The following is a 56,343-nucleotide window of genomic DNA, read 5'->3' as shown; positions in this document are numbered from 1 at the left end:
TTCAACGAGGTAGACATGAAGCCGATCATGGACATCCGCGCCAAGTATAAAGAGAAGTTCAAGGAGGTGCACGAGGTAGGTCTGGGCTTTATGTCCTTCTTTACGAAAGCTTGTACCGTTGCCCTGAAGGAGTGGCCGGCAGTAAACGCGCAGATCGACGGCAATGACATGGTCTTTAATGACTTTGTGGATGTATCCATCGCTGTTTCTTCTCCAAAAGGCCTGGTGGTGCCGGTAATCCGCAACGCAGAGCAGCTGACGCTGGACGGCATCGAGAAAGAAGTGATCCGTCTGGCGAAGAAAGCGCGTGACGGTAAACTCTCTATCGAGGAAATGACAGGCGGTACCTTCACCATCACCAACGGTGGCGTGTTCGGTTCTATGATGTCTACCCCGATCATCAATGCGCCGCAGTCGGCCATACTTGGTATGCACAACATCGTGCAGCGCCCGGTAGCTGTAAACGGACAAGTGGAGATTCGCCCGATGATGTACCTGGCCCTGTCTTACGACCACCGCATCATCGACGGCCGCGAGTCGGTAAGCTTCCTGGTTCGCGTGAAAGAGCTGCTGGAAGACCCGATGAGACTGCTGTTAGGCGTGTAATTTATTGAGATAGAAAAGGAGGGGTAAGCGAAGAAGTTTGCTCCTCCTTTTTTTGATCTAAGTAAGTATTAATTGACCCACCCCTAACCCCTCCGAGGAGGGGGAATTGGATACTGCAGAAGAATCCCCTCTTGGGAGGGGTTAGGGGTGGGTTGAGCATTAGTAGAGAAATCAAATACAAAAACGAGAGCATAGCTTTCCTCAAAATATAGAAAAATGAAATACGATGTTACCGTAATCGGTTCTGGCCCTGGGGGCTATGTGGCAGCGATCCGTTGCGCACAGCTGGGCCTGAAAACCGCGATCATAGAAAAGTATAACGTGCTGGGCGGCACCTGCCTGAACGTAGGCTGTATACCTTCAAAAGCGCTACTGGATTCATCAGAGCATTATCATAATGCGGCGCACAGCTTTAAAACGCACGGTATTGAGCTGGAGAACCTGCAGGTGAACATGGAGCAGATGATCAAGCGCAAAGGCGAGGTAGTGAAGTCGAACAACGACGGCATTGCTTTCCTGATGAAGAAGAACAAGATTGATACCTACTATGGCCTGGGCTCCTTCGTGAACAAAAACACGATCAAGATCACAGACGCAGAAGGCAAAGAGCAGCAGATCGAAACGGATAAGACCATCATCGCGACAGGTTCTAAGCCAACAGCCCTGCCGTTCCTGCCCATCGACAAGAAACGCATCATTACCTCAACAGAAGCCTTAACGCTGACAGAGGTTCCTAAGAACCTGATCGTGATCGGGGGCGGCGTGATTGGCCTGGAGCTGGGCTCTGTATATGCCCGCCTGGGCGCGAAGGTGCAGGTAATTGAGTACATGGATGCCATTATCCCGACGATGGACCGTGGGCTTGGAAAAGAACTGCAGCGTGTGCTAAAGAAAACGCTTGGCTTTGAGTTCTTCTTCAACCACAAAGTAACCGGCGCTACCAACGAGGGCGAAGTTGTAAAAGTAACCGCTGAGAACCCGAAAGGCGAAACGGTAATGTTTGAAGGCGACTATGTGCTGGTATCGGTAGGCCGCAAACCGTATACCGAAGGCCTGGGACTGGAGAATGCCGGCGTGCAGATGGGCGAGCGCGGCATGATTGCCGTAAACGACCACCTGGAGACCAACGTACCGGGCATCTACGCCATTGGTGACGTGGTGCGAGGCGCCATGCTGGCCCACAAAGCCGAGGAAGAGGGCGTGCTGGTGGCAGAGCAACTGGTTGGCCAGAAGCCGCACATCAACTATAACCTGATACCTGGGGTAGTATATACCTGGCCGGAAGTGGCGGGCGTAGGCTTTACCGAGGAGCAGCTGAAAGAGCAGGGACGCGCCTACAAGTCTGGCTCGTTCCCATTCAAAGCGTCTGGCCGTGCCAAGGCTTCCGGCGATACCGATGGCTTTGTGAAAGTGCTGGCTGACAAGGAAACAGACGAGATCCTGGGCGTGCACATGATCGGTCCGCGCATCGCCGACCTGATTGCCGAGGCGGTAACCGCCATGGAGTTCCGTGCCTCTGCCGAGGATGTGGCCCGCATGAGCCATGCGCACCCAACCTTTGCCGAAGCCATGAAAGAGGCCTGCCTGGCCGCTACGGAGAACCGCGCTATCCATATCTAAGCAAAGTATAAAGTATAAAACTGAAAAGCGCTGCCCTGCAAAGGGTGGCGCTTTTTTTGTTTTGCGGAAATTTTTCTCAAAGCCCGGGCAACCTTGGCTGCACGGGCTGCATCTTAAGGATGAAACAACGCTTGCAAAGTATAACCTTAAAATAAACTATGATGAGAAAAGTATCGCTACTACTCGTGCTGTGCATGCTGCCCCTTTTTACCTGGGCGCAAACCAAAGTAAATGCCACTGACATTATCGCCAAAATAAACCGCGGCGAGGCAGTATCTTATGAAAACGCAGAAATTGTGGGCGACCTGGACATGACGAGGCTGCAGAACATGAAACTGGCAAAAGGGGGCAACAGCAAGTATGATTCTGAGGAATACGTGAGCACCGTAACGGCGCCCATCTCGTTCATTAACTGCAAGTTTACGGGCAACGTGCTGGGCTACTTTAACCCGGACAACGGCGTGAAGATGACGAAAAGGCAGAATAAAGTATACAACACCAACTTTGAAGAAAGCGTGCTGTTTGAGAGCTGCACTTTTGAGCGGGAGACGGCCTTCAAGTACAGCCATTTTGAGGAGGAAGTGTCGTTTGTGAGCAGCCGCTTTGCAGAGGAGGCGCTGTTTAAGTATGCCGATTTTGAAGAGGACGTGAACTTCAGCAACGTGCGCTTTAACAGAGATGCGAACTTTAAGTACGTCGAGTTTCCAGAGCAGGCAAGCTTTGCCGGTGCCACTTTTATAGGAGAGGCTAATTTTAAGTATGCCAAATTTGAGCACGGCGTAAGCTTTGAGAAAGCGCTTTTTGATGGTGCCGCCAACTTTAAATACGCCAAGGCCTCCGGTAGCTTTAACGTGGCAGGCGCAAGCTTTAAGGGCGACAATGATTTTAAATATACGGAGCTGAATAACAGAAAAGTAACGCTGGCGTCGTTGCAAAGTATGCATCGCTAAACACACCGCTATACTTGTGCTGGCAGAGCCACTCCGGGCAACGGGGGCGCTGCCACCGTTTATGCCTGCCGCAGCACCAGCTCCAGCACCTTGCCCAGGCCATCATCAGAAGTGTAGCCCGGCACCGGCGACAGCCCCAGCCATTGACCGCGCACCTGGTTTAGCAGCTGCAGGTTAGCGGAGCGTTTATACTTTATACTTGCAATGGACACGGCCAGGGCAGTTTTTAGGTGGTTCGCCTTTACCCGCAGCGTGTGCAGCGCATAGCGGCCCGGGTGCAGGTGCACGTGCCGGCCTTGTTGCACGCCCCAGCGCAGGGCCCAGGCAGAGCGGTCGGAGAGGGTGCAGATGCGATAGCCCGCGGGTGCAAGAAAGCTGCGGAAGTCCTCTGGCCCCTGCACCTTCTGCTGCTGCAAGTATAAGATCACTTCTTCCGATATCTGCACAGGCGAGAGCGGCCCGATGTACAGGTCTAACTGCGAACCGCCGATCCTTCTGAAAGCCCTCATCAGCTCCTGCTCCGGCAGCAGCTGTGCCGTAGCTTGCGCAAACTCCCGGATATAGCCCAAGTGGTGCTTGAGCGGGTGGAAAAGGATCGGCTTCGGCAGCAGGTCTATGTGCATGAGGTGTTTTACGTGGTACCCGCATTCCGGATTTTATTGGCAGGCGGCTTTGTCGCAGATGTCAGCGCGGTTTTTTACCTTTGCAGTACGATAGTTAGCATACCATGGCACAGCATTACAACACACCTTCCGCAATTCAGATAGTTGATTTTAACCTATTCTACGCCCAGGCCTTCTATGACCTCAACCACGAGTGGATCTTCAAATACTTTGTGATGGAGGATGCCGATAACAAATCGCTCAGCGACCCGCAAGGCTACATCATCAACAAGGGCGGACACATTCTGATGGCGCTCTTTAACGGAGAGCCGGTAGGCACCTGTGCGCTGCTAAACGATGGAGATGGTGTGTTTGAGCTGGCAAAGATGGCGGTGGCCCCCAAGATGCAGGGTATGAAGATCGGCAAGATGCTGGGCGAGGCCATGGTAGACAGAGCCCGTCGCGTAGGTGCCCGCAAAATATACCTGGTATCGAACCGCCGCCTGCAGACTGCCCTGAACCTGTACCAGCGCCTGGAGTTTGTGGAGGTGCCCATGCCACCGAGTATTTATGAGCGGGCGGATATTAAGATGGAGTTGGAGTTGAAGGAGGAAGTTTAGGTAAATCCTTTTCTGGCGCAAGTGTCCGCCTTTATACTTTAGCCGCTGTTCTGGCGAAACGAAATAAGCTATACTTTCAAACACTGCTGTTCCGGACTTCCTAGTCCGGAACTTCTCTGCTGGGGACTTCCTAGTCCGCATATTTATACTTTGATAGCTACTGCTTCCTAAAGCTTGACACAAGCTATCCCTTCTAACTGCTGCTGACCCCTCTGGCTTTACAACCTACTCGTTTCATTTCGTACTTTCTGCCCTCCTAGGCCGGGAGGCCTCGTCCTCGGGTATCGCGCTGTGTGCCTGAAGCTGCCTCCGCTCTGCTCCGGCTGCCCTGCGGGCACCGCAACATGCACAAGGCGCTCTTGTCGAGGGCCCCTACCCCCACCCAAGGACTGGGATCAAATTCGATAGCCACTGCCATGCAACTAGAACCGAGCTCCCTCCCCTGTTCTTAGGGGAGGGCTGGGGTAACTAAAACTCATCCTCATTCCCACCGCCATTCTGCTCTTCACGGTTATCTCGGCGGTTGCGGCGGTCGCTGTCGTCGCTGTTGAGGCGGTAGGTGAAGCCCAGGTACACGATACGGCTCTGGCGGCGGTTCTCAATCTCGGAGCGGAACTCAGGGCCGTAGCTCAGGAAATTGAACTGGCGGGTGTTGAACAGGTCCGACACGCGCAGCGAGATGGTGCCGTTCTTCTTCAGCACGTCCTTCTTCATACCAAAATCGGCACTGAACATCTCTTCCATTCTCCCCTGTATATCGTTCCGGGGCGCGCGGTAGAAAGCCGACAGTTGTATATCCAGATCTTTCCACACGGTCATGTTGGAGTTTAGCCTGGAGCTCCAGCTGAACTGGGTGCTGCTCAGTTCGGTGTCGTTTTGGGTGGTGCTCAGCTGCGTTCTAAACCCCGACCAGCTCGCGTTCACTTTCCACCATTTGGTAACAGGGTAGTCCATCCCTAACTCAAAGCCATAAGAGGTGTTGTCCGAGAGGTTGATGAAAGTTGTTTCGGTGGCAGGTATAGTATCAGGATCCACGCTGTTAGGATTTAAAATAACTACAGTAGATTCCCTGAATCGCTCGATCTCATCAGTGGTGTGGCGGTAGAAAACGGTGGCATTTAGCGAGGCCTGGCCCCAGTAACGCAGGTAGCCCAGCTCCAGCGAGTTCACGAACTCCGGGTTCAGGTTTGGGTTACCATAGTATAAATTGTACCTGTCAGACTGGTCCACGAAGGGATTCAGGAAGCGGCTGCGCGGCCTGTTGATGCGGCGGCTGTAGCTGAACTGCACCTTGTTGTCCTCATCAAAATCGTTGGTGATAAAAAAGGTTGGGAAGAGGCTGAAGTAATTGTTGTTGTATACTTCGTTAGAGGTGCGCTGGTCTGCCTTTGTCAGCGTCTGCTCGGCACGCACGCCCAGCTGGTAGGTTATACTTTTAAACCTGTTGCTGTAGTTGGTGTACACCGAGTATACCTGCTCGTCGTACACAAAGTGGTTGCTCTGGTTCATGTCATACTCCATGGTCCCGGTTTCTTCGTTTAAGTTAAAGAAGCGGGAGTCCTCGTCCAGCCGCTCAAAAGAGGTCCGGAAGCCAGCCTCCAGGCGGCTATCTTCCGAGAAAGGGTGCACATAATCGGCCTTGGTTACAAACTCATAGTTGCCGTCATCCACCAGCGTTTCCTGTACCTCTGTATTTTGGTTGTCGCCCACTTCTCTTTCCTTAAACAATGCCACCTCATCGTCCACATTGGTATTGTACACCACGTCGGCGGTTAGCTCCTGGCCTTTGCGGTCGAAAGTCTGGCGGTAGCCCAGCGTCAGGTCCATGGCCTTCTCGTCTTCTGTTTCGCTGGTGTTGCGGATGCTCGTATTCTGAAGCACCCGGTTCTCGTCCAGAAAGCGATAAAAGATGTCTTCGTATTCTTCATCCTGGCCAAAGCGGTATAATGCCGAGGCAGACAACGTGTGGCGGGGCGTGAGGTAGTAGTCCGCACCGAAACGGAAGTTGTGGGAGAGGTCGGTGCTGTTGCGCTCGCCCTCCTGCAGGCGGTAGCTGGTGCTGTCTATTTGGCCGGCATCGTTCAGGTAAAAGTTGGTGGTATTGTTTTTCCGAGTGCCGGGCCGGGTGCGGTGCCTGAAATCGTAACCGCCGTTCAACGACCATTTATCATACCTGTAGTTGAGGTTGAGCGAGGTGTTGTAGTTGTCGTAGGTGCCGGCTGTAACCGAGGCGACGCCGTTAAAGCCAGGTTTCTTCTCCTTCTTCAGCACCAGGTTGATAATGCCCGAGGTTCCCTCCGGGTTATACTTGGAGGAGGGGTTGGTGATGAGTTCGATGCTCTCGATCATGTTAGCCGGAATCTGGTCCATCGTCAGCTCCGACAGCGCCGACCGCTTGCCATCGATCAAAATGGTGACGTTGGAGCTGCCGCGCATGCTCACGTTGCCGTCTATGTCCACGTCCACGGAGGGCAGGTTCTGCATCACTTCTGCCACCGTGCCGCTCTGCGCCGCCAGGTCCTGGCTCACGTTCACCACCTTCTTGTCCAGTTGGTAGTCCACGATCTGCCGCTGCGCTACCACTTCCACCTCGCTCAGCTGCGTAGAGGCAGCGCTTAAGGTGATGTTGCCCAGGGCCGCCTCGGGCTTCTCTGGCGTGATGCTGATGCCGGAAACATACTTGGTGGGGTAGCCCACCATGGAGGCACGCAGCACATAGCGCCCGGCGGGAATCCTTTCAAGTATGAACAGGCCATCCACATCGGTGGTGGCGCCGGTCACGAGGCTGGAGTCGGGGAGGGAGAGTAGCACGACGTTGGCAAAGCCCACCGGCTTGAAGTTGCCGGCCTCTACCAGCGTACCGCTTACCTTGCCACTAGGCTGGTTCTGCGCCGATAGTGCCAGCGGGCAAAGTATAAACAGGAAGGAAAGTGCAAATTGCAAGTAAGTCTTCATCATAGTTTTAAATAAGAGCGTGGGCTATAGCCACGGTTATGGGAAAAGGCACTTCGCAAGAGGGGCGGGTAAGCCCTCGCTGCTATAGTGCGACAAGCGAGGCGGGCGAAGGTTTAAAATGGATGTGTATTTTTCCGTGAAAATCCGGAATCGCAAGGGAAGAGATCGCCTGCGCTATTTTGTAAGAGCCCTTGGCAGGCTTGTTTGGGAGCGGGCATAAAAAAGAGCGCCAGCCGCAGCCGGCGCTCCACGATAGTATAGTTCAGGCTGTTTATACTTGCTGCGCCAGGGTTTTGCTCAGGAAATCCCACACCACCACGCCGGTAGCCACCGAGATGTTGAGCGAGTGCTTCGTGCCGAACTGCGGGATCTCCAGCACAAAATCAGAATGGTTGATCACCTCCTGCTCCACGCCGAACACTTCGTTGCCCAGCACCAGCGCATATGGCTGCCCCGGCTCTGGCCTGAACTCGTTCAGCTTTATACTTTTCTCCGCCTGCTCCACCGAGCCAATCTTGTAGCCCTGTGCCTTCAGCTCCTTCACCAGCTCCAGCGTATCCGGCACGTGCTCCCATTCTACCGACTCGGTTGCACCCAAAGCGGTTTTCTCAATGTCGCGGTGCGGCGGTTTGCCGGTAATGCCGCAGAGGTATACTTTTTCGGCCATAAAGGCATCGGCGGTGCGGAAAACGGAGCCCACGTTGTTCAGGCTGCGCACATTATCCAGCACCAAGACTAACGGTATTTTTTTCTTATTTTTGAATTCTTCAACCGAAGCGCGGTTGAGGTCATCCATCGAGAGTTTACGCATTGTTTTTAGACGCTAGACTTTAGATATTAGACACAAGACTTTTTGTTTCCAGCGCTGCCGCAAAGGTCCGGCGGTTTTGGGCAAAAGTCAAACGGTGACTTAATTGTTAAATGATTGGATGGTTAAATTGTTGGGGGTATAGTTTAAAAAGAACGCTCTTTCTGATTTGCAATCCGAAAGTATAGTGGCTGCGGATTTGTAATCCGCAATAGCGAAGGCGGCGGCTATTGGCAGGAAAGTGGGTTGCAAATCCGCAGGTAGCAAAGTTCCGGATTGCAAATCCGGAACAGCATAATCAATAAGTATAAATTCCCCTCCTCGGAGGGGTTAGGGGTGGGTTAAGTCCATTCCCGAACATCAATTACAAAGTATAAAATCAGCTGCAGAGTTAACCATTTAACCATGTAGCATTCAATATAAAGGAAGTATGAAAGGAGAAGGCAAAGGCACGGTAACGCCACTGATGAAGCAATACAACGCCATAAAGGCGAAGCATCCGGGGGCGCTGCTGCTGTTCAGGGTAGGGGACTTTTACGAAACCTTCGGCGAGGACGCCATCAAGGCAAGTAAGATTCTGGACATCGTACTAACCAAGCGCGGCAACGGCTCGGCCTCCGAAACGGCCCTGGCCGGTTTTCCGCATCACTCTTTAGATACGTACCTGCCCAAGCTGGTGCGTGCCGGCGAGCGCGTGGCCATCTGCGACCAGCTCGAAGACCCCAAAACAGTAAAAGGCATCGTGAAGCGCGGTGTGACGGAGCTGGTAACGCCGGGCGTGTCCTTTAACGACCAGGTGCTGGAGCGCCGCAGCAACAATTACCTCGCTGCCGTACATTTCGGTAAAACCGAGACGGGCGTTTCTTTCCTGGATGTTTCCACGGGCGAGTTCATCACGGCGCAAGGCGATAAAAATTATATCGGTAAGCTGCTGCAGAGCCTGGCCCCGGCCGAGGTGCTGTTCTGCAAGCGCGAGAAAGAAACCTTTACCGAGCGCTATGGCCCCGACTTCCGCTACTATGCGCTGGAGGAGTGGGTGTTCAAGTATGACTATGCCTACGAGTCGCTGACGCGGCAGTTTGGCACCGCCTCGCTAAAGGGCTTTGGCATTGAGGGGATGCAGGAGGCGATTATCTCGGCCGGGTGCATCCTGCACTACCTTTCCGAAACGCAGCACAACGAGATCAGCCACATCGCCACCATCTCCCGCCTGGAGGAGGATAAGTATGTGTGGCTCGACCGCTTTACGGTGCGCAACCTGGAGCTGGTGTACCCGCAGCACCCGGAGGGCGTGCCGCTGATCAACGTGCTCGATCAGACCGTAACACCGATGGGTGCCCGTCTGCTGAAGAAATGGGTGGTGCTGCCGTTGAAAGACGTAACCCAGATCCGCCGCCGCCTGGACACGGTGGAGGCCCTGACACAGCACCGCGAGCTGCTGGATGAGCTGGTGGGGCACCTGAAAAGTATAAATGACCTGGAGCGCCTGATCTCGAAAGTGGCCGTGCGCCGCGTGAACCCGCGCGAGCTGGTGCAGCTGGCGAAGGCGTTGGAGGCTTTACTTCCGATTAAGAAATTACTTGCCGCCAGTGGCATACCTGCGCTGGTAAAGCTGGCCGACCAGTTGGCGCCCTGCGACGGGCTGCGCGAGGAGATCCGCAACGTGCTGAAGCCGGAGCCGCCGATGCTCACCAACCAGGGCAACATGATCAACGAGGGCGTGAACGAGGAGCTGGACGAGCTGCGTGCCATCGCCTTTTCGGGCAAGGATTACCTGGCGCAGGTGCAGCAGCGGGAGATCAAGAATACGGGCATCAGCTCCCTTAAAATCGCCTATAACAAGGTATTTGGCTATTACCTGGAGGTAAGCAATGCGCACAAAGATAAAGTGCCGGCTAGCTGGATACGCAAGCAGACGCTGGTGAACGCCGAGCGCTACATCACCGAGGAGCTGAAGACCTATGAGGAGAAGATCCTGAACGCCGAGGAGCGCATCTTTACCATCGAGTACAGCCTCTTTAACGAGCTGGTGCTACAGGCCATGGACTATGTGGCGCAGGTGCAGCAAAACGCCAAGGTGATCGGCGTGATCGACTGCCTAAGCGCCTTTGCCGGCATCGCCGCGGCCAACAATTACGTGAAGCCGGAGGTAAGCGACAGCCATGTGCTGGACATCAAAAAAGGCCGCCACCCGGTGATCGAGAAGCAACTGCCGCTGGGCGAGACCTACGTGCCCAACGATATCTTCCTGGATAACGAGGAGCAGCAGGTGATCATCATCACGGGGCCGAACATGGCCGGTAAAAGCGCGCTGCTGCGCCAGACGGCCCTGATCGTGCTGATGGCGCAGATCGGGTGCTTCGTGCCCGCAGAGGCCGCCAAAATCGGTATCATCGACAAGATCTTTACCCGTGTGGGTGCCTCGGATAACTTGTCTAAGGGCGAGTCTACGTTTATGGTGGAGATGACCGAGACAGCCAGCATCCTGAACAACCTCTCGGACCGCAGCCTGGTGCTGATGGACGAGATCGGGCGCGGCACCAGCACCTACGACGGTATTTCCATTGCCTGGGCCATTGTGGAGCACCTGCACAACCACCCCAAGTATAAAGCAAAAACTCTTTTCGCCACGCACTACCACGAGCTGAACCAACTGGCCGAGGAGCTGCCGCGCGTGAAGAACTTCAACGTGTCGGTGCGCGAGGCGGGCGGTAAGATCCTGTTCATGCGCAAGCTGGTGCCGGGCGGCAGCGAGCACAGCTTCGGTATACACGTGGCGCAGATGGCCGGTATGCCGAACAACGTGGTGCTGCGCGCCGATGAGATCATGCATCACCTGGAGAAGGAGAAAGTATCGGAGCAGGCCCCGCAGCAGAAGATGAAGTCTGCTCCGAAAAACAACTTCCAACTCAGCATGTTCGAGCTGCACGACCCGCAGCTGGAACGGGTTAAAGAGCTGATGGAGCAGCTGGACATCAATACCATTACGCCGGTGGAGGCCCTGCTGAAGCTGAACGAGCTGAAACTACTGCTGCAGGATAAACAAAAAGCCGGGGTGCGGTAGAAGGGAAAAGTCTCCTTTCGAAAGGGACAGGGGGATAATATACCGCTTGTGCTGGCTCTCCTGTTGGCGCGAACCTTTAGATTCGTGATATTAAGATGATGTTGAGGCTCGGACTCAATCGGGCCGCAGGGCCAGAGGCACAATGGAAGGAGCATAAGCTATACTTTTGGAGAACTCATACTTGTATAGGTATACTTTTAAAGTATAAATTCCCTTGCTTTCCGGCGCCGGAAGTATAAATTTACATAACAAAGCAAGTGGGGCAGCTGGCTGCACGGGAACATCAGGAAATGTCTTGAAAATTTTCTTCCTGATTATCAGTGTAGAAACGTGTGAGGGCTGTTTTTTTTTTACGGCAACTATTGACATCTCAGATTTTGTCTCTATCTTTGCATCACTAAATCACTACGGCGGTTTAGGGAAAACAAAAAAGCGGGAGTAGCTCAGTTGGTAGAGCGCGACCTTGCCAAGGTCGAGGCCGCGGGTTCGAATCCCGTCTCCCGCTCTCGAAAAGCAAGACAGAAGACGTTGTGATAAGCAACGTCTTTGTTTTTTAAAGTCACTTCTCCGGGAATAGCCCGGAGGTTGCCGGGATGGTGGAATTGGTAGACACGCAAGACTTAAAATCTTGTGGCCGCAAGGCCGTGCGGGTTCGATTCCCGCTCCTGGTACTAAACAAAAAAGCCGCTTATACTTTCTTCAAGGTATAAGCGGCTTTTTTGTTTTCCTGCAACCCACGTTCGCCTATCAAATTTTATAAAATAACCTGTAATTCCTCCTGCAGCGCCTCAAAATTAATATCAATTAAAAATTGCACTATTTTCGAAACTATACTGCGAAACAAAGGTATGTAATACAAATATACTTATATAAAGTAATGTAACTTGTGTTATGAACAACTCCTGGTGGCCGGAACAGCTGATTAGGAGGCAAACCTTTCCTGCTATGAGAATAAAAGAACTAGACGCACTACGTGGCTTCGCAGCTTTTGGAGTTTTCCTGTTTCATTTTCAACTGTTCGACTACGGATACCTGGGAGTATACCTGTTTTTTATCATATCCGGCTTTGTTATCTTTTTAACAGCCAACAATGTCAAAACCTCCTCTGATTTTGTAATAAGCCGCTTCTCACGGCTCTACCCAGCGTATTGGGTGTGCTTAGCTCTTACTTTTCTGGTGCTCCTGGCGGATGGGCAGGGTGTAACGATGAAGCAGCTGGCCTATAACCTGACGATGTTCCAGATGTTCCTTGGAGAAAAGAATGTAGACGGGGCTTATTGGAGCTTAACCGAGGAGTTGGTGTTCTATGTGATCGTTTTCGGGGCATTGGTTGTCGGGGCGGTGCGGCGCGCGCGCCTCTGGGGCGGGCTGATGCTGCTGGCGGCACTGGGCGGCCTGTTTCTGAATCCTGAAGTGGCGATGCAGAAGCACTTGCAGGACGTGGTAAAGTATTTTGGCCTCTTTGTGGCCGGTATCATCTTTTACCAGGTGTACATAGGGCAGAAGCTAAAACCAGCACATGGGATAGGCCTGCTGCTGTGCCTGGCAATCACGACACAGTACACGTTCGGGAAGCACCTAAGCTACTATAACCATACGGTGGAGGCGGTGCTCATTGCTGCCTGCTTTGGTGTGTTCGGCCTGCTAGTGGCAGGTAAGCTACAGTTCCTGAGCCGGTACAAATGGGCTTTGTTCATGGGCGAAATCTCCTACCCATTCTACCTGTTGCACCAGGAGATAGGCCTGGCATTCCGGAGGTTGTTCCCGACAGATAACATTTGGGCGCACTTAGCCATCGTTGCTGCTATTTTTGCAGGTATAACACTCATGGCCTGGCTCATCAATTACTATGTGGAGCATCAGGTGTCCAGGAGCGTCAAGATGCAACTGAGGGCATGGAACCGCAGCGTGAGCGGGGCGCTGCCATTTAGCAGGAAGGGCACGGTGCCACTGCCCAATGACGCCGCTGCAGCGCTGGCTCCGGAGGATGTGCGAACGGAGGAGGCGCTTACGACATAGGGTCGGGCGCTGGCAAACGGTGAAAGGTTTTCAGGACTTAACTACCTCGCCAGGTCCTTTGCCCGGTTGGCGTCTATGGCTAGAAGTATAAAGAGCAGGATGGTGAACGACCACAGTGAGGAGCCGCCATAGCTGAAAAACGGAAGCGGGATGCCCACCACCGGCGCCAGCCCGATCGTCATGCCCACGTTCACCAGAAAATGGAAGAAGATGATGGAGGCAACGCAATAGCCATAGGTGCGGGCAAACACGGATTTCTGCCGCTCCGCTATACTTACCAGGCGTATGAGAAGGGCCATAAACAAGCCTATCAGCACGGTGCTGCCAATCCAGCCATGCTCTTCGCCGATCGTGCAGAAGATAAAGTCGGTGCTTTGCTCTGGCACAAAGTCAAATTTTGTTTGCGTGCCGTTTAAGAAGCCTTTGCCCCACAGGCCGCCCGAGCCGATGGCAATTTTGGATTGCGTTACGTTCCAGCCGTAGCCCAAGGGGTCGGCCTCAGGGTTGATGAGTGCTTTAATGCGGTTCTGCTGGTGCGGCTGCAGCACGTCATTCACAAAGAAGTCTACGCTGAAAACCATGCCCACCACCACTAACCAAAGCCCGATCATCACCTTAAAACGGCGCAGCAGGCGGTAGTCCAGCCAGGTGGCCAGCGCCATAAGTACGGTAATACCCACGATCAGGTACAGCTTGGGCACCAGTAGCGTAAGTATAAAAATGGCGGCCGCAGAGCCTCCAATGATCAGGATAAGCGGCGACATGCCCTCCCGGAAGTAAGCCAGGATAAAGGCCCCGAACACCAGCGCAGAGCCGGTTTCGTTCTGCAGCACAATGATAAGCGGCGGCACAAAGGTGATGGCAGCCAGGATCATCTGGTCCTTAAAGTTTTGCTGGCGCAGGTTTATACTTCCCAAAAACCTGGAGGCAGCCAGCGCCGTGGCAAACTTGGCCAGCTCGGCGGGCTGCAGGCGTATGCCTGCTCCTAAGTCCAGCCAGGAGCGGGAGCCGGCAATAGGCTTTGCCACCACCAGCGTTACCAGCAGCAGCAGGATGATGAAGCCGTAAATGGGGTAAGCCAAATGCTCGTAAATCTTGTAATCCACTACCAGCAGCACCAGTATCAGCAGGAAAGAGGCACCAATCCAAGCCAGCTGCTTACCGGAGTTAATGTCCATGCTGAAAATGTTGATCACATTCTCAGGGCTATACACGGCGGCATAGATGTTCATCCACCCCAGCGCCACCAGCAGGAAATATAGCAGCACCGTTACCCAGTCCAGGTGCGGGGCAATGAAGCCAGAGGTGCGGCGGCTACGCTGTGGCGTATTTACTAGTCTATTTCCAAGTACTTTCTGCTCAACACCCATTTCTCCATTGGTTTTCTAGACACAGAGTCCGTTAAATACTTCTCTATCATGAGGCCGGCAATCGGTGCCGCCGACTGGGCCCCGAAGCCAGCGTTCTCTACATACACAGCTATGGCTATTTTCGGGTTATCCTTCGGCGCGAATGCCACGAACACAGCGTGGTCCTTGCCCTGCGGGTTTTCTGCCGTACCAGTTTTGCCACACACGGCTATGCCCAGTTTAGACAGGTTCGCGTTGCGGCCCGTGCCCGACTCCACCACGGCTGCCATGCCATCAATCACCGGCTCAAAGTGCTTGGAGTCGATGCTGGTGTAGTGGCGTTTCTGGTACTCAGGCAGGGGCTTGCCGTCCTCCCCGATAGAGCGCACGATGTGCGGAGTAACATAGTAGCCGCGGTTAGCGATGGTGGCCATAAAGTTGGCCATCTGCAGCGGCGTAACCCCCAACTCTCCCTGGCCTATACTTACCGAGTAGATGGTGGAAAATTTCCAGCGGTTCTCGCCGTATACTTTGTTGTACATCTCGGGTGAGGCGATGATGCCTTGCTTCTCGTTTGGCAGGTCTATCCCCAGCTTTGTGCCAAAGCCAAAGCTGGTGATCTTCTCGCGCCACTCTGCCAGCCCCAGGGCCGTGTCGGTAAACGTGTTTTTAGACTTGCCCCGGTTGATGTCGGCCCTGAACACCTGGTAGAAGTAGGGGTTACAGGAGGTTTGTATGGCGATGGACAAGTTGGTAGGGGCAAGGTGGGCATGCGAGCACTTCACTAGACTCTGATTACACGGAAAGCCCGTATTGGGCGTGATAACCCCATCCTGTAGCGCCACCAGCGCCTGCGCCAGCTTAAAGATAGAGCCTGGCGGGTTGCTGCTGGCCATGATCGGGCGGTTGAACATGGTCTTGTTCGAGTCGCTGAGCAGGGCCATGTAGTTCTTGCCGTAGTCTTTGCCGGTAAACAGGTTCGGGTCGTAGAAGGGGGCGGAAACATAGGCCAACACCTCGCCGGTGGCAGGCTCAATGGCCACCACGCTGCCTTTAGCGCCGTTCATCAAGAACTCGCCGTAAGCCTGCAGGTCCAGGTCGATGGTGCTGACGAGGTTCTCCCCGGCCACCGCCAGCGTATCGAAGGCGCCGTCGCGGAAGGAGCCTTTCTCCACGCCGCGCACGTTCACCATTTTATACTTCACGCCGCGCTGGCCCATCAGGTACTTCTCGTACTCCAGCTCTATGCCGCTCTTGCCAATGTAGTCGCCGGGGCGGTAGCCGCGGTAGGTGCTGTCCTCCAGCTGCTTCGGGCTGATCTCGGCAATATAGCCCAGGGCATGCGCCAGGCTTTGGTGCGGGTAACCGCGGGCGGTGCGGGCATTAATATAAAAGCCCGGGAAGTCGATGAGGTTGTTCTGGATATAGGCAAACTCCTGCGTGCTCAGCTTCTGGTAGAAAGGGGAGGGCTGCACATAAGAATAGGCGCGGGCCTTTTTCAGGCGCTCCCGCACATCCTCCACCGGCAGCTTTACCAGCTCGGCCAGCCGTAGCGTGTCCAGGTTCTTGATATCCTTAGGCACCACCATCAGGTCGTACACCGGCGTGTTCTGCACCAGCAGCTTGCCGTTGCGGTCGTAGATCAGCCCCCGGAAAGGATACTGGATAACGGGTTTGATGGCGTTGGTTTCGGCAGCCTGCTTGTAGCTGCTGTCCACTACCTGGATATAGAAAAGGCGGCTGGCGAACACAAAGCCCACCAACAGGAAAATGCCTTGGATAATGTATTTTCTGTTTTCTAAGTACTTCATCGGTAATCTATTCGCTCTCGCTTAGGTGAGAAGAACAGAAGTTGTATAATTACGACAACAATACCTGTAAACAAGGTGCTGAGCACTGTTTTTGCCAGCGTGTACCAGAGCGTCTGGAGCGTAAGCGTCTCCAGGAAGAACACGGCCAGGTGGTGGAACAGAATCAGCGTGAAGGCATAGGACAGAAACCAGCCCGAGCCCATAACATGTATGTTTACAGTATCGCTGTTGTCGTAACCATCGCGCGGTGTCAGAAGGTTCAATACGTGTGGCCTTAAAAAGGCCAGCAAAACGCTTGCCGCCGCGTGTATGCCCATAGTATCGTAAAACACGTCTACCGTAAACCCGATCAGGAATCCGAGTATCAACAGCCATATCCTGCTGAAATTCAGGGGTAAGTACAGTAGAAAGGCTACGTAGATAAAGCAGAAGCCTGTGCTGTAGAGCGCAAGGTTGCCCATGAGCAGCACCTGCAGCGCTACAAACAAAAAAAACTGGACAATATGTGTTAGGCCAAAGCTATTGTTCATCTGGTAATATGCCTGCGTCTAGTTCCAGGGTGTCGCGCTCTTCCTTGCGGGTGTTCTCCACCACATATACATAAGACAGCTGCGCAAAGTCCACGCTCAGTTTAACGGCTATGGTATAAAAACTCTTATCCGGCTCCTGCTCCACAGAGCTGATCGTGCCGACCGTAATGCCTTCCGGGAAAACAGTATTAAAGCCGCTCGTCACGATGGTATCGCCTTTCTCAGGCTTCACGTGTAGCGGGATATACTCCAACATTGCGGTGCGGTAGTCGCCGCCCTGCCACTTTATGGTGCCAAAGGTATTGTCTTTCTTAATCTTGGCGGATACCAGCATCTGCGAGTGCAGCAGCGATGTAACCGTCGAGTAATGCTCCGACACGGTTTTCACGCGGCCTACCACGCCTTCCGGCGAAATCACGCCCATGCCCGGCTGCACGCCATCTGCCGTGCCCCGTGCAATCGTCAGGTAGTTGTTCAGGCGGCGCACCGAGTTATTGATCACATGGCCGGCCATGAGGTTATAGGGCGGCGCTGCCGTGGTGTCGGAGGCGGGCACATAAGTGGTGTCCAACTCAGCGGCACTGTCGATAAGGGCTGCCTGGCGGTACTGCATCAGCTCCTGGCGCAGGGCAGCGTTCTCGCTGGCCAGCGACTGGTTGATGTTCGTGAGCCGAAAGTAGTCCGTTATGCCGCTCTGGAACTCCAGTACCTGCCCCACATACCTGTTTGCCGAGTTAAAAAAGGCAGCGCCCTGGTACGTATTGTAGCGCACGATCAGGAACACACACAGCGCCTCCAGCAGCAGGAACACGAGGAACGCACGGAACCGGTAAATAAATGCAAATAGATTCCGCATGCGGCCCTGTTAGGTTAGCAGGACATTCTTGAATCCTTCGATATTCTTGATGGCAGCACCCGTGCCACGCACCACCGCTCTTAGTGGGTCTTCGGCAATGTGGATCGGGAGCTTGGTTTTGGCAGCCAAGCGCTTGTCAAACCCACGAAGCAATGCGCCACCACCTGTCAGGTGTATACCATTGTCGTAGATGTCGGCAGATAGTTCAGGCGGCGCAATTTCCAGTGCCTTCAGTACCGCTTCCTCTATTTTAGAAACTGATTTATCCAAGGCAATGGCAATTTCCTGGTAAGTAACTTTGATAACCTTCGGAATACCGGTCATCAGGTCGCGGCCACGGATCTCGTAGTCAGCTGGCGGGTTCTCCAATTCTGTCAGGGCAGCTCCTACCTCAATTTTGATCTTCTCGGCAGAGCGCTCGCCGATCAGCAGGTTGTGCTGGCGGCGCATGTAATCCAGAATGTCTTTGGTAAACACGTCACCGGCGATGCGGATAGACTGGTCGCACACGATACCGGACAGGGCCACCACGGCAATCTCCGTTGTACCACCCCCGATATCCACGATCATAGAGCCGATCGGCTGCTCCACGTCAATGCCGATACCGATGGCGGCGGCCATCGGCTCCTGGATCATCCATACTTCCTTGGCGCCGGCATGCTGCGCAGAGTCGCGCACGGCGCGTTTCTCCACCTCGGTAATGCCCGAGGGGATACAGATCACCATGCGGTGCGACGGCTGGAACAGGCGGCGGCCCGTGTCGATCATCTTGATCATGCCCCGGATCATCTCCTCAGCGGCGTGGAAGTCGGCGATCACCCCATCCTTCAGCGGGCGGATGGTCTTGATGTTCTCGTGCGTCTTCTCGTGCATCTGCATGGCGTTGCGGCCAATGGCCAGTACGCGGCCTGTGGTGCGGTCCACGGCGATGATGGAGGGCTCGTCTACTACAATTTTATCGTTGTGGATGATCAGGGTATTGGCAGTACCCAGGTCAATGGCTATATCGCTGGTTAAGAAATTAAATAGTCCCATGGTGAAGTATGAAAGGCGCGCGGTTGCCTGTTATATTTTCAATATACAATATTTCTAATCAAAAACTTGCGGCAAAATTAGTGAATTTCAGCTGAATTAATAATGCATATCCTGCCCAGCGCCCAGAATAAAAATTTTTTTTTGTACAAATCAGCCCGGATTCATCCGTTTAGAAGCTTAACGCAGGCAGTAAGGCTAAATTGAGCGCATAGCGCAGAAGTATAAAAAAATCCCCCGGCCATACTTGCTGACCGGGGGATTGGCATCAATAAGTAAAGTTATACTTTGGCGGCTTAGTGCTTAAAGTGGCGCACGCCGGTCATCACCATGGCCATGTTGTGGGCATCGCAATAGTCGATGGAGTCCTGATCCTTAATGGAGCCGCCCGGCTGTACCACCGCTTTTACACCTGCCTTGTCGGCGATCTCCACGCAGTCCGGGAACGGGAAGAAGGCGTCGGAGGCCATTACGGTCTTGCTCACGTCAAAGCCGAAGCTCTGGGCTTTCTCGATGGCCTGGCGCAGGGCATCCACGCGGGAGGTTTGGCCCACGCCGCTGGCGAACATCATCTTATCCGTAGCCAATACGATGGTGTTGGACTTGGTGTGCTTGCATACTTTGGCCGCGAACACCAGGGCCTTTTTCTCCTCGGCGGTTGGCTGGCGCTTGGTGGCGGTTTTAAAGTCAGCCTCGGTTTCGGTAGCCAAATCCTTGTCCTGCTCAATCACGCCGTTCAGCAGCGTCTTGAATAGTTTGGTTGGCAGTTCCACCGGCTTCTGCTTCAGTAGGATGCGGTTTTTCTTCGTCTTCAGCAGCTCCAGCGCGTCTGCGTCAAATTCAGGGGCGATCAGCACCTCGAAAAACAACTTGTTCAGTTCCTCGGCCACGGCCAGATCGATGGTGCGGTTGGCGATGATCACACCTCCGAAAGCCGATACGGGGTCAGAAGATAGGGCGTTCAGGTAAGCCTCCTTCATGGTGTCGCCGGTAGCGCAGCCGCAGGCGTTCGTGTGCTTGAGGATAGCTACCACCGGCTCCTCGAACTCAGCGGCCAGGGCCACGGCAGCGTCCACGTCCACCAGGTTGTTGTAAGAAAGCTGCTTGCCGTTCAGTTGCTCAAACAGGTCTTCCAGGTTGCCATAGAAGGTGCCTTTCTGATGCGGGTTCTCGCCGTAGCGCAGCGGCATGCTGTGCTGCACGCTCTGCTTAAAGGCCTGAATCTCGCCCTCGCGGTTCATGTAGTTGAAGATGTGCGTGTCATAGTGCGAAGATACCTTGAAGGCCTTTGCTGCGAAACGCTTGCGGTCCTCCAACTCTGTAGCACCGTCTTTCTCCTGCAGCAGTTCCACCACTTCGTCATACTGCTCACGCGAAGACACGATCAGCACATCTTTGAAGTTCTTGGCAGCCGCACGGATCAGGGAGATACCGCCGATGTCTATTTTCTCGATCACATCCGCTTCAGACGCTCCGGAGGCAACGGTCTCCTCGAACGGGTAAAGGTCCACCACCACCAGGTCAATCGGCGGGATTTCATACTTCTCGCGCTCAGCTATGTCGCTCTGGTTGTCGCGGCGGTGCAGGATACCCCCGAACACCTTTGGGTGCAGGGTCTTAACGCGGCCTCCGAAGATAGACGGGTAATCGGTCAGGTCTTCCACGGCTACTACCTGGGCGCCTTGCTCCTCCAGGAAGGTCTGCGTGCCACCTGTAGAGTATATGTTGACGCCGTGTTGCTTCAGCAGCTCCACCAGCGGCTCCAGGCGGTCTTTGTAGTAAACCGAAATAAGTGCGGATTTGATTTTAACGGGTTGCATGGGATTGAAGGTATTGGGTTGTTGATTGATTACTGTTGTTGGTTCTGTTCGAGCAGCAGCTTCTCTACCACCTCGGGCAGGTGCTTGTGCTCCAGTTGCAGCACGCGGGCTGCCAGTTCTTCGGGCGTGTCGGCGGGTTGTACCGGGCAGCGCTCCTGAAGTATAAACTCGCCTTTGTCGTACTCCTCGTTTATGTAATGGATAGTGATGCCCGACTCCGGTTCCCGCGCCTGGATAACGGCCGTGTGCACATTTATGCCGTGCATCCCCTTGCCGCCGTAACGGGGCAGCAGGGCAGGGTGTATGTTGATGATGCGGTTCGGGAAGGCGCGCAGCAGGTTGTTTGGCACCAGCCACAGGAAACCGGCCAGCACGATCAGGTCAGGCTTAAACGCCTGCACCTGCTCCAGCACTTTGTCCGTGTTATAGAACTCATCCCTGGAAAACAAAAAAGCCGGGACGTGGAAGGTCTCGGCTCGTTTCAGGGCATACGCTTTCGGATTGTTGGAGAACAGGGCGGCCACACGTATCTGTGGGTGGTGCTCGAAATGCTCCAGCAGCCGCTGTGCATTGCTCCCCGACCCTGAAGCGAAAATGACTATGTTTTTCTTATTCTTAGGTTCCAAAGTATAAGCTTGCGATGAAGCTGCAAATATAGCGGGTTTGGGTTGAGATGTAAATGGATATGTGTAAAAGTATGGTTTATACTTTGTTTCTGGCGCAAGCGTCCGCTTGTGCTTTTAGAGCCGCCGCTTTCCGCAACTTGACACAAGCTATACTTTCTAGCTGCCGTTTATCCTCAGTCTTACAAAGGCTACAGTTCCATTTCATACTTCGGTGCCCTCTAAGGCCGGTAGGCCTCCCCGAAATGCTTCGGGGTAAACTCTTTCGGGCATCGCCCTGTCTACATTTCCTTTGCTCCTAACGTCGCAATGCCGCTAAGGCGGCACCGGAAATCTAGAAGGCGCTCTTGGGGATACCCCCACCTAAAGGCTGGGATCAGAAAAGATAGCCGCAGCTGACGCAGCTTGAACATAATTCCCCTCCTCTGGACTACCGAGAACGGGATTTCGAAGGTAGCGAGCGTAACTCTAAGGGGTGGGTTTACATTTTTACTAATAAGAACAGAAACTTGAAACCAACACGTCAGCATTTGCAATTACTGGCTCCCCTCCCGGAACAAGTCACAGATTCCCGGACTTGGTTCGAGAGAGGGGCAGGGGTGGTTGGATCCGGTAAAGTATAAAGTGTAAACCCGCTACTCCCCCTCATAAAAATCAATCAGGGGGGCGAAGTAGGCAAAATCCCAGCCTTCGGTGATGTCTTCGTAATCCTCGTCGGGGATATTGGTGTGGCGCAGTTCGGCGGAGGTGCCATACTTGTGCGGGTGCAGCTTAATGGTGACGATAGAGGGCTCCTCCTGCTCCCCAAAGTACCACTGCTGCACGATCTTCTTGCCCTCCTCAAACTCCAGGTTCTTGCCCACGATACTTCCTTCCCACAGCGAGAACTCCGACCCCGGCTCTGTGGACATCTCTGCCGGCTCGCCTGTCCAGAGCTGCAAAGTATAAGGGTTGGTCAGGGCCACGTATACTTCCTCGGGCTCGGCGGGTATGATGTAGTATTTCTTGTAGTCTTTCATGCGGGTGCTTTGGCTGTAGCGGATAAGTTTATACTTCTACACTCAAAAAATGCTTCTCAACCGCTACGGCCACACCGTCTTCTATGCTCTTCAGAGTCATTTCGTCGGCCACAGCCTTTACTTCCTCGCGTGCGTTTGCCACTGCTATGCCCTTGCCAACAGCCTGCAGCATGTCGATGTCGTTGTAGTTGTCGCCAAAGGCCACTACCTCTTCTAAGGCAATGCCGTAGCGGTTTTGGAGCAGCAGCTCCAGGGCCGTGGCCTTAGAGATGGCGCGCGGTGCGATTTCCAGGTACGTGTCTTTAGAGCGGTAAGCATGCACCAGCTCTGCATAGTTGCTGTTCAGCTCCTGCTGCAAGGCGTCTATCTCATCGGCTGGGCCCATGCACATCACTTTATGCGCGCCGCATGCTTGCTCGTGCCACCTGGTAAGTATAGGGGCCAGGTCAGCGATCTGCGGGGATACTTTGGTAACCTTTTCCTCCCGCTCCGCCCAGTAATCCCGCTGCGGGGCATACCAGTTGTCCTGCGCATACAGGCTTACATGGATGTCGGTGTTCTGGGTAAAGTCGTGGATGGCCTGGCAGATAGGGGCGCTTATTTGCACAGAGTCTAACTGGGTAGGAGCCGTTTTGCCGTCCTCGAAGTACAGCACGTAGCCGCCGTTAAAGCAGATGAGCGGGTGGTGCAGAATGTCGAGCTCCTGCTGCAGGTGGCGCATAGCGCTGGGCATGCGCGAGGAAGCCAGGATAACGGGTACGTTTTTATCAAGCTTTCGGAAAGTATCAATAGTGCGCTGCGACAGTTGGCGCTCGCTGTTCAAAAGCGTGCCGTCGATGTCGGTGCAGATAGCCTTAAATTTCATGCGGATTGTGGTTTTGGCCGCAAGTTACAAGTATAGCGCGCCAAAAGCCAGTAAAAATCAGGCCTTTGGCAGATGCTTCGCTTTTAGCGACCAGGTAAAACGGAAAGTAGCCACCACGTCGCCGCTCTCGTCGGTGCCGGTGCTGGTGGCCGTAAGGGTAACGCCCTGGCCGGTGGCTTTCGTCTGTTCGGCGGCCTGCTGTATGCGTTCCCCATCGTGGCAGGTGAAGGCGATGCGCCCCACGGCCTTTTTGGTGAAGTCAGCCTCCATGCGCACCACCAGCATCGATACCGCGGGAGTGGACTTGTACACCTGCATCATGCACAGCACCCCGGTCGAGAGCTCGGCGGCCATACTGAGGCAGGCAAAATAGATAGACCGGAAAGGGTTCTTGTTGATATACTTGTAGGGGATGGTGACTGTAGCGCTTTCGGCGGAAAGGGCCGCCACGCGCAAGCCTGCCAGGTAAGCCATGGGCAGCCTGGCCAGCATGAAAAGCCGGAACCTGACTGGTGAGGACACCAGTTTCCTGAATTCTTCTGCGTTATTTCGGACAGCCTCCATTAAAGGTGAAGTTAAATATCGTTGCGCTGGCTACAGGTCTTGCACAAGCCTTCGGCCGAGTAGTTCAGGCGCTCTGCCTCATAGCCCTGCGGCAGCATAAGCTCCGGAACCGGCACGTCGTTCAGGCAGAAGGTTTGGCCGCAGCCGGTGCAGCTAAAGTGTATGTGGCTGTCTTCGTGCTTGCTTTGTAAAGACTCCTGGTGCTGGCAAAGGGCATACTTCAGGCCGCCGCTCCCGTCTTTTATACTATGCGTCAGCCCTTGCTGTTCAAAAGAGTACAGGGTGCGGTAGATCGTTACGCGGTCATATCTGCTGCCAAGCTTCTTCTCCAGGTCGGCGTGCGACAGTGCAAAATCGTGCTCCAGGAACTGGCGCAGTACATCCAGCCGGCACCCGGTCTTTCGTAGCCCATAGTCTGTGAGTAGCTGTTGTGCCTTATCCATTCTAACCGTTATCTCTGTTCAAGAATATCACCAAATATAAATATTTATCTTCGTAAACCAACAAACGAAAGTGGCGGCAAAAAGATATATAGTGAAAAAAGTATAGAAAAATAGAGCGAAAACGAAGCTTTTACGTATGAAAGCTAATACAAAATCGAAAGCTTAATTGTTATACTTTATTCCCCAATATTTAAATCTTAAAAGATGAGAAGAGCTCTACATGTTGTTGCTGCCACCATGGCACTCATGCTTACAGCAGTTGCCGGAAAGGCACAAACTATTCAGGAACCAACCGTAAATGGTACCCTCGACGTTATATCCGGAAATGGCGAACTGGCTATAAACCAGGATGTGCAATGGCAGGCATACATTGATGCCCACGACAGGGAAGGAGAGAGCGCCAACCTGCAGATAAAACTGCACAAGCCGGCCCAGAGCGAAAACTTTACCCTCTACTACAACTCCAACCGCGATGCCACTACAGAGGAGGAGGCTGTATACGAGGAGGTTGCGTTCGAGAACGGCGTGGCCACTGTTGGCCCTGAGGAAGGTGTGGTGTTGCCGGCCTCTTACAAAGAATACTTCAAGATAAACTTTTCAGAACCCGGTATCTACGTCTATGACCTGGTTCTGGTGCGCACTGACGGCAACCAGCTGGCTAAAGTAACGGAAACGGTATCGGTGGGCACAGTGGCCGGCACCGACGATATGATCGGGGATACGCGCGTGGCTGTTTATCCTACGGTGTCTAATGGCATGGTGCGCCTGAACCTGGGCAGCATCCGCAACGCCGAGGTGGCGGTGCACGACATACTGGGGCGCAAGGTGCTGCAGTTGAGCAGAGCAAACGGCGTAGTGGAGATCAACACCCAAAAGTATGCGCGCGGTACCTACTTTGTTAAAGTGAGCGCCGACAACGATATGGCCTCAAGCCGCCTGATCGTGAGATAATTTTCTTTTGCTTATTGGTTATGCAAAAGCCTGGGCGCAGCGCCCAGGCTTTTCTGTTTTTAGAGCAGCAGCATGGAGAGGATACCCGCCAGCATGACCAGCTTGTTCAGGTTGCTCAGGTAGGTGAAATCGCGCTTGCGGTCGGCGCGCACCAGCTTTACGAGCAGCCAAACGCTTGGCAGCAGCACCAGCAGCACCATATAGCCGTCAAATACCACAGGAGAGGCAGGGTGCGCCACCACCACCACTACAAAGGCCAGGAACAGGGCCACCAAAGGGTATAGCACCAGCTTGGCACCGCGCATGCCTGCCACAATGGGTAGCGTGCGGCACTCAAACGAGGCGTCTCCTTTCATGTCTTCAATGTCTTTGATGATCTCGCGGATGAGGGAGATGAGAAAGGCGAACAAGGCATAGCCCAGCGTAATGCGGTTCAGCTTATCGCCGTACACGGCCACCACCAGCAGCATAGAGGCCGATAGCAGCGCAATCGTTACGTTACCGACGAGCAGCATTTTCTTGAGCCGGGCAGAGTAGCCCCAGAGCAGCAGCACCGCGCCCAGGTTAATAAGCGCCACGGGCAGGGAGAGGACCAGGCCCATCAGCACACCCGCGCCCGAAAGTATAAGATGTGCGAACATGGCCCTGCGCCTGCGGATCAGGCGGCCCACCAACAGCCGCTGGGGTTTGTTGATGGCGTCAATCTTGACGTCGTAGTAATCGTTGATGACGTAGCCCGCGGCGGCGATGCACACCGTGGAGAGCACTAGCAGCCAAAACCTTACATCCAGCAGGCGCTGCCACTCTACGCCGGGGGCCAGCAGGCAGGCTTGCACCAATGCCTGGCTCAGCACGATCATCAACAGGTTTTGCGCACGAATCAGCGTCAGGATGTATTTCACAAGTATAAACGGCCGGTGTGGTTTGCGGCAAAATTACGACGACAGCGCCATTTTACCATAAAAAAAGCCCCTGCAGTAGGGGCTTTTCCTGTGCGTGTAAAGTATGTCTGAACTAGAACTTCTTCACGTTTACCGCATTGATTCCTTTTTTACCCTCTACCGTGTCAAACTCAACGCGGTCGTTCTGCTGGATCTGCAGACCGTTGAGGCCGGTAACGTGCACAAAGAAATCTTCGTTTGTCTCGTCTTCTGTGATAAAACCGAAGCCTTTTGACTCAATAAAGAATTTTACTTTTCCTGTCTTCATAAAAATTGAACTGTTGATGGTAATTAAACTGATGGTAAACTAAAAATAATTTTCTATATATCCAATAATGTATTAAATAAAATCTTCAATTTATTTTTAAAATAGTATAAATACAGTATGGCTACCAATTATCCTGCGCTTTCATAATGGTTTCAATGAGCTCGCGCACGGCTCCCCGGCCTCCGGCTTTGGTGGCGACGAAGGTAGAGATAGCCTGGATGTCGTCGGCGGCATCGGCAGGGCAGGCGCGCAGGCCGCAGCGCTGCATCACCTCGTAGTCGGGCATGTCGTCGCCCATGTAGGCCACCGTGGCCGGGTTGATGCCCTGCATGTACAGGTAGTCCTCCAGCGCCTCTATCTTATCGTCTATGCCCAGAAACATGTCCTCTATGCCCAGCTGCTCCAGGCGGCGGCGCACCCCCGGCTCATTCTTGCCCGAAATAATGGCTACCCGAAAGCCCTGGCTGATGGCATGCTTAATGGCAAAGCCGTCTTTGATGTTAAAGGCACGCACCTGCTCGCCGTCGGCAAAGCAGTACAGCAGGCCGTCGGTCAGCACGCCGTCCACATCAAAAATGAAGGTGTTGATGCGGGTAAGGTCGGTTTGGGTGATAGACATACGTATGAAGTATAAAGTAAGCTTTACGGTATAGTTTAAGCAGTAAAAAAGGCCCTTTTTACAAAGGACCTTTAAAAGTATAGAAAATTCTGAATTTATGCTTTGTAGCGCGGCTAGGTTTTAGTCTTGGTTGTCGCGCCACTCATACACCCATGCCGCCTGGATCTGCTCCAGGTGGCCTTCGTTGGCTTGCTCGCGGGTGCCCTCAAAGTTCGGCAGCGACAGTACCCACTCCAGCAGGTCGGTGAAGCGGATGCGGTATATTTTAGACTCTGAAAAGTCATCGCCAAACTTCTCATAAAGCGCCATGGCAATGTCTTCGTAATCGTTCCAGTGTATTGGTGGCTCGTAGCTCATACTTTCTTTTTCCGTTATCAGGGGTTGATAATTGGTGAATACTCTGTTTAGTGGCCCAGGAAGTCCTGCTCCGGGATGGTGACCACAATGTCTTCGTTGCCTTGCACCACGCACTGGCAGCCCAGGCGGGAGTTGATGCGCGGGTCTACGGCGCGGTCGATGTAGTCTTCCTCCTTGTCAGAGATGTCGGGCAGGTCGTCCATGCCGGCCTCTATGTATACATGGCAGGTGCTGCAGCCGCACACGCCGCCGCAGTTGTGCTGCAGCTTTATATCGTTGTTCAGCGCCACATCCAGCACCGACTCCCCCTCCACGGCGGGGTGCGTTTCGTCCGGGGAGCCGTCTGCGAATTTAAAGGTTATATTTACAACTTTCATGTCAGTGTCTTTATGCTAAAGTGCAAAGTTACAAAGCCAGCCTGCCGAATCAAAGTATACGCCTCGGCTTATGGTGCTGCCTTCTTTAACAGGCCTGCGGGGTAAATGGTTAGGGCTTTGTTGGGGTGGCCTGTATACTTTGCGTTAGCAGCCGGTAAATCTCCTGCAGGCGGGGGTGCTGCTGCAGCATTTGCAGGTGCTCCTCTACCACGTTTTGGTCGTGGCGGATGGCGGGGCCGGTTTGTACGTGGTAGGGGTTGTGCTGCATGACCTTGGCCACCGTTTCCTGGATGAGCGGCTGCAGCAGGTGGAGCGGCAAATCAGCCTCCTGCAGCAGCTGGCGGCTGATGCCCAGCAGGTGGTTGGTAAAGTTGCAGGCAAAAACGGCAGCCAGGTGCAGCTGCTTTCTAGCTCCCGATTCCACGGCCTCCACGGTATGGCTTATACTTTGCCCCAGCGCCTGCAGCTGCTGCCTTGTGGATTCGTTCTGCGCCTCCACCAGCAGCGGCACCTGCGTAAAGTCCACCGGTTTGCTTTTAGAGAAAGTTTGCAGCGGATAGAACACGCCTGTTCGTGCGCCATGCACGGCATCAAGTATACTTAGCGGCTGCGAGCCGGACGTGTGCGCCACAATTGTGCCCGGCTTTACCTGCAGCGCCGCGGCAACAGCGGCAAGGGCGGCATCGGGCACGGCAATCAGCACGGCTTCGGCATCGCTACTTTGCAGGTTCAGGGAGGCGGTAGGCTGAGCGGCCACCAACTTGGCCAACTCCTCTCTGGTGTCTTTGGAGCGGCTGTAGATAGGGGTTATAGTATGGCCAGCCTTCTGCAGCGCCTGCGCCAGGTGCCAGCCCACATTACCCGCTCCGATCAGGGCTATATTCATACTTGTTTTATACTTGGTGCCGCCGGCAAGTTACGTGCTGCGGGCTGCAAAACAAAAAGAGCCCTTGCTATGGCAGCAAAGGCTCTTTGATAGTTGTCGGCAATGCTTACGCAGCCTGTACTTTTCGTTTTTTCTCTCTTGGGGCGGCAGGCTTGGCTTTTGCCTTGCCCTCGTTGCGGCGCACAATGGCCATTACAAAGCCAATGCCCATCACAATAGTGCCAATCCAGAGGATGTTCACGAACGGCTTTTCAATGGCTTTCAGAATGATGTAGTCTTTCTGCGAGGCATTCACACCGATTTTAAACTTGTTGTTCTCCGGGTCGATGTTGAGGAACGTGAGGCGAAGGCCCAGGTCGCCGATCTCTTCCGGAACACGGCCCATCATCTGGTTCTTGATCATCAGCACTGGGTGCGCGTGGTACTGCTTGCGCTCGCCAAATATTTTCAGGTCGGCCTGCACCGCCACGTCGCCCGGTTCCAGCGTCACGCCCGGCACCTGGTCTATTTTCTCGATGCCGTTAAACACGGCAATGTAATCGTTCAGGATGATGGTGTCGCCGGCTGTCAGGTCATACTCCTGCAGCTCGCCCCAGTCCTTCTCCTCGCTCGGGTCCGGCACAGACGATACGTGCGTGTACAGGTCCATGCTGGCAAAGTGCTTGATGTCCGGAGAGGCCAGCAGGCCCATGTTCGGGTTCACCTGCGCGCGCGGGTAAAGCGTGAATGTTTTGTCGCCCTCGCGCTCCTTGTACTGCACCTGGTAAAAGGTGTTTTCCGGAGAGTACAGGTCCAGGGTATCGCCTGTCTCAAAGTATACTTTGTCGTTCGCTTTTATAGGGCCGCGGGCAATGGCTTTGTAAGGATCAGGCGTCGGGAAGAGCAGCTCACGGTTTACGTAGCCGGGCACGCCGATCACCTCCTGGAACTGGCCGTGGTAGCTCACGGAATACTTGTCCATGTCCACGGGCGTGTTGCGCCACAGGAGCACGTTGTCGTGGTTTATCTCATCCGGAAACTCACGGGAATACACCATGCCCGACGTGTTTTGGGAGATGATGTTATCGTAGCCCGACGAGAACAGGATGCCCAGCAGCATTAAGGCAATGCCGATGTGCGCCACAGCGCCCCCCGAAAGGGTCACTTTTTTATGCAGCAGGCTCAGAATAATGCTCAGGTTGGCAAACACGGCAAACAGCGAAGCCACCAGCAGGATAATAAACACCGGGTTGTTCATCGTCTCGTGCAGCATGCCCATTTTGGAAAGCACGATAACAAGGCTGGCAAACAGCAGCGTGAGCATGCCCGGAATAGTAATGGCATCCACAAAGCTGCTTTTCTCGCCTTTGCGCCACCACAGCAGCTGGCCCACGCCGGTAAGTATGGCTACGGCTACGCCGCCCCACAACTGGAACTTGGTATAGTGGGCGATCTGGTCGGCTGGCAGGGCCGCGTTAGACTCTATGCCGATAAATCCTAAGAATGAATTGTAAACCGGGATGGAAGTGGTAAACAGCACCTGAAACGCAGCCAGGCACAGCACAATCGCGCCGATAAACACCCAGAACTCGCCGCTGTAGGTCGTAAGCTCCTTATCGGTGGTCGGGATGCTCTTCCAGCGGTACACCAGCAGGCCAACAGCCAGCACAGCAAAGGCAGCCAGGTAGGTAAACAACTGCCCCGATAGGCCCAGGTCGGTGAAAGAGTGGACGGAGGCGTTGCCCAGGATGCCGCTTCGGGTAAGGAAGGTGGCGTAAAGTATAAGTATAAACGAGGCGATCACCAGGAGGTAAGAGGCTTTGAGGCCTGATTTGCCACGGTTATAGGCCACCATGGTATGGATGGCGCCCACCAGCACCAGCCACGGGATGTACACGGCGTTCTCCACCGGGTCCCAGTTCCAGTAGCCCCCGAAGTTCAGGGTCTCGTAAGCCCAGTAAGCACCCATCATGATACCGATGCCCAGCGTTACTGCTGCAAAGTGAGCCCACGGCAACGAAGGCTTGATCCACTCATGAAACTTGCCTTTCCAGAGGCCGGCCATTGCAAAGGCAAACGGCACCAGCGTGGCGGCAAAGCCCAGGAACAGCGTTGGCGGGTGAATCACCATCCAGTAGTTTTGCAGCAGCGGGTTAAGGCCAGTGCCGTCGGCAGGCACAAAGTTCGGGTCCATGGCAAACACCGGCGTGTCTGGCATAAAGTCGCGCATCAGGATGAAAGGCGAGGAGCCGATCTTCAGGTCGCCGATCACCACGCCCAGGATCATGGAGGTAAGGAAGAGCTGCACAAAGGAGAACATGCCCATCACAGGCGCTTCCCAGGTTTTGTTCTTTTTGCCGCTGTTGATCAGCACCACGCCCAGCACCACATGCCAGAAAACCCACAGCAGGAAAGAGCCTTCCTGGCCCTCCCAGAAGCTGGAGATCATGTAGTGTACAGGCAAGTGATCGGAGGAGTGGCTCCAGGCGTAATAATACTCGTAGCGGTGCTCGTAAATGATGTTGAACAGCGCGAAGATGATCATCAAAACGGCGGCACCGTGCACGTAAAAAGCCCAGCGGCCCAGCTTGCGCCAGCTGTCGTCGCCGGAGAGCTCTACCGTGGCACGAGACGCCATAAAGTATGCGTAGGAAGACACAATGGCCGCCACAAAAGCCACAATCACACTTGCATGGCCAATATCCCCGATCAGCGTATTAATCATTTTTTATAGTTAGAGAGTTAAAGAGTTAGAGCGTTTGGGAGTTAGAAAGTTGAAAGCTAATGTATCATCACTCTTTAACTCCCAAACTCCTAAACTTAAGTTACAGGCTTGCTGTGTTCTGCTGGATTTCTTTCTCCACATACTTAGACGGGCACTTCAGCAGGATCTTGTCGGCCACAAACACATCGTTTTTCATGCTTCCGGTTATCACTACCTGCTCAGAGCGCTCAAAGTCCTGCGGTTTCGGGTTGAAGTACACCACCTTCTGCTCGTAGCGGTTCGTGTCTACAAGGGTAAAGGAGAAGTAGTTGGGGTCTACCAGCGGGTCGTAGTTCATATCCACGATGTGGCCCTGGGTGTCCTTCTTCAAGCGCCCTACCACGTGCACCTTGGTCATGTCGCCGTCCTGGGCAAGCTCAATGGCCTCGCCGAAGGAGACATAAGTGCTGGCGTCGCCTACCGAAGACATGATGATAACAATTGCCACGGCAATTACTAAAATCCCGATGATGTGTGTCTTTTTCATCCTGATAAAAGTATGGGTAATGTTTTTCTGTTAGCCTAACACGCTGCAGCTTAATATAAATCCATGGCTGCAGGCTTATTTTATACTTACTAGCTGCTAATCGCGCATTTGTTTTTCCAGGCGGCTCACCTTGCGGTCCAGCACCACCAGGTAAATGATCAGGCCGGTGAGCACGGTAAGCAGCACGATAACCACCACGTAGATCTTGCCTTCCTGGCGCAGGGTGTCCGCCATTTCTACTTCCGGTTGCTGGGCCGAGGAAAGCTCTACCTCGGTTTGGGCCGGCTGGGCTTTTGCCGGCTGCAGGCCTGCCATGCTCCCAAGTATAAAGCACCACAGGGCCACGATTCTAAACAGTCTCATATAAGCGTTGTCTCAGTATTTCTAATCTCGATTTTACGTTCACGATCCAGATGCCCAGCAGCGTCCAGCCGATAACGGCAGGGTAAAACACCATGCGCAGGCTACTGTCCAGGTCGTAGGTGTTAAAGCCGGGGTTGCCGCCGTTGCCCGGGTGCAGCGAGTCGGTGAGGCGCGGCAGGATAAAGAGCAGCGGGATGAGCGCGGCAAAGGCGAAGATGTTGTACACGGCACTGATGCGCGCGCGCTGCTGCTGCTCGTTAAAGGAGCTGCGCAGCACCAGGTAAGCAAAGTAGATGAGCAAGCCGATGGCCGAGGCGTTCTGCTTCGGGTCGTTGCTCCAGTACTCGCCCCAGGTAAACTTTGCCCACTCCATGCCGGTCACAATGCCCAGCACCCCGAACAGGATGCCCACTTTAGCCGCCTCAAAGGCAATCACGTCGTTTTTAACGGTGGGGTTGCGGAGGTACTTGATAGAGTAGACCACCGATGTCGTCAGGATCAGGATCATGCCGAACCACATGGGCACGTGAAAGTATAAGTTGCGGATGGTCTCGTTCAGGATGGCCAGCCGCGGCACGTTAGAGAGCATGCCGGCCACTACGGTAAACACCAGTAGCACTACGGCCAGCGCCTTCCACCAATTCTTTTTCATATTATTTAGATGCTAGATATCAGGCAATAAATGTTAGAGTTCTTTCTCACCGGTTATACTTTATAGTTCTGGACATATTTATACTTTGCTTTACATACAGCAAAAGCCAATGCAGATGGTACAAGTATCGGTTCCTGTTTTCAATAACAACGCTTATCGCTTCTGTTTCTGTTCCAGTTTTTCACAGCGTATCGCCTAACATCCAGTGCCTGCTCACGAACGCCAAAGGTACGGGAATAAGATGTAAGAAACAGTGACAACAATCATGTTTATGGCAAGCAGGGTAAGCAGTTCGTCGAGGCTGGCGCTACGGTTGAGGCCATCCATGGCGTTTTTAGACATTTTAATGAGCATGAGCAGCATCGGCACGATCACCGGGAAGCTGAGCACGGCCATTAGGGTGCTGCTGTTTGCCGCCTTGCTGGCAATGCTCGAGATCATGGTGAGCGAGGTGGAGAAGCCCACGGCGCCCAGCAGAATGGAGAGCAGGAACATGGGCACATCCTGCACCGGGTTGCCCAGCACAAATCCATAGAACACAAAACAGATAAGGGCCAGCAGCAGCATGAGCGCCGTGTTGTAAATGATCTTGGCCAGGATAATGCCCTGCGGGCTTACAATGGAGTAAAAGTATAGCAGCCGCCCGCGGTTCTCCTGCATAAAGCTTTTGGCGATGGCGTTAACCGACACGAACAAAAGTATAATCCAGAGCATGGCGTTCCAGACAGGTGCCACAAGGATGTTGGACCGCATGCCAAAGCTCAGGTAGCACACAAACACCACGCTGCCCACATACAGCAACATGCCGTTTAGCGCATACTTCTGCCGCCACTCCAGCACCAGGTCTTTCCGAATCAGGTATAAAATCTCTTTCAGCAGCACTTTCTTACGGTTTTGGCCCAAAGTTAAGGCACAAATCGTTGCAAAGGTAATCTAAGAGAGAGAGTTTGGGTGTTAATGAGTTATAAGGCCTGGAAGTTGAGCAGTTGTAAGGTGGCTGCGGGCCTCGGGTTATACTTTGGCTGTTAGTAGTATAAAGTATAAACTTCATCCTGGAGCAGACAAACAAAAAAGCACGAACCGCTGCGGCCCGTGCTTTCTGGGTATTTATCCTATACTTTTATACTTTGCCGGATCATCAATGTAACAATCCAACCATTTAACAATCAAGCTTAATCTTCCTTTTTCTTCTTCTTTTTCTTGTCGCTTTTGTGTTTGATGATCTTGGCATCGCGGTAGAAGATGATCTCCTCGGCAATGTTTGTTACCTGGTCTCCCACACGCTCCAGCTTTTTGATGACGGCATGCACGGCCAGCGCCTCGGCAATCTTATCAGGGTGCTCTGTCATGAACTTGGCCACTACTGTGTCTGACTTGCGGTGGATCTTGTTCAGGTCCTTGTCGCGCTTGATGATGGCTTTCGCCAGTGCGGTGTCGTTGTTTTGGAAGGCTTTGCGGCAGTCTACCAGCATTCCCAGCGCCTCCTCAAACATGGGCAGCACTTTGGCCTGCTCCAGCAGCTGCGGGTCGGCGGGGGCTTTTAGCTGTTTGGCAAAGCGCGCCACGCCCTCGGCAGAGTCGCCGACGCGCTCCAGGTTCGAGTTGATCTTCAGCACAGCCAGCACCAGGCGCAGGTCTACGGCCACGGGCGTAAACAGCGCAAAGAAGTTCTCGCACATGCGGTCTATCTTCACATCGAACTGGTTTACCTTGCGGTCGCGCTTTACCACCTGCTTAGCCAACTCCACGTCAGCGGTCAGCATGGCCTGTTGGCAAGCCTGCACCTGATACTCCACCAGGTCCCACATCTCCAGCAGCTTTGTTTTTATTCGGTTTAACTCAGTGTCTAATTGAGGCATCTTGATCTTATTTTGAGTGAGAAACTACCAATGCAATAACAGGAGCGCTTAACCGAAACGGCCCGTGATGTAATTTTGGGTGCGCTCATCCTTTGGGCTGGTGAACATGGTTCTGGTCTTGTTGTGCTCCACCAGCTCGCCCATGTAAAAGAAGGCGGTGTAATCGCTCACCCGGCCTGCCTGCTGCATGTTGTGGGTCACGATCACAATCGTATACTCGTTCTTCAAAGTATAGATCAGCTCCTCTATCTTGGCCGTGGAGATCGGGTCCAGGGCCGAGGCGGGCTCATCCATCAGCAGCACCGACGGCGAAATGGCCAGCGCGCGCGCAATGCAAAGGCGCTGCTGCTGCCCTCCCGATAGCGCCAGCGCCGACTTGTTCAGCTTGTCCTTTACCTCATCCCACAGGGCCGCGTGGCGCAGCGATTTCTCAGCGGCCTCTTCCAGCACCGATTTCTTCTTGATGCCCTGTATCTTCAGGCCGTACACCACGTTCTCAAAAATGCTCTTTGGAAACGGGTTGGGTTTCTGGAACACCATACCCACCTCTTTGCGCAGTTCATCCACGCGGATGTCCTTGTTGTAAATGTCTCTGCCGTCCAGCAGGATCTGGCCCTCAATCCTGAAGCCGTCTATGTAGTCGTTCATGCGGTTAAAGGTGCGCAGAAACGTAGACTTGCCGCAGCCCGAGGGGCCGATAAAGGCCGTCACGGCTTTCTCTTCCATGGCAATGTTGATGTTCTTCAGCGCGTGGAAGTCTCCGTAGTAGGCATCGAGGTTTTTAGCCTCCAGTTTATTCTCTTTTTTACTCATATACAAAAGCGAAAGGGTGCAGGGCGAACGTTTAAGTTATACTTTTTTGGTGCCGCGGGCAGCTTTACCACCTTATCTTTTTCTGCTGCTTGTTACGCAGGTATACGGCAATGCCGTTCAGCAGGAAGGTAATGACCAGCAACACGATAATGGCCGCCGCCGCATTGGTCAGGAACTCCTCCTGTGGCCTGGACGTCCAGTTAAAGATCTGAATAGGCAGCACCGTAAACTCATCCAGCGGCGAGCTTGGCGTAAAGGGCACGTACGCCAGCGCCCCAATCACAATAAGCGGAGCGGCCTCGCCCACCGCCCTCGACAGGGCCAGGATGATACCGGTAAGGATGCCGCCAAACGAAGCAGGCAGTACCTGGTGCCATATTGTTTGCCATTTAGAGGCTCCCAGGGCATACGAGCCGTCGCGGATGCTGCGGGGCACGGCTTTAACGGCCTCGCGGGTGGTTACGATGATGATCGGAAGTATGAGCAGCGACAGCGTGAGCGCCCCTGCCAGCAGGCTGCCGCCCAGGCGCATCTGCCGCCCAAATATCTCCAGGCCCAGCAAACCATAGATGATAGAGGGCACACCGGCCAGGTTCGCGATGTTGATCTCCAGGAAGTTTGCCAGCCTGTTTTTCCTGCCGTACTCCTCCAGGTATATGCCGGCCCCCACGCCCAGCGGAAAGGCGATCAGCGTGGTGAGCACCAGTATCCAGAGGGTGCCGGCCCAGGCGGTAAGTATGCCGGCGCGGCTGGCCCTGCGCGAAGGCAGGCTCGTGAGGAAGTCCCAGTTGATGCGGGTAATGCCCTCGGCCACAATATCAATAAGGAAAATGGCCAGCACCACCAGCCCGATAAAGGTGCAGAAGATGCCAAATACCTGAAAGGCCTTATCTTTTAGCCTGTTGATGTCTGAGTTAGTCATACTTTTCCTGGTATTTCTTTTTGATCCAGAAGCTGAGGTTGTTTAGGGCAAACGTGAAGACGAAGAGCGTGATGCCTGCCGCAAAAATGGTTTTATACTCCAGCGAGCCGCGCGGCACGTCGCCCATACTTACCTGCACAATATAGGTGGTGATGGTCTCGATGGGCACGAGCGGGTTGAGGGTAAGCCGCGGCTGCTGACCGGCGGCAATGGCCACGATCATCGTTTCGCCGACAGCCCTGGAAATGGCAAGTATAACCGACACCACAATGCCCGACGAGGCGGCCGGCACCATCACGCCAAAGGCCGTTTGCAGGCGCGTGGAACCCATGCCGTAGGCGGCTTCCCGCAGCGAGCGCGGCACTGAGCTAATGGCATCCTCGCTCAGCGAGGAGATCATCGGGATGATCATGATCCCCATCACAATGCCTGCCGAAAGCGCGTTAAAGCCTGCCAGCGAGGGGATGATCTTCTGAAGAAAAGGGGTTACCACGGTTAAAGCGAAGAAGCCGTACACTACCGTCGGGATGGTGGCGAGCACTTCCAGCATCGGCTTTACGATTTGCTTCATGCGGGCATGGGCGTACTCGTTCAGGTAAACGGCAATGGTGAGGCCGATGGGCAGCGCCACGGCAATGGCCACGCCTGTTGTGAGCAGGGTGCCGGTTACCAGGGGCATAATACCGAATTTCTTGTCGGCAAAGAGCGGCGTCCACTCTTTCTCAGTTAGGAAGTCGGACAGGGGCACTACCCTGAAGAAGCTGATGGACTCGGAGAGGAGCACCCAAATGATGCCCACCGTTACAAGTATGGTTATGACAGCCGATAACCACAGCAGGCCCTCGATGATTTTTTCTGATGTTCTCAAGGTGCTGGTTTGTTTTTGCCTCCCCTGCGGAAGCTAACTGCCGCAGGGGAGGTGATTAAAAGCTTGCTGTTATTTCTGGGTTGCTGCCTCTTTGGCCTTCGCGAAGGAGCTGAATTTCTCCTGCTGCTCCTTGTACATCTCCGCCGGAAGCGGAATGTAACCTACCTCCTGGCTAAGCTCAGGGGCGCTCTCTAGGTAGAAGTTCACGAAATCCACAACGGCTGGCGTGCTGGCTGCCTTCGAGTTTACGTAGATGAACAGCGGGCGGGACAGCGGAGCATAAGATCCGTCTTTTACCGTCTCCAGCGATGGCGCGATGGCGCCCTTTCCGTTGCTGTCGTCCATGTCATCCACTGGCACTACTTTTAGCTTGTCCTGGTTCTCCTCATAATAGGCAAACCCGAAAAAGCCCAGGGCGTTAGGGTCTGTAGACACGCCCTGCACCAGCACGTTATCGTCCTCGCTGGCGGTGTAGTCGCCGCGGCTGGAGCCGCTCTCACCCACAACAGCCTCTGTAAAGTAATCGTAAGTGCCTGATTCCACACCGGGGCCGTAAAGGTGAATTTCCTGGTCTGGCCACTCCGGGCGAATCTGGTTCCACTTCTTGATCTTGCCCTGCGCGGCAGGCTCCCATATCTTTTTCAGGTCCTCAGTGGTCATTTCCGTTACCCAGTTGTTCTCCGGGTGCACTACCACGGTTAGGCCGTCGTAAGCCACGGGCAGCTCTATGTAAGAGATGTTGTGCTCTTTGGCCGTTTCTTCTTCAGAGGGCTTTATCGTGCGCGAGGCATCCACAATATCGATTTCGCCGCGGGTAAACTTTTTAAAGCCACCGCCCGAACCGGACACGCCTACCGTTACCCGCACGTCCGGGGCTTCGGTGCGGTATTCCTCCGCCACGGCCTCGGTTATAGGGTACACAGTAGAAGAGCCGTCGATCTGGATAGTGCCGGAGAGGCCGCTGTTGGCTTCTTCGCCGTTGCCGCCGCCACAGGCGCTGAACAGAAGCGTTGACCCCAGCAGCACGGCGGCGCTAAGGTTCTTGTGAGGAAACGTAAGGTTTAACATAAGCCGAAGTTAATTTTGGTTGGTTTTATACTTTAGATGATGCCACCGCACTTGGAGTGGTATACTGCTATGTTTGCTAAGTGGTTGTAGATGTGAAGGTATGCTCTACAGCGCGACCTCCATTTGCAACCTAAACTGGTAAAAATTGTCTTTGCCGGGCTGGTCCTGCAGTGTCACGTCGCTCTGCACTTTCAGGCTGTGGCCCACAATGTACTTCGACAGCCCCAGCGTGTACTGCTCCTGCCCGTTTGTACCGGTAACCCGCTCCGGGTTAAAGGCGGTGTAGCGGCCTGCCACTTCCCAATTAGATTTAAAGAGATAGCCCGCCTGCAGGTTAAAGGCATTGCCGGTCAGGAACACCTCGTCTACCTTCCCGTCTTCCGTTCTGCTAAGCACAGGGCCGTCCGGGGCGGTGCGGTTGGCATACTCTGCCATGCTCGAAAAACCTCTATACTTAAACATGGCATCTACAAACACGGATTGCAGGTCGCGCTCGCCGCTCAAAAAGCTGCCCAACTGCCCGCGGGAGCGGTTAGTGTTGTCGTTAAAGTTATAGGCCGCTGCTATGGCCAGTTTTGGCGTTTCCTCGCGGGAGAGGTCGCCACCCACATAGGCGCCACTGCTTTCAAACTCGCCTAAAGGCATAAACTCTATTTTGCCGGTGTAGCTGTAGCCGCCGGTGTTGTCCACGGCTACGTCTCGTCCCTCGCCTGTAGAAACAGCCGCGCTCTCACGAAGTATAGCCTGGTTGCCTACCTGGTGTGTGTGGTGCAGCTGCAGGCCTGCGTCGCGGTCTATGTTAAAGCGGGAGTTCAGCAGGCTGCGGTCTACAAACTGCAGTTTCTGCGATGAGATGATACGCTCGCGGTTGCCCGGAAGCTTGGTCTGGCCTACCCAAAGCTCCCAGCCAGGGGCAAAGTTCCACATCGCCACCGCATCCAGGATGATGTTGCTGGCATTGTCGAACATCTCTGGCTGGTCGTTGCCGATGTCGTTGTTGCTCAGGCCGAGCTCAATTTTATACTCCAGTTTGGGGGAGTAGGCAAAACCTTCAAACTTCAGGCGGGCCCTGCGGATCAGGAACTTATCCTCCAGCTGCTCCATACTGCTGCTGCGCCCTCCCTGGTAGAGCATCTGAAAACGGGTGCCAAACTTAAGGCTGAAAGAAGAGTCGGCGGCCACGAACTGCAGGCCCTTGCCGAATTTAGAGTTGTTGATGGTTTGTGCTTTTGCAGTGCCTACCGTAAAGCATGCTAGTGCTATAAAGATTGTGGTTTTTAGCTTTTTGTACACAACACTTTGGGTTTGGGTGAGAAATAAGCTTCAGTCATTTAATAATTCCGTGTTTCGGGAAGCCTTAGAAGCAAGTATACTTTTAAATTCTAAAGGCAATCTGAAGAAAACAGAATTTATAGGTGTGGTGCCGTTAGCTAGTCAGGCTGAAGGCAAGTCACCATCATTTGCTAACCCAGCCGCACTAGTCAGGAGCGGCTGTGGCTTTTAATGATGGTGCAAAATAAGGCTATTGCTGTTACTTAAATGTTATTCCAATGTTAAACTAATGTTAAGGTATTGATTGCTGCTCGAGTTGTTTAAAAATGGGGAACATGGTTTTAATCAAGTTGTTAGCCTATTGCCTAGAAGCCACTGTCTATAATAACGTTAGGCCCTATAGGTAAATACATGTATGGGCGTGTGCCGCCCAAAGTTTCAAGCGAATAAGGAATAAAAAAAGGCTGTCACAAACATGCGCTTGTGACAGCCTTTTTTTGTTTTTGATAGCTACTTAGAAGTTGTAGCCAGTCCAGCTGAATGCTGATGTATTGGCTCCTGTGTTAGCATCGTTCGTTGCAATGGCAGCATTATCGGGGTTTTTAACTGCTGTGCCTGTAATTGTCACGCCGTTGTTATGATAGTTTATAACTGATGCCGCATGACCATTGCCCTTGCCGTCAGTCAGGTCTATAAGATCTGTGGCAGAACCGCCTTTAACAACCAGGTTCGAGATGGTGGCTTTAGCTCCTCTGCGCACTTTCACAGCATCCTGCATCTCAAAAGTAGATTCGTTTACGATCGTGATGTTCTTTAAGATAAAATCAGACTGGTTAACATCGCTCGGTGTGTTACCGTCCAGGTTGCCATCAGATTCAACGCCACGCGGATCGGATTCTGTGCTGGTATAGCCACTTTTCCAAACACCGTAGGCGTTATCCAACGTGCCGTTCCAACCCTGTGTAACATCAAACATGTCGTCGTCAGAATTTTCCACCAATAAGTTCTTGATACTTACGGAACCACCAAAAAATTCTACTCCGTCATCAGAACCGTTAGGGATGTAAATGTTCTCGATTCTTGTACCACTACCCACGCCATTTAAAGTTAAGCCATTATGCTCAATGTCGGCGGAGGACTTTGCGCCTGTGTACTCCAAAATAAGGTACTCCAGAACACCTGAGTTATCATTGTTGTTGTCGCCGCCATACATCGCAGTTGGGTTTACCTCTGCGGTGCTGGTAGTCACGACGCCAGTTGGGCCGGAGAGTTTTGCGCTGCCGTTTATAACCAAACCACCCCAGTCGCCCGCATTAGGAGTAGCTGCCCCAGATGTTATTCTTACCGGTTTGTCGGCTGTGCCGTTTGCAAAGATCTGACCACCTTGCTTAACCAGAATATACTTGTCGAAGCCCTTGTCAGCTTTAATAACTGTGCCAGCAGGTATGCGGAGCTTCCCGCCTTCAGCTACAATCAAAGTCCCTGTTAGTTTGTATTCAGTTTTCGGGTCAAGCGTGACATCGGTCGTGATATCACCGCTCAGCTCGCTGTCTATAGCAGGGGTTGGCTCTGTAACATCGTCGTCCTCCTTGCAGGAGAATAATCCTAGCGGAAGCAGTAATAGATAAAGCAGTGTCTTTTTCATCTTTTTTATTGTTTATGCGAAATTAGAATTGGGAGATTAACTGAATATGATAGGAAGGTTAACCAATTGTTAAAATTTGTATGTGGCGCCCAGATCGAATAAGACGCCTCTTTTGTAACTGCGAATGATAACGCTTTGAGGGTCTGTATCTGTGCCGGCACCTTCTCGGGTAAGCTTGTATGCCGGGTTTAAAAGGTTTCTGGCTTTCAGGTTGAATTTTAGGTGGTCGTTAACTCCCAAGGAGGTTACAAAATCCAGCGTCGTTATACTTTCCTCGATCAGGTTGTTAAAGCCACGTGTGCCTATTGTATGCACCTTGTCGCTTAGGTAGTTCAGCACAAGTGCAGAGGTTAAGTTGAGATTCTTTTCAGTTACCAGGTTATAAGTTAAATCGGCATTAAGTATGTAGGGCGCAGCGCCTTCCAGGGTGGATGAGGTGTTTTGCACAAAAAAAGTTGGGTCCAGGTTTACGTTGGTATGGATGTAGGAAGCATTTATACCAGCATTTATGCGATGTTTCTCGGCAAGGTTCATAAGTGATTTTCTCAACTCTACCTCTATACCTGCAGCAACTGCATGGCCCGAAACGTTTTCATAAGTTCTTAGACCTGCTGAGTTTCCCTGGTCTACCCGCGCAATGGGGTCTAAAATATGCTTGTAAAAGGCGTTAACCGACAGATGCTCGTCTGGTGATAAATAGTGATCCCACTTCAGGTCGAAGTTGTAGTTGGTAGAGACTTTCAGGTTCGGGTTGCCATTCTCGTTTCCATCGATCCCCAAGTAGATAAAGGGGGAAATCTCCTTATCCTGTGGGAGGGTATAGGTGCGGCTAACACCTGTTCTGATGTGGTTATTCTCGTTTAGCTCATACTTCGTGTTAAAGCTCGGCGACAAGAAGAATTTGTCTATGGTATTTGAGCCAACGTTAGCGCCACGGTTTACGCTATAGTTTATCTTAGTGTAGATATCGTCTGCCCTTAAGCCTGCGTTCAAAGTAAGCCTGTTCCCAAACCTGTGCACCAGGTCAACATAGGCGCCATGGTTCATTCTTTCAACATCGTAGGTATCTGAGAACTGCTCAAGTAGGAAATCGCCATTCGCTAAGTTCTCCTGGTTGAAAACAGGGTCCAGGCGTATGTCATCTAGCGGGAAAGTGGGGGCAGTGCTTTGGCCTCCGGCCCAGATAAGGTTATAAATTGGAGCCGAGAAGTCTTTAAAGCTTATTCTGCTGTCGTAGCCTACTTCAATATAAGATAGCTGCTCCGAATCCGGCGAAAGCGAGTATTGCAGGTTAGCTTTAGGGAGCACGGCCGTTTCAGTTATTTTACTGTTGAACCGCTGGGCTCTTCCTTCTCCCACACCCAGTTGTACCCTTCCGTCGCCGATAGAAGGAAGCATCACTATACGGCGGTCTGGCTCCTGGCCAATTACATTGTTTACCGCAGCACCTACATTGTAAGTTATCCTGTCAGATAGATTCCCGTTCCAGATAAGTTGGTTTATGAAAGCCGTGTTGTCATTGATCTGCAAACGCCTGATGTGCCCTTCGGAATTATAATCCTCCGCTACCTGAAACAGCTCCGTTTCCTTACCATAGAAGTTGATTGCCGCAGCTGTGGCCGTGTGCAGGTATAGGGAGTTGAAGTGCAGTTGACCCGGATTGAAGTTAAACTCCAGATTGGCCGCTAACATATGTGAAGCGTTACGGGAAGATTGCTGGTAGTCAAAATCACGGAATGGGTTCTCGGGATTGGTGGCCGTAATTAACCGGGTAACTCCTTCCTGGTAATTATACTTGTTGTCCATAGAGCCCATGACAAAGAAACGGTGTTTGTCCAGGAACTTGCTGCCCCCAGAAAAAGAAATGCCGCCGTTGAGCAGAGGCTTTCTCTGTATCGGGTCCAGCGAAGTATCAAAAGAGTAGTTATTTACATACCGTTCACCGTTTCGGCTTCTGGGGCCGTCTGATGCAGAGGCGTAGCCAAGCTCGTTCATGCCATCCGGAAGGTAAAAGTCACTGCCTATCACCTGGCTGTTTACGCCAGTAGAAATTCCAATTTGGAGCGCATTGTCATCAACAAGTTCTTTCGAATTAATATTGATCAACGCCCCGCCAACATCACCATTCATAGATGCTGTAAACACTTTGTTCACGTTTACCGACTGAATCATGTCGCTTGTGAAGAAGTCGAGCGAGATGTTCTTGAATTCAGGGTCTTCGGATGGTATGGCGAACCCGTTCAGGGTGGTTGTGTTATAGCGGTCGCCCAACCCGCGCACGAATACATTCTTTACACCGTCGCGTTTCGAGACGCCTGAAATTTTTGCAACCGCGCCTTCGGCATTGCTTACGCCTTTCCTTGTGAGCTCCTGCGCTCCAATGGCCTGCGTCGCTATTACCGCTTTCTTCTGATCTAAAAACAGAATTTGTTCAGTTTCCCTGTTTCCTTTTGCCGTTATGGTTACCTCTGCCAGCTGCGCCGTACTTTGTTCCATCGCCACGTCAACAGTGGCTGTCTTGCCTGCCGTCACAGTTATGTTAGCAATCGTTTTTGGCGTGTACGAAAGGCTGTTTACCTCCACGGTATAAGTGCCCTCCTTTACATTGTCAATGCGATAATTGCCGAAAGCGTCGGACGGAGCGCCCAATCCTGTGCCTTGCAATTTTATGATGGCGCCAATTAGCTCTTCGCCGTTTTTAGCGTCTTTAACAACCCCCTGTATGCTGCCGGTCTGCGCATGCACGCATATAAAACCGGATAACAGGAAAAATAGAACTGTGGTGAGAAGCTGTCGCATAATAATGATAGTCTTAATTTATTGCGACAAAGGTAGAGGGGCTATGTTACCTCAGTATTAATGGGAGTTTAACATTCTATTAACCGGATGCTTTTTGGGGTGTAAGAGGTTGATAAGTAGGTAAATATATCGGTTTTGTTAGCAGCTCTGGGGGCTGGGGGGAGAGCTTAGGACAGCTACAGCCGGAAGGAACAGGTGGGTTTAATAAATTGGTAATCTTGTAGTAACCTGTAGCTAATATTGCCGCTCTAGATTTGTTCCATCAGCCCTTCTCTCATAAAGTTACTGGTTGCACATGTATGGGTGAGAAACATCGTGGCAGCCAGGAGCAGGCGGCTTAGTCACCCGCTCTGCGAGAACCCGCCATTTGGCGGGTTTCTTTATTTATATCTTTCTCAGGAAGTATAACTTTAGAGGACCACGCCACATAGTTTTATCAAAGTATAAATGGTAAAAAAAATCTCCCGCTGCAGCCAGGTGCAGCGGGAGATACTTGGTACAGGAGAGGGTTAGCCAGCATTAGGCATACCTCAAGCTGCAATTAACCCACCCCTAACCCCTCCTCGGAGGGACAGGTTATACCTGCACGATAATAGTAGATCGCACCTTAGGTTAGCTATTGTTCTAGCTGATCGGCACCTTCCGAAGTATGGACTCTATGAAATCCTTGGTGCGGATGCCGTCGGCCTCGGCCTCGTAGTTAAGTATGATGCGGTGGTTCATTACATCGTAGGCCACCTCTTTAATATCCTCCGGCAGCACGTAGTCGCGGCTGTCGAAGTAGGCCACGGCCTTGGCGGCACGGTTCAGGGCTATACTTGCCCGCGGCGACACCCCGAACTGAATGTATGGCGCATACTCCAGCAGGTCGTACTCGGCGGGGCGGCGGGTGGCAAACACCAATTCAATAATGTAACGCTCCAGCGTTTCGGAGATCTGCACCTGGTTTATCTCGTTCCGGATGGCGAAGATATCCTCCTTGGAAAGCACCTTCGTCACTGCATCGGTAAAGCCCATATTGGCCATGCGGCGCATAATCTCCAGTTCGTCTTCCTTCTTGGGATAGTCGATGTATACTTTCATCATAAAGCGATCTACCTGCGCCTCAGGCAGCGGGTAGGTGCCCTCGTGCTCCACGGGGTTCTGGGTGGCCAGCACCAGGAAGGGCAAATCCAGCCGGAAAGTGGTTTCGCCGATGGTTACCTGTTTCTCCTGCATGGCCTCCAGCAGCGCCGACTGCACCTTGGCCGGAGAGCGGTTCACCTCGTCGGCAAGTATAAGGTTGGCAAACACGGGTCCCTTCTTCACCTCAAAAACAGAGGCGTTCTGGTTATAGATCATCGTGCCGATGAGGTCGGAGGGAAGCAGGTCGGGGGTAAACTGGATGCGCTGGAAATCGAGGTGCAGCGCCTTGGACAGCGAGTTGATGGTAAGGGTTTTGGCCAGGCCGGGAACGCCTTCGAGTAAAATATGGCCACCCGTAAACAAGCCGATCAGCAGGCGGTTCACCATATAGGATTGGCCTACTACCACCTTGGCTACCTCGCTGAAAACCTGCCGTATCTTAAGTTGATATGTGTTCACGTTATCCGGATAAACTGATCTGAGCTGCGGCTTGCATAGCCAACCGCCGTTGTGCGCCTAAATATAGGCATAATACCGTTGTTTTGCTTCGGTGCGGCTCACGAATGTAAGAACCGCCTTTTTTTACCTTACCGCATGCCCCCTTTCGCCTTGTTTGCGCATCGAAAACGCGGCAATGTTTCCCTATTGTTTCCCTACCTTCCCGTACACCTGCGCGCTCACCTCATCCACCGCCTCGCGGCGCAGCCGCTCCACGTAGCGCTCGGTTGTTACGACCGAGGCGTGGCCGACCATCTCCTGCACCTTGCGCAGGTCGCCCGTAATACCCAACACCGTGTCGGCAAAGGTGTGGCGCTGCATGTGGGTGCGCAGGCTGAAGGGCAGCCCGGCTAGCGTGGACAGGATCTTAAGTGAGCTGTTCACGGACTTGTTCACGTCCCGCAGCCTGCTAAAGAAGCCCTTGTCATCGAGCGCGTCGTGCTGGGGGCGGATATAGGGGAAGATGTATTTGCCCCTGGGCGTGTACTGGCTCAGCACCCAGTCGATGCCGGCGTGGCGCGCCACCACCTTCTTGCGCTTGGCGCGCTTGCGGGGGTGGTAGGTCACGTGCGTGTCGGTCACGTCCTCCCAGCGCAGGGTCACCACCTCGGCAAAACGGGCGCCGTGGAGGAAATATTGCATCAGGAACACGGCCCGGGCGTGCGGCACCATGCGGCAGCGCCGGGGGATCTCCACCTCCATGAGCGAGAGGAGCTGGTCGGAGGTGGGGCGCAGCATGGGCGCGTCCTCGGTCTGCAGGGGCGGCACGTCAAAGGGGTTCTGCAGGGGCGGCAGGTAGCCCTCCAGCACGGCCTTGGAGAAAATGGTGCGGCACTGGGTCATGGTAACGTTCACGGTGGAGGCCTTCAGCCCCTTGCCCAGTAGGTGGGCCACCAGGTTGGACCCGAAGGCGGGCGTGAGCGCCTCGGGCTCGTTGGCGGCCTCCCCGGCAAAGCCCAGCACGTTGCTCAGGGCCGTCTCGTACACCGTGGCGGTGCCTGCCTGGCGCTGGTTCCGCTTCCGGCGGATCCACTCCCGGAAGAAGGAAAGGAAGCCTTTCTGCGCGGCGGCCTCCTTTTTCTTAAAGCGCTCCTCGAAAGCCGCGCGGATCTCCGCCGCGCTGAGGTCGGGGTTTTTGCCGGCGATGTGCTGCAGGTCGGCCATGTCCTGCTTGATGGCCCGGTTGTAGCGCTCGTGCAGCACCTCGGAGGTGCGCACCCAGTTCTCCTTCAGGAAGGAGCCGTCGGGGTTCCAGTCACCCTTGCGGCGCGCGTCCTTCTTCCTGGGCTCGCCCTTGACGTAAATGCCCGTGTTGTAGTAGCTGTGCTGGCGGTGCTTGGTGATGCGTATCCGCACGGCGCGCGTGCCGTCCAGGCGCTTGTCGGGCTTCAGGGTTGCTTTCAGGGTAACAGCCATATATAAAGGAATGCTTTCTTCAAAGGTAAGCAACTTATACTAATACTAATAGCACAAGCTACCCTTGTTAGCACTACGCCATGCTGTTGATCCTGATACTGGCCTTTATATAAGCCAGGGCGCGGATGTTCTTCAGCGGAATGTCAATAGGGGAGTGGTGCTGGTTCTGGCTCACCAGCTTTACGTACTCGTTGCCCTCGTCTGACTTCTGGATGTACTTGACCAGGGTGAGCAGATCGCCGCCGATCTCTGCAGAGAGCAGGTACATCTCGCCCCACAGGATGCCGTTGGCTATATCCTGCACCTGCTTATACATCACTATGTCGCCTGATTTCAATAAAGGGTACATCGAGTCGCCGCTAATGTGCACGGCCCCGTCGCAGCGCGGCAGGTTGGGTACCCGGATAAAGTCCAGGATGTTCTCTGAGTTGCTGAACAGCTTGGTTAGGCCCGCCGCGGCCTCGAAGTCGTAGAGCGGGATCTCCTGTTCCTCTACCCGTTTGTCTGATGGTTTGGTGTACTCTTGTAGTTTGTTTTCTTTTAGTAGCACGTCTTCTCCTCCTTCTCCATCTATAAGCCAGTCTAATGATATGCTATATGTTCTGCTATAGAACATTGCTAGCTCCAGATACTTTGCCATTTCATCATTCTCAAGTTTGGAAATACTTGAGCGAGGTATGTTTGACAATTCTGATACCTGACCTTGCTTAAGGCTTAGATATTCTCTAGCCTTTATAAGTCTTTGACCTATAGTCTGTTGAGTGTTCAATGTTCAGAAATTGAAAATTATTTTCAGAAATATGTTCTTTTTTTGAAACTAGGTATTGCAATGTTCAGTAATAGAACATACATTTGTAATAACAATAGCACTAATACTAATAGCAACGCAAACTAAGAAAAGGCAATGGTAACTACAAGCACACCGACCATCCGCGAGCTGATGCCGGATGACTACACGACGAAGATCTCGGACATGGTCCGCGCAGAGGGCAAGGCCGCCCCGTACTCCAGCAACCTCTCCGACATCGTCGGCAAGGAGCGCATCACTTCCAAGTATTGGGTTTACGTAGAGCGCCTGGCGCTGGCCACAGACCCGGATGCCTACAAGGCGCGCATGGCGGAGATCCGCGAGGTAAGAGGCCTGAACCCTGAAAGCGAGGAATAGCATGGTAAGGATACACACCCAGGTGCTGGAAGACGGGAAGCCCGGATCCACTACCATCACCACTTACTACTTCTTCGGTATCCCCTTCTGGCGGGTGACAGAGACAAAGCAGGGCGGACGATACGGTTGATCAGCGCTGGAGCACAAACGTGGTGATTACGATAGCCTTTTGGCCCCCATCGCTCACCGCCGTCTCGGCAGAGCCAACGAGCCAGCCGTCCTCCAGGTCCTCCTGGATGCTCGGGGTGAGGTCATATTTGAGAGTCATGCCATTCTCTTTGTTCGGCCAGTCGAGGCGCTGCATCACGGTGATTATCTTTTGCTCCATTTTAAAGGGTTAGTATACCCGCGTTTATACGTCTTTAATTAAATAAAAGCTATAAAAGTATATATAAATATGGCAGTAGTTGTCGAAAAAACTGAACACGACGCCCTGGCCCGCGAGGTGCGGGAGCTCAGGGGTGAGCTAGAGGACCTGCGCGAGCTTCTGGACACAGACATAAAGGGCAGCAAGGCCGCCGCCGCCAAGGCCGGCATCAGCGTGCGCACCCTGGAGCTGGAGCGCGACCGCCCCGACACGGTGATCGAGTACAAGAAGGTGGGCCGCTCGGTGTCCTACTCCCTGGCCTCGCTCATCGCCTACCGGAAGGCCAAGCGCATCCCCAAGCTGCAGATAGCCTCCTAGCCATGGAAGCGACAGAGACCATGGCGCGGCACGAGCAGTACGTGCAGGCGGTGGATGAGTTCCTCTCCGAGTTCCGCGTGCACCTTTTGGCAGACCTGGATGAACGCCCCGACGCCACCAACTCCATCACCGAGGTGATGGGCACCCTGTCGGTGGAGACCTTTGACGTGCAGATCGCCCACCACGAGCGCTTCCACGGGAAGTTCTCCTTTGAGCTGGATGACCTGCTGAAGAAAATGGCCCGCTCCAGAATTGACATGCGGGTCAAGAATTTAAGGCTTGTATAACACAGCATTTATGAAAGCACCTGTACAGTATAAAACAGCGGAGGGTGTGCTGATCGCCAGCACCAAAACCCCGACCTACGCCACCCGCACGAGGGCGGCCAAGAAGGCCAAAGAAAAGGGCCACAGTACCTTATATGAACAGCACGGCGAGCAGCGCCGCTACAACCTGAGCGCTTACATCAAGTAACCCAAACCTCATACCCATACCCTTATGATCAGAGAAAAGATTAAGGCAGCGGCGCTCGGAGCGCTGGGCCTGACCGGGATCCTCCTTGCCATGAGTATCGGCATTCTGATGGTGTACGCCGACCTTTCCGAGGAGCAGATGCAGTTCCTCACCGACCTCTTCCTGCTGTCCTTCACCCTGGGCGGCGTGCTGGTGGGGATTGCCGGACACCTCTACGACGCTATCTGCGAGGCCGAGCGCCTGGAGCGCCAGCGCAAAATACAGCACTTCAGGGGGAGGGTAGGGGCATGAAGGTAAGGGATTGTCTTCAGCCCGTGATGATCGTCAGGCTCTCGGAGTTAATCCGCCTGTCAAAACTTAAAAAGTAAACCATTTTTCAAACCATAAATAGCAATCAAATGTCACAGTCAAATCAACCAGCGACAACCGCCGAATTCGACGAGTTCTATGCACCAGCAGAAAGCTCTGGCTCCAGCACACCGCCTATCGAGGCCGGAAACTACCTGGCCCGCTGCTTTTCCATGGTCCTGCTCGGCACCTTCGACGACGAGTACCAGGGCAAGGTTTCCAAGCGCACCAAAGTGCGCATCTCCTTTGAGCTCCCCACGGAGATGCATGTCTACAAGGAAGAGGATGGAGAGCAGCCCCGCATTATTTCAAAGGAGTACAACTTCTCCATGAATGAGAAGGCCTCCATGCGCAAGGACCTGGAGAACTGGAGAGGCAAGAAGTTTACTGACGAGGAGGCATCAAAGTTCAACATCGCCAAACTGTTGGGTGTGCCGTGCATGCTCAACGTGATCCAGAAGGTAAGCAAGAGCGGCAACACCTATTCGGTGATCTCCTCTATATCACCGCTTCCCAAGGGGTTTAACTGCCCCGAGCAGGTCACGCCATCTTTTACCTTCTCCGTGAAGAGTTTCAACCAGGAGAAGTTCGACTCGCTGCCTGACTTCCTGAAAAAGAATATACAGGAGAGCGACGAGTACAAGGCCCAGTTCGGCAATGCCGCACCGGCCGCCCAGGCGCAGCAGGCGCCGCCTGCCCAGGCCAAGTATGTGCCAGGACAGGGTGTCATGCCGCCGACCCCTGCCCCCGCGGCGCAACCGGCCGCTCCAGCTGCAGCCCCTGCCCCCGCGGCACAGCAGGGCGCCATCGGGTGGGGTAACCCGCAAGACACCGACGACCTGCCTTTTTAGAGCGGCAGGAGGCCTTCTATAGGATAGACAGAGAGGCGAACCGAATTAAGGTTCGCTTCCCTTCCCCTCCTGCCACCTCCATCAAGCGGCACCTGACCCACCGGGGTTTCGATGCCGAGCCGGGAGAGCTGGTGTGGGAGCGGCAGCTCTCCCCGCAAACCGTCATGCACGCCATCCAGGCGGTGACGCAATACAATCAAAGTTTGACAGCTTAAAGCAAGAATTGATACTTCACAAACCATGAAACTTAAAATATTCGACATCACCAACACGCCGAAGGCGCAGCCGAAGGGTGTTCCCTTTCTGTCTGTGTCGGCCGCTGGATGCTTTACTATCAACAAGGTACTGGAAGAGCAGCTTACCCTGAAGGAAGGCGCTGCCGTGAAATTGGCCCAGGATGAGAGCCGGCCAAAAGACTGGTTCCTGATCGTTCTGCCAGCCAGGAAATCTTATTCTTCAGACCAGAGCACTGCAGAAGGATTCCTTATTCGCCGCACCTCCAAGCACCTGTGCTTCAACAGTGCCGGCATCAAAGACTTGCTCTTTAAGTCGGTGGGGTACCCGGGGAAGTCCGGCCGCATCCAGATTTCCCGTGAGCCTATCCAGCACGATGGGCTCACCCTGATCCCGCTCATCACCTCCACTTCAAAAGTTAAGTAGCCATGAAAGTAGAGCATATCGAAATAAAGAACTTCAAGGCCATTGAGGCCGAGAGCATCACCACCAATGGCCGCAACGTGTACGTGGTGGGCAGCAACGGAGCCGGCAAGAGCTCCTTCATCGATGCCGTGTTTAAGATCCTCACCGGCAAAGACCTGCCGGGCAAGCTCACCCGCGACGGTGCCCCAAAGGGAGCCGTGAAGTTGGACCTTGGCGAGCTGGTGGTGGAGGCGGACTTCAACGCCAAAAAGGAGAAGGTGCAACTCACGGTTAGCTCTCCGGATGGCGCTGTTTACAAGACGCCACGCACCATGCTGGATGAGAAGGTGGGCGTGATCGACTTCGACCTGAACGCCTTCTTTGCCTTGACCCCAAAGAAGAAGGTGGACTTCATCAAGCAGATTTCCGGCATTGACTTCTCCGACCTGGATGAGCGCTACAAGGAACTGTTCGACGAGCGCACCTTCATCAACCGCAAGGTAAAGGAGCTGGCCGCCATCTGCGACAACTCTCTAGTGAAGAGCTCAGCGAAGGAGAAGATAGACCTGGCAGCCATTCAGCAGAAGCTGGAGCAGGCCCAGGTTTACAATCAGAAGCATGCAGAAGTGGTAACCCGCCAGCAACAGCGCGTGGAGCGCTACTCTGCTCTACAGCAACAGATAGAGGCATTGCAAAAGGAACAGTCAGAAGTTGCTGCCTTATGTGATCAAGCATCTGCATGGCTGGGGCAAAACCAAGCTCTAGACACGGCACCGATAAAAGCCGAGTTTGACTTTGCTATCCAACACAATGCCGAGGTGGATAAGACCGCCGCCGCTGCCGCCAAGCTGGAAGAATACAACCAGGCAGTGGCGCAGCAGGAGCACCTGAACAACGCGCTGGCTGAAGTGGAGCAGGCGAAGAAGGACGCCATCGCTTCGGCACAGCTTCCGGTGCCGGGCCTCACCTTTGACGATACGCAGCTCTACCTGAACGGGCTGCCTTTCGAGCCGAACCAGATCAACACGGCGCAGCTGATCATCGCCGGCCTGCAGATCAACCTGGCGCTCATGAAGGAGGTGCGTATCGCCCGTTTCGACGGTTCGCTACTGGATAACAAGAGCCTGGCAGAGGTGGAGGCATGGGCCGCGGCCAACGACCTGCAGCTGTTCGTGGAGATGGTGAGCCGTGACGCCAAGGGCATGCAGGTAGTCGTGCAGGAAGCAGCAGGAGAGGAGGTGCTGGCATGAGCGAGCTAATCCAAAATCAGCCAGTAGAGCCGCAGGAGTTAAAGCTATCTAGTAAGCAGGAGTTGTTTCTTGACATGGCCCTTCAGGGCAAAAACATCTTCCTGTCAGGAAAGGCAGGTACAGGCAAAAGCACTGTAACCAAACTGGCTATAGAGAAGCTTCAAAAGGATGGCCGTAAAGTAGTGGCTATTGCCCCGACTGGCATTGCCGCCAACAACGTGGGCGGGCAGACAATTCACTCCCTGTTTAACATCCCGCCTTTTGGGGTAATGGACTTTGAGAGCTGCAACTTCGTGAGAAGTGAAAAGCGCGTTTTGTTTGACGCCATTGATACCATCTTCATAGATGAAGTCTCTATGCTGCGCCCAGACGTTCTGGATGCCATCCATTGGACACTGCGCAAGAATGGATGCAAAGGGCTATCACAAAAGCAGGTGATCTTTGTGGGCGACCTCAAGCAACTACCGCCAATTCTTAACGACACCACAAAGGCGCGGCTATACGAGTCCTATAAGGGGCACACGTTTTCCGATGCGCTCATCTTTGAAAAGCTAACCCCAGAAATAATCGAGCTGGATGAGATTCTAAGGCAGTCCGACAATGACTTTATCAATGCGCTGAACCTATGCCGTGAGGGGATTAAGACGGAGTACTTTCGTCAGTTCGTGGCAGACGCCCCTAACACAGGCGTCATACTAGCCCCACACAATGCCACGGTGCAAGCTTATAATAAGGCTAGCCTTGCTGCCCTGCCATCAAAGCAGCTGGTGTTCCATGCCAAGATTGAAGGCAAGCTAAAAGCGGATGATTTCAATCTTGAAGCCATCGTCGAAGTAAAGGACGGCGCTAAGGTGATGTACCTCTGCAACAGCAAGGATGCCCCGCTTTTCAATGGATGCTTGGGTGATTTTGTAGTTAAGGATGATCTGAACTTCATACGGGTTGGCGAGGTGGAGTACCCTCTGGAGCCGGTGAAATTCACAAAGAAAGAATACGTCTTCAACAAAACACTTGACAAGCTGGAACTGCAGGAGGTTGGTAGCATTGAGCAGATCCCTATAAAGCTGGCCTACGCAATGTCCATTCATAAAAGCCAGGGACTGACATTCGATGAGGTGACTGTGGATCTAAAGAAACCATGCTTTCAGGCAGGCCAGATGTATGTAGCTCTTTCAAGGGTGCGAAAGCCAGAGGGGCTGCGAATACTTATTTAGCCATGCTCAGAGAGTACCCACCCCGCTACGAACTGTGGGAGTTTATTGCCTCCCTGACTTACGATCAGGTGCAGCACGAGTACACGGGGGCAGACGTAGCCTGCCCTCCCTTATCCAAACCGAATCCCCTTTAGCCTTTATCTATGAACGGAATACCATCCTTACGAGACTACCAGACCGAGGCCATCGAGCAGCTGCGTGACGGCTTCCGCTCCGGCCACCGCGCCGAGATCCTGGTGCTGCCCACCGGTGCCGGAAAAACCACGGTAGCCTCCGCCTTCATCCACTCTGCCGTGGAGAAGGGCAGCCGTGTGCTGTTCCTGGCGCACCGCAAGGAGCTGGTGGAGCAGGCCAAAGACAGGCTGCACTCCTTCGGCATCAGACCCGGTGTGATCATGGCCGGCTGGAAGCAGCGCCAAAATATGTCTGTGAACGTGGCCTCGATCCAGACACTGTTGCGCCGCGAGCTCCCGCCCGCTCAGGTGGTGGTGGTGGATGAGTGCCACCACTCCATCAGCAAAAGCTTTAAGACACTGCTGGACCAGTACGCGGCCCAGGGTGCCGCCATCATTGGCCTGACCGCCACCCCTTACCGCCTCGACGGCAAAGGGCTGGGCGACATCTACTCCAATATCGTGGCGCCGATCAGCCTGGCGGACCTTACCGAGCGGGGTTTCCTGGTGCCTGCCCGCTACGTGGGCAGCAAGATGGATATGAGCGGCGTGGACCTTACGGGCGGCGATTACAACGTGCACCAGATGCACGACCGCTTCGATAAGAAAGAGCTGTATGCAGGAGTGGTGGAGCACTACAACCAATTCGCTTCCGGCACAAAGACGATTGTGTTTAACGTGGACGTGAAGCACTCGGAGACCATGCGCGACACCTTCATCTCTGCCGGCATACCTGCCGCCCACGTGGACGGTGAGACATCGCCGCTGGAGCGCTCCAAGATACTGGCAGCCTTTAAGGAGGGAAAGTTCCAGGTGCTTTGCAACGTGAACATACTGACGGAGGGCTTTGACCTTCCGGCCATCGAGACGGTGATCCTGAACCGCGCCACCAAGTCCAAGTCGCTTTACCTGCAGATGGTGGGCAGGGGGCTCCGGCCGGCACCAGGCAAAAGCCACTGCACGGTGATCGATCAGGGCGGCAACGTGTGGGAGCATGGGCCGGTGGACCTGGAGGAGGAATACACTTTGGAGACGGTAAAGAAGAAAAAGCTGCAGCAGGCAGCCCCAGTGAAATGCTGCCCTTCCTGCTTCTTCATCCAGCACGTGGGCGCCCGAGAGTGCCGCGAGTGTGGCCACACCTTCACGCTGCACGTCACCGAGCGGGAGCTGCCCAAGGCCGTGTTCGAGGAGCTCAACGACTTCCTGCCCAAGGCCGCCAAGGTGAAGATCCCGCTGCCGGATCACTTGCGCAAGTCCTGGACAGATATGACCGAGGAGGAACTGAAGGAGGTGGCGGAGATTAGAGGCTATAAGCCGGGCTGGGTGTACATGCAGCTCAAGCGGAAAGGGGAGGTGGCGGCATGAGCTGTGTCAGAATAATCCCTCCAGCGTGGGCCATCGCCCCAGAGGCTCAGATGATAGGATTTAGAAATAAGTGTACAACGATAACCTAATATTTAAACAACCATGAAAAACGGAGTAGAATTAATCGCAGCAGAGCGCCAGCGCCAAATTGAGCAAGAAGGCTGGACACCAGAACACGATGCAGAGCATGACAGCGAAGAACTAGTGCACGCAGCGAAGTGCTACGCTTCAGCGGCAATTGCTAATACCTACAGTAAAAGGAACGTCACCTACGCTGGCTACAGGCCGGGAGAAAAAGCACCGAATCAGTGGCCATGGCAGGGGAGTTGGTGGAAGCCATCCGCTGATCCAATCAGAAATTTAGTAAAGGCTGGTGCTTTAATAGCCGCAGAAATAGACAGGTTAAACAGAATAAAGCAAAATGAAAGCAGGTGATAGAGTGAAGCTAATTGGTGAAGGCTACCTAAAAGGAAGGGTTGTCTCTGTATTAGGCAAGAATGTCACGATAAAATTAGACAACGGCAAAACATGCACTCGCAAGAACTACCGCTTACTACAATTACCTAATCTAAAGTTAAAATCATGGAAAAGACCTTAAATGATGACGAATTAGGCGAAACCCTAAACGCCCTCCATACAGCTATTCTTAACTATGATAAAGAGATCACAGAAAAGGAAGAGCAAGCAAAATCAGATGAGCTTGACCTGGACGCTTTCAGCAACCTGCAACAGTCTATCCTTACCAGGAAGGAAATGAGAAAAGCAGCACGCTCTGCATTCAAGAAATTGAACGGGTGTGAAGAAGTCGTAATTCACTCATCAAACTAATATTTATGAAAGTCCACTTAGAGCATAAATCGCACGAAACTTTTATACCTGAGCATGAAAAAGAGCGCAGGCGCAAAGCTGGTGAAAAGATGGCTGCTTGTGGGTACACCCGCAAGAACACCACCACCAAAAAAGAAGAAGTCACTTGCTTCTACTGCTTACAGGTAATGTCACTACCCAACTTTAACTAATAAATAAAATGAGGAAATCCAGTAACCTAAGTTTTGCAAGGTGGCTTTGCAAGGTTCGCTACTGTTTGCGCTACA

General features: G+C 53.5%; 59 protein-coding genes, 2 tRNA genes and 1 pseudogene (1 of these 62 cut by a window edge). 24 read left to right on the top strand and 38 right to left on the bottom strand.

Translation table 11 applies throughout. The annotated features are described in order from the left end of the window. From odhB to FJM65_RS08290, 3 genes are all read left to right on the top strand, one after another. Positions 1–606 carry the end of a 2-oxoglutarate dehydrogenase complex dihydrolipoyllysine-residue succinyltransferase gene (gene odhB / locus FJM65_RS08300; protein ID WP_140621027.1) on the top strand. It extends 945 nt beyond the left edge of the window, so 606 of the gene's 1,551 nt are visible here — the last part of the coding sequence; its start codon lies off the left edge, out of view; its stop codon occupies positions 604–606. A 216-nt stretch (positions 607–822) separates the two neighbouring features. Next, positions 823–2,226, top strand: coding sequence for a dihydrolipoyl dehydrogenase (gene lpdA, locus FJM65_RS08295; RefSeq protein WP_140621026.1), 1,404 nt, complete (start codon positions 823–825; stop codon positions 2,224–2,226). A 158-nt stretch (positions 2,227–2,384) separates the two neighbouring features. Continuing rightward, positions 2,385–3,176: a pentapeptide repeat-containing protein gene (locus FJM65_RS08290; RefSeq protein WP_140621025.1), complete on the top strand. Its 792-nt coding sequence runs from the start codon at positions 2,385–2,387 to the stop codon at positions 3,174–3,176. Positions 3,177–3,235: 59 nt separating this feature from the next. Here the strand turns inward: FJM65_RS08290 and FJM65_RS08285 are convergent, their stop codons facing one another. Further along, entirely contained in the window at positions 3,236–3,799 is a 564-nt protein-coding gene (locus FJM65_RS08285; protein WP_140621024.1) for a hypothetical protein, read from the bottom strand. A gap of 104 nt (positions 3,800–3,903) precedes the next feature. Here FJM65_RS08285 and FJM65_RS08280 point away from each other — a divergent pair, with 104 nt between their 5' ends. Then, complete coding sequence (locus FJM65_RS08280) at positions 3,904–4,398, top strand: GNAT family N-acetyltransferase (RefSeq protein ID WP_140621023.1); 495 nt, start codon at positions 3,904–3,906, stop codon at positions 4,396–4,398. Between the two features lie 468 nt (positions 4,399–4,866). Here the strand turns inward: FJM65_RS08280 and FJM65_RS08275 are convergent, their stop codons facing one another. Further along, the gene (locus tag FJM65_RS08275) at positions 4,867–7,356 is read right to left on the bottom strand and encodes an outer membrane beta-barrel family protein (RefSeq protein WP_140621022.1); all 2,490 of its coding nucleotides are present in this window, start codon (positions 7,354–7,356) and stop codon (positions 4,867–4,869) included. Positions 7,357–7,624: 268 nt separating this feature from the next. Then, positions 7,625–8,164 carry an RNA methyltransferase gene (locus FJM65_RS08270; protein ID WP_140621021.1) on the bottom strand — a complete coding sequence of 180 codons (540 nt, stop codon included), beginning with the start codon at positions 8,162–8,164 and terminating at the stop codon, positions 7,625–7,627. Positions 8,165–8,591: 427 nt separating this feature from the next. On the opposite strand from FJM65_RS08270, the gene mutS reads away from it, so the two are divergent. The 4 genes from mutS (at position 8,592) to FJM65_RS08250 (ending at position 13,244) form a co-directional block, all read left to right on the top strand. Next, the gene (gene mutS, locus FJM65_RS08265) at positions 8,592–11,225 is read left to right on the top strand and encodes a DNA mismatch repair protein MutS (protein ID WP_140621020.1); all 2,634 of its coding nucleotides are present in this window, start codon (positions 8,592–8,594) and stop codon (positions 11,223–11,225) included. A 432-nt stretch (positions 11,226–11,657) separates the two neighbouring features. Then, a tRNA-Gly gene (locus FJM65_RS08260) sits at positions 11,658–11,730 on the top strand. A gap of 82 nt (positions 11,731–11,812) precedes the next feature. Continuing rightward, positions 11,813–11,896: transfer RNA gene (locus FJM65_RS08255), tRNA-Leu, on the top strand. A gap of 274 nt (positions 11,897–12,170) precedes the next feature. Continuing rightward, positions 12,171–13,244, top strand: a complete 1,074-nt coding sequence (locus FJM65_RS08250) for an acyltransferase family protein (protein WP_181163673.1) — start codon at positions 12,171–12,173, stop codon at positions 13,242–13,244. A gap of 41 nt (positions 13,245–13,285) precedes the next feature. Here FJM65_RS08250 and rodA read toward each other — a convergent pair whose 3' ends face one another. The 11 genes from rodA to FJM65_RS08195 all read right to left on the bottom strand — a co-directional run bounded on the left by rodA (position 13,286) and on the right by FJM65_RS08195 (position 24,156). Further along, entirely contained in the window at positions 13,286–14,614 is a 1,329-nt protein-coding gene (gene rodA, locus FJM65_RS08245; protein WP_140621018.1) for a rod shape-determining protein RodA, read from the bottom strand. Further along, a complete protein-coding gene (gene mrdA / locus FJM65_RS08240; RefSeq protein WP_140621017.1) occupies positions 14,578–16,404 on the bottom strand; it encodes a penicillin-binding protein 2 in 1,827 nt (608 codons plus the stop codon). The genes rodA and mrdA overlap by 37 nt, the downstream gene beginning before the upstream one ends. Next, a complete protein-coding gene (locus FJM65_RS08235) occupies positions 16,401–16,934 on the bottom strand; it encodes a hypothetical protein (RefSeq protein WP_140621016.1) in 534 nt (177 codons plus the stop codon). The genes mrdA and FJM65_RS08235 overlap by 4 nt, the downstream gene beginning before the upstream one ends. After that, positions 16,924–17,790 carry a rod shape-determining protein MreC gene (mreC, locus tag FJM65_RS08230; protein ID WP_140621015.1) on the bottom strand — a complete coding sequence of 289 codons (867 nt, stop codon included), beginning with the start codon at positions 17,788–17,790 and terminating at the stop codon, positions 16,924–16,926. The genes FJM65_RS08235 and mreC overlap by 11 nt, the downstream gene beginning before the upstream one ends. 9 nt (positions 17,791–17,799) lie before the next feature. Beyond that, entirely contained in the window at positions 17,800–18,825 is a 1,026-nt protein-coding gene (locus FJM65_RS08225; protein ID WP_046310045.1) for a rod shape-determining protein, read from the bottom strand. 293 nt (positions 18,826–19,118) lie between these two features. After that, complete coding sequence (gene purH / locus FJM65_RS08220) at positions 19,119–20,642, bottom strand: bifunctional phosphoribosylaminoimidazolecarboxamide formyltransferase/IMP cyclohydrolase (protein ID WP_140621014.1); 1,524 nt, start codon at positions 20,640–20,642, stop codon at positions 19,119–19,121. A gap of 29 nt (positions 20,643–20,671) precedes the next feature. Further along, positions 20,672–21,268, bottom strand: a complete 597-nt coding sequence (purN, locus tag FJM65_RS08215) for a phosphoribosylglycinamide formyltransferase (RefSeq protein ID WP_140621013.1) — start codon at positions 21,266–21,268, stop codon at positions 20,672–20,674. A 632-nt stretch (positions 21,269–21,900) separates the two neighbouring features. Further along, on the bottom strand, positions 21,901–22,284 hold the full coding sequence (locus FJM65_RS08210; RefSeq protein ID WP_140621012.1) for an SRPBCC domain-containing protein: 384 nt from the start codon (positions 22,282–22,284) through the stop codon (positions 21,901–21,903). 28 nt (positions 22,285–22,312) lie between these two features. Continuing rightward, a complete protein-coding gene (locus tag FJM65_RS08205; RefSeq protein WP_140621011.1) occupies positions 22,313–23,149 on the bottom strand; it encodes a Cof-type HAD-IIB family hydrolase in 837 nt (278 codons plus the stop codon). Between the two features lie 57 nt (positions 23,150–23,206). Further along, complete coding sequence (locus tag FJM65_RS08200) at positions 23,207–23,713, bottom strand: PaaI family thioesterase (protein ID WP_239022878.1); 507 nt, start codon at positions 23,711–23,713, stop codon at positions 23,207–23,209. A gap of 11 nt (positions 23,714–23,724) precedes the next feature. Continuing rightward, positions 23,725–24,156 (bottom strand): Fur family transcriptional regulator, encoded by a 432-nt coding sequence (locus FJM65_RS08195; protein ID WP_140621010.1) that lies wholly within the window; start codon positions 24,154–24,156, stop codon positions 23,725–23,727. 204 nt (positions 24,157–24,360) lie between these two features. Between FJM65_RS08195 and FJM65_RS08190 the strand changes: the two genes are divergently transcribed. After that, positions 24,361–25,107: a T9SS type A sorting domain-containing protein gene (locus FJM65_RS08190; RefSeq protein ID WP_140621009.1), complete on the top strand. Its 747-nt coding sequence runs from the start codon at positions 24,361–24,363 to the stop codon at positions 25,105–25,107. 59 nt (positions 25,108–25,166) lie between these two features. On the opposite strand, the gene FJM65_RS08185 is transcribed toward FJM65_RS08190, so the two are convergent. The 23 genes and pseudogenes from FJM65_RS08185 to FJM65_RS21720 all read right to left on the bottom strand — a co-directional run. Further along, complete coding sequence (locus FJM65_RS08185; protein WP_140621008.1) at positions 25,167–26,009, bottom strand: geranylgeranylglycerol-phosphate geranylgeranyltransferase; 843 nt, start codon at positions 26,007–26,009, stop codon at positions 25,167–25,169. A gap of 112 nt (positions 26,010–26,121) precedes the next feature. Next, positions 26,122–26,316: a cold-shock protein gene (locus tag FJM65_RS08180; protein ID WP_046310054.1), complete on the bottom strand. Its 195-nt coding sequence runs from the start codon at positions 26,314–26,316 to the stop codon at positions 26,122–26,124. A gap of 121 nt (positions 26,317–26,437) precedes the next feature. Next, positions 26,438–26,935, bottom strand: coding sequence for a KdsC family phosphatase (locus tag FJM65_RS08175; protein WP_140621007.1), 498 nt, complete (start codon positions 26,933–26,935; stop codon positions 26,438–26,440). Positions 26,936–27,055: 120 nt separating this feature from the next. Continuing rightward, a complete protein-coding gene (gene iscX / locus FJM65_RS08170; RefSeq protein WP_140621006.1) occupies positions 27,056–27,292 on the bottom strand; it encodes a Fe-S cluster assembly protein IscX in 237 nt (78 codons plus the stop codon). A 47-nt stretch (positions 27,293–27,339) separates the two neighbouring features. Then, on the bottom strand, positions 27,340–27,669 hold the full coding sequence (locus FJM65_RS08165; RefSeq protein WP_140621005.1) for a 2Fe-2S iron-sulfur cluster-binding protein: 330 nt from the start codon (positions 27,667–27,669) through the stop codon (positions 27,340–27,342). Positions 27,670–27,778: 109 nt separating this feature from the next. Next, positions 27,779–28,555: a Rossmann-like and DUF2520 domain-containing protein gene (locus FJM65_RS08160; protein WP_140621004.1), complete on the bottom strand. Its 777-nt coding sequence runs from the start codon at positions 28,553–28,555 to the stop codon at positions 27,779–27,781. Positions 28,556–28,661: 106 nt separating this feature from the next. Beyond that, positions 28,662–31,259: a cytochrome c biogenesis protein CcsA gene (gene ccsA / locus FJM65_RS08155; RefSeq protein WP_140621003.1), complete on the bottom strand. Its 2,598-nt coding sequence runs from the start codon at positions 31,257–31,259 to the stop codon at positions 28,662–28,664. Positions 31,260–31,359: 100 nt separating this feature from the next. Continuing rightward, the gene (locus FJM65_RS08150; protein WP_140621002.1) at positions 31,360–31,785 is read right to left on the bottom strand and encodes a cytochrome c maturation protein CcmE domain-containing protein; all 426 of its coding nucleotides are present in this window, start codon (positions 31,783–31,785) and stop codon (positions 31,360–31,362) included. Positions 31,786–31,881: 96 nt separating this feature from the next. After that, entirely contained in the window at positions 31,882–32,148 is a 267-nt protein-coding gene (locus tag FJM65_RS08145; RefSeq protein ID WP_239022877.1) for a CcmD family protein, read from the bottom strand. After that, a complete protein-coding gene (gene ccsA / locus FJM65_RS08140) occupies positions 32,135–32,800 on the bottom strand; it encodes a cytochrome c biogenesis protein CcsA (protein WP_140621001.1) in 666 nt (221 codons plus the stop codon). The genes FJM65_RS08145 and ccsA (FJM65_RS08140) overlap by 14 nt, the downstream gene beginning before the upstream one ends. Positions 32,801–33,013: 213 nt before the next feature. Next, entirely contained in the window at positions 33,014–33,655 is a 642-nt protein-coding gene (locus tag FJM65_RS08135) for a heme exporter protein CcmB (RefSeq protein ID WP_140621059.1), read from the bottom strand. 317 nt (positions 33,656–33,972) lie between these two features. Continuing rightward, entirely contained in the window at positions 33,973–34,659 is a 687-nt protein-coding gene (gene phoU, locus FJM65_RS08130) for a phosphate signaling complex protein PhoU (RefSeq protein WP_140621000.1), read from the bottom strand. 48 nt (positions 34,660–34,707) lie between these two features. Then, positions 34,708–35,472, bottom strand: a complete 765-nt coding sequence (gene pstB / locus FJM65_RS08125) for a phosphate ABC transporter ATP-binding protein PstB (RefSeq protein WP_140620999.1) — start codon at positions 35,470–35,472, stop codon at positions 34,708–34,710. A gap of 64 nt (positions 35,473–35,536) precedes the next feature. Beyond that, entirely contained in the window at positions 35,537–36,394 is an 858-nt protein-coding gene (gene pstA / locus FJM65_RS08120) for a phosphate ABC transporter permease PstA (RefSeq protein ID WP_140620998.1), read from the bottom strand. Next, entirely contained in the window at positions 36,387–37,262 is an 876-nt protein-coding gene (gene pstC, locus FJM65_RS08115) for a phosphate ABC transporter permease subunit PstC (protein ID WP_140620997.1), read from the bottom strand. Before pstC ends, pstA begins: the two co-directional genes overlap by 8 nt. Positions 37,263–37,331: 69 nt before the next feature. Beyond that, a complete protein-coding gene (locus tag FJM65_RS08110) occupies positions 37,332–38,330 on the bottom strand; it encodes a PstS family phosphate ABC transporter substrate-binding protein (protein WP_140620996.1) in 999 nt (332 codons plus the stop codon). Between the two features lie 105 nt (positions 38,331–38,435). Next, entirely contained in the window at positions 38,436–39,623 is a 1,188-nt protein-coding gene (locus tag FJM65_RS08105; protein WP_219855959.1) for a porin, read from the bottom strand. 493 nt (positions 39,624–40,116) lie between these two features. Next, entirely contained in the window at positions 40,117–41,247 is a 1,131-nt protein-coding gene (locus FJM65_RS08100; RefSeq protein WP_140620995.1) for a hypothetical protein, read from the bottom strand. Between the two features lie 69 nt (positions 41,248–41,316). Then, positions 41,317–44,046: a TonB-dependent receptor gene (locus FJM65_RS08095; RefSeq protein WP_140620994.1), complete on the bottom strand. Its 2,730-nt coding sequence runs from the start codon at positions 44,044–44,046 to the stop codon at positions 41,317–41,319. 624 nt (positions 44,047–44,670) lie between these two features. After that, the gene (locus FJM65_RS08090; protein WP_140620993.1) at positions 44,671–45,630 is read right to left on the bottom strand and encodes an AAA family ATPase; all 960 of its coding nucleotides are present in this window, start codon (positions 45,628–45,630) and stop codon (positions 44,671–44,673) included. Between the two features lie 183 nt (positions 45,631–45,813). Then, the gene (locus FJM65_RS08085; RefSeq protein WP_140620992.1) at positions 45,814–47,085 is read right to left on the bottom strand and encodes a tyrosine-type recombinase/integrase; all 1,272 of its coding nucleotides are present in this window, start codon (positions 47,083–47,085) and stop codon (positions 45,814–45,816) included. Between the two features lie 73 nt (positions 47,086–47,158). Further along, on the bottom strand, positions 47,159–47,635 hold the full coding sequence (locus tag FJM65_RS08080; protein WP_239022876.1) for a S24 family peptidase: 477 nt from the start codon (positions 47,633–47,635) through the stop codon (positions 47,159–47,161). A 21-nt stretch (positions 47,636–47,656) separates the two neighbouring features. After that, positions 47,657–47,854: pseudogene (locus FJM65_RS21720) on the bottom strand (helix-turn-helix domain-containing protein); the annotation flags it as partial. 135 nt (positions 47,855–47,989) lie between these two features. Between FJM65_RS21720 and FJM65_RS08075 the strand changes: the two are divergent. Both FJM65_RS08075 and FJM65_RS21635 read left to right on the top strand, forming a co-directional pair. Continuing rightward, positions 47,990–48,250 (top strand): hypothetical protein, encoded by a 261-nt coding sequence (locus FJM65_RS08075; RefSeq protein WP_140620990.1) that lies wholly within the window; start codon positions 47,990–47,992, stop codon positions 48,248–48,250. 1 nt (position 48,251) lies between these two features. Then, positions 48,252–48,380, top strand: a complete 129-nt coding sequence (locus tag FJM65_RS21635; protein WP_262710937.1) for a hypothetical protein — start codon at positions 48,252–48,254, stop codon at positions 48,378–48,380. Here the strand turns inward: FJM65_RS21635 and FJM65_RS08070 are convergent, their stop codons facing one another. Continuing rightward, positions 48,381–48,578, bottom strand: a complete 198-nt coding sequence (locus FJM65_RS08070; RefSeq protein WP_140620989.1) for a hypothetical protein — start codon at positions 48,576–48,578, stop codon at positions 48,381–48,383. A gap of 69 nt (positions 48,579–48,647) precedes the next feature. On the opposite strand from FJM65_RS08070, the gene FJM65_RS08065 reads away from it, so the two are divergent. The 13 genes from FJM65_RS08065 to FJM65_RS08010 all read left to right on the top strand — a co-directional run bounded on the left by FJM65_RS08065 (position 48,648) and on the right by FJM65_RS08010 (position 56,268). Next, positions 48,648–48,935 carry a hypothetical protein gene (locus FJM65_RS08065; protein WP_140620988.1) on the top strand — a complete coding sequence of 96 codons (288 nt, stop codon included), beginning with the start codon at positions 48,648–48,650 and terminating at the stop codon, positions 48,933–48,935. 2 nt (positions 48,936–48,937) lie between these two features. After that, positions 48,938–49,222 carry a hypothetical protein gene (locus tag FJM65_RS08060; RefSeq protein WP_140620987.1) on the top strand — a complete coding sequence of 95 codons (285 nt, stop codon included), beginning with the start codon at positions 48,938–48,940 and terminating at the stop codon, positions 49,220–49,222. A 10-nt stretch (positions 49,223–49,232) separates the two neighbouring features. Continuing rightward, the gene (locus FJM65_RS21215) at positions 49,233–49,409 is read left to right on the top strand and encodes a hypothetical protein (RefSeq protein WP_181163672.1); all 177 of its coding nucleotides are present in this window, start codon (positions 49,233–49,235) and stop codon (positions 49,407–49,409) included. A gap of 90 nt (positions 49,410–49,499) precedes the next feature. Then, the gene (locus FJM65_RS08055) at positions 49,500–49,700 is read left to right on the top strand and encodes a hypothetical protein (RefSeq protein ID WP_140620986.1); all 201 of its coding nucleotides are present in this window, start codon (positions 49,500–49,502) and stop codon (positions 49,698–49,700) included. 107 nt (positions 49,701–49,807) lie between these two features. Next, on the top strand, positions 49,808–50,608 hold the full coding sequence (locus FJM65_RS08050) for a phage replication initiation protein, NGO0469 family (protein WP_140620985.1): 801 nt from the start codon (positions 49,808–49,810) through the stop codon (positions 50,606–50,608). 240 nt (positions 50,609–50,848) lie between these two features. Continuing rightward, on the top strand, positions 50,849–51,268 hold the full coding sequence (locus tag FJM65_RS08045; protein ID WP_140620984.1) for a hypothetical protein: 420 nt from the start codon (positions 50,849–50,851) through the stop codon (positions 51,266–51,268). 2 nt (positions 51,269–51,270) lie between these two features. Further along, positions 51,271–52,497 carry an ATP-binding protein gene (locus FJM65_RS08040; protein ID WP_140620983.1) on the top strand — a complete coding sequence of 409 codons (1,227 nt, stop codon included), beginning with the start codon at positions 51,271–51,273 and terminating at the stop codon, positions 52,495–52,497. Next, entirely contained in the window at positions 52,494–53,711 is a 1,218-nt protein-coding gene (locus tag FJM65_RS08035; protein WP_140620982.1) for an ATP-dependent DNA helicase, read from the top strand. The genes FJM65_RS08040 and FJM65_RS08035 overlap by 4 nt, the downstream gene beginning before the upstream one ends. Before the next feature lie 2 nt (positions 53,712–53,713). Further along, complete coding sequence (locus FJM65_RS21630) at positions 53,714–53,845, top strand: hypothetical protein (protein WP_262710936.1); 132 nt, start codon at positions 53,714–53,716, stop codon at positions 53,843–53,845. Positions 53,846–53,854: 9 nt separating this feature from the next. Beyond that, a complete protein-coding gene (locus tag FJM65_RS08030) occupies positions 53,855–55,249 on the top strand; it encodes a DEAD/DEAH box helicase (RefSeq protein ID WP_140620981.1) in 1,395 nt (464 codons plus the stop codon). 102 nt (positions 55,250–55,351) lie between these two features. Beyond that, on the top strand, positions 55,352–55,684 hold the full coding sequence (locus FJM65_RS08025; protein ID WP_140620980.1) for a hypothetical protein: 333 nt from the start codon (positions 55,352–55,354) through the stop codon (positions 55,682–55,684). 147 nt (positions 55,685–55,831) lie between these two features. After that, positions 55,832–56,077, top strand: a complete 246-nt coding sequence (locus tag FJM65_RS08015) for a hypothetical protein (RefSeq protein ID WP_140620978.1) — start codon at positions 55,832–55,834, stop codon at positions 56,075–56,077. Positions 56,078–56,082: 5 nt separating this feature from the next. Beyond that, positions 56,083–56,268 carry a hypothetical protein gene (locus tag FJM65_RS08010; protein WP_140620977.1) on the top strand — a complete coding sequence of 62 codons (186 nt, stop codon included), beginning with the start codon at positions 56,083–56,085 and terminating at the stop codon, positions 56,266–56,268. Positions 56,269–56,343: the final 75 nt, after the last annotated feature.

The sequence above is a fragment of the Pontibacter mangrovi genome, assembly GCF_006385705.1.
Lineage (GTDB): Bacteria > Bacteroidota > Bacteroidia > Cytophagales > Hymenobacteraceae > Pontibacter > Pontibacter mangrovi.
This window is presented reverse-complemented; position numbering and strand designations above follow the sequence as displayed.

Bases quoted from the DNA above. Each gene is read 5' to 3' on its own strand.
- FJM65_RS08030 (WP_140620981.1), top strand. From the start codon at position 53,855: ATGAACGGAATACCATCCTTACGAGACTACCAGACCGAGGCCATCGAG.
- FJM65_RS08270 (WP_140621021.1), bottom strand. From the start codon at position 8,164: ATGCGTAAACTCTCGATGGATGACCTCAACCGCGCTTCGGTTGAAGAA.
- FJM65_RS21215 (WP_181163672.1), top strand. From the start codon at position 49,233: ATGAAAGCACCTGTACAGTATAAAACAGCGGAGGGTGTGCTGATCGCC.
- FJM65_RS08200 (WP_239022878.1), bottom strand. From the start codon at position 23,713: ATGGAGGCTGTCCGAAATAACGCAGAAGAATTCAGGAAACTGGTGTCC.
- FJM65_RS08050 (WP_140620985.1), top strand. From the start codon at position 49,808: ATGTCACAGTCAAATCAACCAGCGACAACCGCCGAATTCGACGAGTTC.
- FJM65_RS08070 (WP_140620989.1), bottom strand. From the start codon at position 48,578: ATGGAGCAAAAGATAATCACCGTGATGCAGCGCCTCGACTGGCCGAAC.
- FJM65_RS21635 (WP_262710937.1), top strand. From the start codon at position 48,252: ATGGTAAGGATACACACCCAGGTGCTGGAAGACGGGAAGCCCGGATCC.
- FJM65_RS08060 (WP_140620987.1), top strand. From the start codon at position 48,938: ATGGAAGCGACAGAGACCATGGCGCGGCACGAGCAGTACGTGCAGGCG.
- FJM65_RS08150 (WP_140621002.1), bottom strand. From the start codon at position 31,785: ATGAAAAAGACACACATCATCGGGATTTTAGTAATTGCCGTGGCAATT.
- FJM65_RS08035 (WP_140620982.1), top strand. From the start codon at position 52,494: ATGAGCGAGCTAATCCAAAATCAGCCAGTAGAGCCGCAGGAGTTAAAG.
- FJM65_RS08290 (WP_140621025.1), top strand. From the start codon at position 2,385: ATGATGAGAAAAGTATCGCTACTACTCGTGCTGTGCATGCTGCCCCTT.
- rodA (WP_140621018.1), bottom strand. From the start codon at position 14,614: ATGGGTGTTGAGCAGAAAGTACTTGGAAATAGACTAGTAAATACGCCA.
- FJM65_RS08235 (WP_140621016.1), bottom strand. From the start codon at position 16,934: ATGAACAATAGCTTTGGCCTAACACATATTGTCCAGTTTTTTTTGTTT.
- FJM65_RS08085 (WP_140620992.1), bottom strand. From the start codon at position 47,085: ATGGCTGTTACCCTGAAAGCAACCCTGAAGCCCGACAAGCGCCTGGAC.
- FJM65_RS08275 (WP_140621022.1), bottom strand. From the start codon at position 7,356: ATGATGAAGACTTACTTGCAATTTGCACTTTCCTTCCTGTTTATACTT.
- mrdA (WP_140621017.1), bottom strand. From the start codon at position 16,404: ATGAAGTACTTAGAAAACAGAAAATACATTATCCAAGGCATTTTCCTG.
- FJM65_RS08165 (WP_140621005.1), bottom strand. From the start codon at position 27,669: ATGAAAGTTGTAAATATAACCTTTAAATTCGCAGACGGCTCCCCGGAC.
- FJM65_RS08190 (WP_140621009.1), top strand. From the start codon at position 24,361: ATGAGAAGAGCTCTACATGTTGTTGCTGCCACCATGGCACTCATGCTT.
- FJM65_RS08160 (WP_140621004.1), bottom strand. From the start codon at position 28,555: ATGAATATAGCCCTGATCGGAGCGGGTAATGTGGGCTGGCACCTGGCG.
- pstB (WP_140620999.1), bottom strand. From the start codon at position 35,472: ATGAGTAAAAAAGAGAATAAACTGGAGGCTAAAAACCTCGATGCCTAC.
- lpdA (WP_140621026.1), top strand. From the start codon at position 823: ATGAAATACGATGTTACCGTAATCGGTTCTGGCCCTGGGGGCTATGTG.
- FJM65_RS08095 (WP_140620994.1), bottom strand. From the start codon at position 44,046: ATGCGACAGCTTCTCACCACAGTTCTATTTTTCCTGTTATCCGGTTTT.
- FJM65_RS08040 (WP_140620983.1), top strand. From the start codon at position 51,271: ATGAAAGTAGAGCATATCGAAATAAAGAACTTCAAGGCCATTGAGGCC.
- FJM65_RS08100 (WP_140620995.1), bottom strand. From the start codon at position 41,247: ATGAAAAAGACACTGCTTTATCTATTACTGCTTCCGCTAGGATTATTC.
- mreC (WP_140621015.1), bottom strand. From the start codon at position 17,790: ATGCGGAATCTATTTGCATTTATTTACCGGTTCCGTGCGTTCCTCGTG.
- mutS (WP_140621020.1), top strand. From the start codon at position 8,592: ATGAAAGGAGAAGGCAAAGGCACGGTAACGCCACTGATGAAGCAATAC.
- FJM65_RS21630 (WP_262710936.1), top strand. From the start codon at position 53,714: ATGCTCAGAGAGTACCCACCCCGCTACGAACTGTGGGAGTTTATTGCC.
- FJM65_RS08250 (WP_181163673.1), top strand. From the start codon at position 12,171: ATGAGAATAAAAGAACTAGACGCACTACGTGGCTTCGCAGCTTTTGGA.
- iscX (WP_140621006.1), bottom strand. From the start codon at position 27,292: ATGAGCTACGAGCCACCAATACACTGGAACGATTACGAAGACATTGCC.
- FJM65_RS08280 (WP_140621023.1), top strand. From the start codon at position 3,904: ATGGCACAGCATTACAACACACCTTCCGCAATTCAGATAGTTGATTTT.
- FJM65_RS08025 (WP_140620980.1), top strand. From the start codon at position 55,352: ATGAAAAACGGAGTAGAATTAATCGCAGCAGAGCGCCAGCGCCAAATT.
- FJM65_RS08210 (WP_140621012.1), bottom strand. From the start codon at position 22,284: ATGAAAGACTACAAGAAATACTACATCATACCCGCCGAGCCCGAGGAA.
- FJM65_RS08285 (WP_140621024.1), bottom strand. From the start codon at position 3,799: ATGCACATAGACCTGCTGCCGAAGCCGATCCTTTTCCACCCGCTCAAG.
- phoU (WP_140621000.1), bottom strand. From the start codon at position 34,659: ATGCCTCAATTAGACACTGAGTTAAACCGAATAAAAACAAAGCTGCTG.
- purH (WP_140621014.1), bottom strand. From the start codon at position 20,642: ATGCAACCCGTTAAAATCAAATCCGCACTTATTTCGGTTTACTACAAA.
- FJM65_RS08180 (WP_046310054.1), bottom strand. From the start codon at position 26,316: ATGAAGACAGGAAAAGTAAAATTCTTTATTGAGTCAAAAGGCTTCGGT.
- FJM65_RS08065 (WP_140620988.1), top strand. From the start codon at position 48,648: ATGGCAGTAGTTGTCGAAAAAACTGAACACGACGCCCTGGCCCGCGAG.
- FJM65_RS08075 (WP_140620990.1), top strand. From the start codon at position 47,990: ATGGTAACTACAAGCACACCGACCATCCGCGAGCTGATGCCGGATGAC.
- FJM65_RS08195 (WP_140621010.1), bottom strand. From the start codon at position 24,156: ATGGATAAGGCACAACAGCTACTCACAGACTATGGGCTACGAAAGACC.
- FJM65_RS08015 (WP_140620978.1), top strand. From the start codon at position 55,832: ATGGAAAAGACCTTAAATGATGACGAATTAGGCGAAACCCTAAACGCC.
- ccsA (WP_140621001.1), bottom strand. From the start codon at position 32,800: ATGAAAAAGAATTGGTGGAAGGCGCTGGCCGTAGTGCTACTGGTGTTT.
- FJM65_RS08045 (WP_140620984.1), top strand. From the start codon at position 50,849: ATGAAACTTAAAATATTCGACATCACCAACACGCCGAAGGCGCAGCCG.
- FJM65_RS08225 (WP_046310045.1), bottom strand. From the start codon at position 18,825: ATGGGACTATTTAATTTCTTAACCAGCGATATAGCCATTGACCTGGGT.
- ccsA (WP_140621003.1), bottom strand. From the start codon at position 31,259: ATGATTAATACGCTGATCGGGGATATTGGCCATGCAAGTGTGATTGTG.
- FJM65_RS08010 (WP_140620977.1), top strand. From the start codon at position 56,083: ATGAAAGTCCACTTAGAGCATAAATCGCACGAAACTTTTATACCTGAG.
- FJM65_RS08145 (WP_239022877.1), bottom strand. From the start codon at position 32,148: ATGAGACTGTTTAGAATCGTGGCCCTGTGGTGCTTTATACTTGGGAGC.
- pstA (WP_140620998.1), bottom strand. From the start codon at position 36,394: ATGACTAACTCAGACATCAACAGGCTAAAAGATAAGGCCTTTCAGGTA.
- FJM65_RS08205 (WP_140621011.1), bottom strand. From the start codon at position 23,149: ATGAAATTTAAGGCTATCTGCACCGACATCGACGGCACGCTTTTGAAC.
- FJM65_RS08055 (WP_140620986.1), top strand. From the start codon at position 49,500: ATGAGTATCGGCATTCTGATGGTGTACGCCGACCTTTCCGAGGAGCAG.
- FJM65_RS08175 (WP_140621007.1), bottom strand. From the start codon at position 26,935: ATGTCTATCACCCAAACCGACCTTACCCGCATCAACACCTTCATTTTT.
- FJM65_RS08110 (WP_140620996.1), bottom strand. From the start codon at position 38,330: ATGTTAAACCTTACGTTTCCTCACAAGAACCTTAGCGCCGCCGTGCTG.